We start from the raw sequence: 53832 nt of genomic DNA, 5'->3' as shown, positions 1-53832 counted from the left end.
GCAACCGAGCCAACGCCTCGGCGCGGAAGGTTTTCTGAATCACGTTGAGCGGCTGCGGTGCCGGCTTTGCGGCCGGCGGCGCGGCGGCATTGGGCTGCATAATGTCCGGCTTCGCCATATTTTCGGCCGGCTTGTTGTCAGTCGGCTTATTGTCGGTCGGTTTGGCCTCGGCCATCTGGCCCGCGATCTCGGTCGCCACGGCGTTCAGCGAGAGGTTGCGGCGCAGTCCGGGCTTCTGATCGACCGGCGCTTGTGGCGGCGCATCAGCCGGCGCGCCGGCTTTGGCGGCGGCCTCGCGCGCCTGCTTGATCTGGTCCTGATAGGCGAACACGGCCTGCCCGAGCTGGGGTGTCGATTGCAGACCGGGCGCCTCCAGCAGCACGCCGCTCGCACGCGCAAGCTCCGCCTTCACGAAACCGCGCGGATCGGAGCTTGCGTTGATGAGATCGCCCGACGCGCCGCCGCGGGCGCCGAAGCCGAACCGGTTGAGCGCGACGAGCGCGGCTTGCGAATCGCGGGCCATCGATTTGTCCTTCGCGTGGCGGGAGCCGCTTTCCGAGTCCGCGCGCGAGGCCTAATATACCGCAACGACCGATGAACCCGACATGAAAATCACGGCGAAGCTTCGACGTAAATCATGACAAATCCGAAAGAACCCTCATCGCTGGAACCCCGCCGCCTCGCCTGCTCCCGCTGTGGCACCGAGTTCGGTTGCGACCTCTCCGGCAATTGCTGGTGCGCGGAGGAAACAGCAAAGCTGCCAATGCCGGTCAAGGGCGAGGATTGCCTGTGCCGCGAGTGTTTGCGCAAGGCGGCGGAGGCGGCAGTATCGTAGGGTGGCCAAACCGAAGCGTACCCACCAATATCCTTGCGTATACGAAAGATGGTGGGCAAGGCGCTGCGCGCCTTTGCCCACCCTTCGAAGCTACCAAGGTCTACACCGCAAACCCCGGCGATGTCCGCGCCATTCCATCAAACCCATCCAGCAGTTTTTCGCGCCAAGCGTAAACCGGATCGTCCGCCTCCAGCAGCTTGAACGGGCTCACGACGCGCGCCCATTGGAAACCGCCGAACACGATGTAATCGGCATAGTTCGGCGCGGCGCCGCCGATGAAGGGCTGCTTCTTCAGGGTCTGCCGCATCATTTCGAGCGATTTGCGGAAGGCGACTACGCCAGCATCGCGGCTTGCCATGATGTCTTCCAGCGTCTTGCCAAAACGCGCCTCGCGCGTTTGGCGGAAATAGGCAGCGTCGATCTCGGCCAGATTTTTGGGGATGTCGGCGATGATAAGTGGAAAGATGCCTCCGACGATGGCGATGTCGCCGAAGGCGTTGATCATGCGTGCCATGGCGCGGCCGCCCTCGCCGCCGAACAGCGACGGACGGTCCGGGAAATTGTCCTCGAGATAATTCGCGATCGTCCAGGAATCGACAACTGCCTTGCGGTCATGCAGCAGCACCGGAACCTTCTCGGAGCCGTGCGGCGCAAGTGCGCTCTTCTCGGTAAAGCGCCAGGGCAGCGATTGCGCCGACAGGCCCTTGTGCGCAAGCGCCATTCGCGTCCGCCAGCAGTACGGGCTGAACGGGCGCGAAGGATCGGTGCCGACGAGTTCGTAGAGTTTGAGTGACATGGCAAGTCCCGTTGCTGCGATTGGCGAACAGATTAGCCGCCATGGCGATGAGCGCAAGAAAGCCGTCCTGCCGCTGGTGCCGGGGTGTGACGGCAACCGGATGCCTAAGGTCGCGTCGGCCGCGAATTTGCTCGCGACTTGTTGAGCTGGCGCCGGATTGGACTTAAGCTTGGGCATTTCAAACTCTGGGAGGCATTGCAATGACGAGGACCATTCCACGGCGCGATTTCCTTCTTGGCTCGGCAGCGCTCGCCGGCGCCGCGGCTGCCAATGCCTTCACCTGCGTCGAGATCGCGAGCGCGGCGCCGATCGCCGTCCCGACGGTCGACAAGCTTTCGATGCGCGTGCTGGTGGATTCGAGCTTCGACCTGTTCTTCCGCCCCAAGCAAATCAACGGCGTCTCGATCACGCCGGCCGCGCGCGGCGGCGACTTCCGCAAATCGCTGCACAACGAGTGGGGCCTGTCGCTCTGGTTGGAATCCGAAGGCGGCGGCAACCAGCGCACGCTGATGCTGGACTACGGGTACACGCCCGAGGTGCTGCTCAACAACATGGCGTTGATCGGGGTGGATCCGGCCAAGCTCAACGCGCTGATCGTCAGCCACGGCCACTACGATCATTTCGGCGGCCTGAACGGCTTCCTCGACAAATTCCGCGACAAGCTGCCCGCCGACCTCAAGCTCTACGCGGGCGGCGAGGATAATTTCTGCCATCGGGTCAATCCGACGCCGACGCAGGGGCAGTTCGCCGATTTCGGCACCCTCGATCGCCGGTCGCTCGCGGCGCAGAAGGTGACGACGGTGCTATGCGAAACGCCAACAGTGATCGCGGACCACGCCTTCACCACCGGCAAGATCACCCGCCGCAGCAGTGAACGCGTGCTGCCGAACACCCTCGTCGAGTTTGGCATCAAGGACGGACTGGGCTGCAACGTCGGGCACTACCTGCCGGCAGAGATGGAGGGCAAGATCGTGCCGGACGCGCACATCCACGAGCACGCCACCTGCTTCAATGTGCGGGATCTTGGTCTCGTCGTGATCTCGTCCTGCGGCCACGTCGGCATCGTCAATTCGGTGAAGCAGGCGCAGGAGGTGTCGGGCATCCAGAAAGTGCACGCCATCGTCGGCGGCTTTCACCTCGGCCCGGCGCCCAAGGACTACCTCGCGCAGGTCGTGAGCGAGATCAAGGCGCTCAATCCTGACGTCGTGGTGCCGATGCATTGCAGTGGGCTCAACTTCGCACAGGAAGCCAACGCCCAGATGGAGGGCAAGGTAGTGGTGACGACGACAGGCAGCCGCCTCACCTTCGGGCTTTGATGCGGCCTGCCGGCGCCTGGCTATACGTGATGCTGGCGCTTGCCTGCGCCGGAGCGGCGCAGGCGCGCTCGGCCGCGGAGACGATGGACATCCTGATGTGGAATCGGGAGCCGGTCGGCGGCCCGTTCGAGCTGATCGACCAGACCGGCAAGGTGCGCAGCGACCGCGACTTCCGCGGACGACTGATGCTGGTCTATTTCGGCTTTACCTATTGCCCTGACCTCTGCCCCACCGACCTGATGGCGATCGGACAGGCGCTCGAGCAGCTCGGGCCGGACGCCGACGCCGTCCAGCCGGTCTTCATCACGCTCGATCCCGAACGCGACACGGCTGAGCATCTTGCCGAATATGTGCCGCTGTTTCATCCGCGGCTGCTCGGGCTGACCGGCAGCCCGGACGCGATCGGAGCGGCGTCAGACGCCTACAAGGTCTATTTTGCCAAGATCGCGATCGGCAAGGACGGCGTCGACTACACGATCGACCACACCTCCTTCATCTACCTCATGGACGCCGACGGGAAATATCTCGGCTTCTTTCCGCCGGGCACCTCGGCCGAGCGCATCGTCGAGATCATCCGGCCGCGGCTTGCGACGCCTACGCGGTAGCGCTCCGGCGAGAGCCAGCTTGAAGTGACGGGCTCACCGCCCGTTCATCCGCAGCAACCTCTCGCCGCCTTCCGTCACCGCGATGACCAGCCCCACGCCGGGCACCGTCTCGCGCGCGACATAGCCGCGGTCAGCGGCGTCTTCCCAGATGGTGAGGCGGGGGCACGAGGTCTTCCAGGTCGCGATCACTTCCGGATAGGCGCGCGGCTCACGCGCCACCCATTCGACGAAGTCCAGCACCAGCGGATCGGCTGTCTCGCTCATTGCAAACCTCCCTTGTCGAAGGCAGCCAGAACCGGCGCGCGAAGCAACAGCCAGCCGCCATAGGCGATGTAGTAGCAGGCAATGGTGGTGATCAGCTTGTTCGACCAGGCCACGAATTGCTGGTCGGTCATGGCTTCGAGGAAGCGCCGCGCCAGCGTGGTGCCGAGCATCGAAGCCGCGATGGCAACGCCGGCGAGCACGGGATCGAGGCTCGCCGCCTGGTCGATGATGCCTCCGAAATAGATCAGCTTGGTGAAATGGCTGACGAGCTGGCACATCGCCTTGGTCGCCACCTTCTCGCGCCGGCCGAAATCGCCGCCGAGGAAAAAGGTGTCGAGCAGCGGACCGGAGACGCCGGTCATCAGCATCAAGCCCATGCAGATCGTGCCGTAGACCGTGTCCTGCCAGAGCCGATCAGGATCCGGCTTGATGTTCGCCGGCAACAGCCGCGCCATGAACGGCGTGATGCCCAGCAAGAGCAGCGCCATCGGCTTGTCCGGCACGTAGCGGGTGAGCGACCACGCCGCGAGCGCGACGGCAGCGCCGACCATATAGTTCCCGACCGGCCGCCAGCGGATATGCGCGCGCCACAGAAAGGCGCGCCAGCCGTTCGAGGCCATCTGCGTGATCGCATGCAGCACCATTGCGGTCGGCAGCGGCATCAGGGCCAAGAGCACTCCGATCAGGATCAGCCCGCCCGCCATGCCGAACAGCCCCGACAGGAATGCGGTGGCGACCATCAGCAATCCAAGGGCAGCGACCATGATGGGCGTCACGAAGGTCTCCGCACAAGTGAGGGACGGTAAACTGTTCGTCTCCCTCGCCCCGCTTGCGGGGGAAGGCGAAGAGGCCGCGCCCGCGCCTCAACAAATCAGCACGAAGTCGCATTCTTGTGCCCCGCTTGCCCAATTCGCGCAAACTGAGTTATCTTGGCCTGGCATCAGCTTTCCTGAGGGTCGGGCATTTGCGGCGGCTGCTGTTTCTCAACGGCATCAAGGCATTCGAGGCGGCGGCACGGACCGGCAGCTTTGCTGCGGCCGGGCTCGAACTGAGCGTGTCGGCGGCCGCCGTCAGCCGCATGGTCCATCTCTTGGAAGAGCGGCTCGGCGTCGCGCTGTTCGAGCGCAAGGCCAATCGCCTTGTGCTGACGCAGGCCGGCCGCGCCTATCAAAGCGGGCTGACCCCGATCTTCGACGCTCTGGCCAGCCTCACCGCGCAGGTGACGGCGCCGGCCAGCGTCCGCGTGCTCACCATCGGCGTCGGCCACACTTTTGCGATGCGCTGGCTGATCCCGCGCCTCTCTGAATTCCGCAACGAGGAGCCCGACATCGAGGTGCGCTTCACCACCGGCGGCGCGTCGGTGCCGTTCGGCGAGGACTGGAGCTGCGGCATCAAGCTCGGCACTGGGGAATGGCCCGGCCTCGTCGCCGAGCCGCTGTTCGCAGGCGACCTCACGCCGGTCTGTGTGCCGCGCCTGGCGAGCGGCCTGAAGCGCCCGGCCGACCTGAAGGGGCCGAGTCTGATCCGCGTCGCGCACTCGCCCGAGGACTGGCCGATCTGGCTCAAGGCCACGGGCGTCCCGCGAATCAATGCGCGCGGGCCGGAGTTCCAGTTCTACGGCCAGGCGCTGCAAGCCGCCGCCGACGGGCTCGGCATCGCCATGGGCATCCGCCCCTATATCGACGACGACCTCGCCGCCGGCCGGCTGGTCGCGCCATTCGACCTCTCGGTGCCGAAGGGCATGCGCTGGTATCTGCTCTATCGCAGCTTCCAGACCGAGCAGCGCGATTTTGCCGCGTTCCGCCGCTGGATCATGCGCGCGGCGGCGGAACCCGCGGCCCGGCCGGTGAAGCGAAGCGGCCGAACTGCCGCTCGGAACTGACGCCTCAAGACTCACTTCAAAGGCAAAAAAGCCGACCGCTTGTGAACGGCTTCACATCCCAAAATGCGCAAACGTGGTCTCCTGACCCTCCAACAAGACACGTACGAACACTTTGGGGACTACCATGACGACCCTCTACGATGGCTTTGACATCGAATCTTTCGAGGCTGGCAAAGGCCTCTGGCACGCCCGTATCCGCCGCGCCGATCTCAGCCCCCTCGCCATCGACGGCGTGCTGTTTCCGGCCATGGAGGTGGGTTTCGCCTGGCCCGATCAGAGCGCTGCGATCGCCGACGCCAAGCACCACATCGACCGCTTCCGCCGGCGAACCGACAGCGACGACGAATAGGCGAGACGGCAAGCGACCCAGGGACGGCGCAGCGCAAAAGGGGGCAACCGGTCATGTCAGTCATCGAATTTGAAGACAGCTCGAGACCGAGGATCTACACCCGCGCCGTGCTGTCCAACTGCCCGGAATGCGACGGAGATCTCTCGGTGCTCCGCGTGATCGGCGGGCGGGCCGGATGCGAGTACTGGACCATGCGCTGCACCGATTGCGGCGGCGTCCACCTGGACATCCTGAAGCCGTATCAGGCCGGCGAGGACGACGAGGGTCCACCGCCGGCCGCATAAGCCCGAGGCTGCTGCCAACCTGCTGTCAGCAGCCTGCATTGCAACGGGCATTCGCCCTTTATTGCGGGGCGGACTCGTCCCATATTCGCCTCATGGCGAAGAAACCTGCATCCTCCGAAAAATCCGGCAAATCCTCCAAGACCAAGGCTCCGAACTCGAAAGCGCATCGCCCCGATGTGCAGCCGATCGGGCCGGCGCTGGCCGAATTGCTCAATCCCGCGATCAATCGCGGCGATGCCGGGCTGGGATCCGGCACGGGCCTGCAGCCACCGCCGGACAATTCGCGCGACCGGCGATCCGGCGGCGAGGCCGCGGCGCATCGGGCGCGGGCCTCGACCCCGAGGGACTTTCCGCAGGATGTGACGCGGCCGATGCCGCTCAGACCCAATCCGCAGCCGGTGGGAGCGCGCCAATCCACCGAGGTCGGTGGGCTGGAAGAAGCACCGCAGGCCAATTACGGAACCGCCGCCACAATCCCGACGCTCGATCCGGAACTGGCGCGTCAGCTCGGTTTGCCCACGGAGGAGGACGATGCCGAGGCGCTGGCGCGTCCGCCGCGCAGCAAGATGGAGGCGCTCGGCGTCAAGGCCACGGCCGATGCGCTGGAATCGCTGATCCGCGAGGGCCGCCCGGAGTTCCGCAAGGACGACGGCTCCACGAAGGTGTGGACGCCGCACCGCCCGCCGCGGCCTGAAAAGTCCGAAGGCGGCGTGCGCTTCAAGATCAAGTCGGAATACCAGCCCAAGGGCGACCAGCCGACGGCGATTGCCGAGCTGGTCGAAGGCGTCCAGCGTAACGATCGCACTCAAGTGCTGCTCGGCGTCACCGGCTCGGGCAAGACCTACACGATGGCGCAGGTGATCGAGAAGACGCAGCGCCCGGCCCTGATCCTGGCGCCGAACAAGACGCTCGCCGCCCAGCTCTACGGCGAGTTCAAGAACTTCTTCCCTGACAACGCTGTCGAGTATTTCGTCTCCTACTATGATTACTACCAGCCGGAAGCGTACGTCCCGCGCACCGACACCTATATCGAGAAGGATTCCTCCATCAACGAGCAGATCGACCGTATGCGCCACTCGGCGACGCGCGCGCTGCTCGAACGCGACGACGTCATCATCGTCGCCTCGGTCTCCTGCATCTACGGTATCGGCTCGGTCGAGACCTACACCGCGATGACCTTCGCGCTGAAGAAGGGCGAGCGCATCGACCAGCGCCAGCTGATCGCCGACCTCGTCGCGCTCCAGTACAAGCGCACCCAGGCCGATTTCACCCGCGGCACGTTCCGCGTCCGCGGCGACGTCATAGACATCTTTCCGGCGCACTATGAGGACCGCGCCTGGCGCGTGAACCTGTTCGGCGACACCATCGAGACCATCGAGGAGTTCGATCCCCTCACCGGCCACAAGCAGGACGAGCTCGAATTCATCAAGATGTACGCCAACTCGCATTACGTGACGCCGCGGCCGACGCTGGTGCAGGCGATCAAATCGATCAAATCCGAACTGAAGATGCGGCTCGACCAGCTCCACGGCCAGGGCCGCCTGTTGGAAGCGCAGCGGCTGGAGCAGCGGACCACCTTCGACATCGAGATGATGGAGGCGACAGGAAGCTGCGCCGGCATCGAGAACTATTCGCGCTATCTCACCGGGCGCCTGCCCGGCGAGCCGCCGCCGACGCTGTTCGAATACGTGCCCGACAACGCGCTGGTGTTCGCCGATGAGAGCCACGTCACCGTGCCCCAGATCGGCGCCATGTTCAAAGGCGACTTCCGCCGCAAGGCGACGCTGGCCGAATATGGCTTCCGCCTGCCGTCGTGCATGGACAACCGTCCACTGCGCTTCGAGGAATGGGACATGATGCGACCGCAGACCGTCGCGGTCTCCGCCACGCCGAGCGCCTGGGAAATCAATGAGAGCGGCGGCGTGTTCGTCGAGCAGGTGATCCGTCCGACCGGGCTGATTGATCCTCCCGTCCATATTCGCCCTGCCCGCACCCAGGTCGACGATCTCGTCGGCGAAGTGCGCGCCACCGCGCAGGCCGGCTATCGCTCGCTGATCACGGTGCTGACCAAGCGCATGGCGGAGGACCTGACCGAATATCTGCATGAGCAGGGCATTCGCGTCCGCTACATGCACAGCGACATCGACACCATCGAACGCATCGAGATCATCCGCGATCTGCGCCTTGGCGCCTTCGACGCGCTGGTCGGCATCAATTTGCTCCGCGAAGGCCTCGACATTCCCGAATGCGCGCTGGTCGCGATCCTCGATGCCGACAAGGAAGGCTTTTTGCGTAGCGAGACCTCGCTGATCCAGACCATCGGCCGCGCCGCGCGCAACGTGGACGGCAAGGTGATCCTGTACGCCGACCAGATGACGGGATCGATGGAGCGCGCCATCGCCGAAACCGACCGCCGCCGCGAGAAGCAGGTCGAATACAACACGGCGCATGGCATCACGCCGGAGAGCATCAAGAAGTCGATCGGCGACATCATGAACAGCGTCTACGAGCGCGATCATGTGCTGATCGAGATCGGCGGCCACGACATGACGGACGACGTCATCTCGATCGGCCACAATTTCGAGGCCGTGCTGGGCGATCTCGAGACGCGGATGCGCGAGGCCGCGGCCGATCTGAATTTCGAGGAAGCCGCCCGCCTGCGCGACGAGGTCAAGCGCCTGCGCGCCACCGAGCTCGCCGTGGTCGACGATCCCACTGTCAAGCAGCGCACCGTGCAGGGCAAGGCCGGCGCCTACGTCGGCACCAAGAAATACGGCGACGCAGCCAATCTCCCCGTCAGCGCGATGAAGAAGAAAACCGTCAGCTCCGCGCTGAAAGCGAGCGGCGGCGGCAGCGGCTCGAAGGTGCACAAGCCGCATCTCGACGAAATGCACGGCCCGGAGTCCCTGCCCTATCGCGACAAGCAGACGCTGCCGGCAAAGCCGTTCGGCGGCACCAGCCGGATCATCCAGCCGACGGACTCAAGGCAGTCAGGCCCGGAGTTCGGACCATCGCCCCGGTCGAGCGGAGGGGCGCCGGGGCATAGAGGTGGGTGGAAGAAGAAGTAGGGCCTAAAGCGCCATGCGATTAGGATGAATCGCCATCGCGCTTTGGGTTGTTGTTTACGCATGATCTTTTCGGAAAACCGCTGCGCACTTTTCCGGATCATGCTTTAGGCATCGGACAGCGCCGTTCGTTGGTGTAGATTCCGGGCTCGCCGCTTTGCGGCGCCCCGGATGACGGGGGTCCTCACCCCACGCTCGCCGTCACCACCGCCATGACTGACAGCAGCAGCACGATGGTCACGAGCTGGAGCGAGGCGACGGGTTGGGTGCGCCATGCCGTGATCTTGTCGGATAGCGACAGGTGGGCCTCGAAGAACTTCGGCTCATAGACGGTCTTGAAGAACGCCGGGAAGCTCGGGCCGAGGGTCACGGCTAGCATGGCGTGGGCGAGCGAGGCGATGGCGACGAAGATGGCGACGCCGGGGTCGCCCGAGAGGTCGTGGTCGCCGGCGAGCTTGAGCAGGAAGGCGGCGGCGGCGAAGGTCGGGAAGCTCTGCAGGATCGTGGTCAGCGCGACGCCTTCGAGCGCGTTGTGCAGGCGGGACTTTCTGACGGTGGCGATGGCGGCCATGGCACGTCTCCTGATGACATGGGGGCGACCATAGCCGCGCCGGTACGGGCGTGATGTGAGGTCCGTCACGGGGAAGGAGTGAGAGAGCGGTGGCTCCTTACTCGCCTGACGATGGCGAGGGCTAGAGCTTCCCCTGCCCGTTGGTCTGGCTCTGCTGCCGCTGCTTTTCCTGCTCCTTGGCGTGGTGCCGGCCGTAGAGGCAGCCGGCGGCGGCGCCGAGAACGCCATGATGGCCGGCATAGTGACCGGCCACGCCGCCGACGACGGCGCCCTTGATGCAGCCCTTGGCGTCGGCTGCGGAGGTCGCGCCAAGCATGAGTAGCGCGGCGGTGACGGCGATAAGCGGTGATTTCATGGATCGATGTCTCCAGATGCGATGTCAGGCCCTCAACGAGCGAGGATGGGTTCGGGTTTCCTCCCCAACAGTTGGCCAAGCCCGCCAATGATCACGGGCGCGCGGTGGACTGATCCTCCCTTCCCCGAGAAACCTGAGTCGGGAACTCGGCCGTGGGACCGGGAAATTACGGGGTTTGTTGTAAATCTCACAAAAGACCGTCAATGGTGCATTGCGAAAACGTGAATTGCGTTGCCGGTGAAACCGCGTATTTTGTTCGTATACAAATGAGTTGAGCCTCGGCACTGACTGCGCCTGGGGCTGTTTTCCTTTTTTCGCCAAGCCAGCTTCAGGATTGCCCAAAGTGACAGAGCACAGCCTCTGGCGTTTCTCGCGCGCGTTGCACCGCGCGATCAATGACCGGCATTTTGCTGATATCGAGGCCTTGATTGACGAGGACGTCGAATGGGCGCTCTACGGCCCGATCGACATGTTTCCGTTTCTCGGCGCGCGCCAGGGCAAGGACGCCGTGCTCGAGGTCATCCGCCAGCTCGCCGACAATTTCCAGGTCCGCCGCTTCGACCGCGAAAGCATCATGCTCGGCGTCGATTCCGCCGCCTCGATGGTGCGCTATTCCCTGACCGCCCTCGATTCCAACAAGCCGATCAGCCTGCGGGTCGCGCAGTTCGCCCAGTTCAGAGCGGGCAAGCTCGTCAGCATGCGCGTGCTGATCGACACCTTCGACCTGGTCGAGCAGGCACTCGGCCGCGCCATTCATCTGCCGATGATGACCAGCGTCGGCTGAGGGGGACGCCAACGGGCCCCGTTGTTCGGGACCGATGACAAGGCCGGCTGCGACGTCCTGGCCTCCAGCCCCGCCGGATGCCGTCGCGCCGGAAGCTCGTCATCGGGCGCGCGCCTTTCGCGCGGCCCGTTGGTGTCGGGGGCTTGACCACCGCCACAATTTCGCGACGATGAATCAGCATTTTCAGCGCGGAATGGCGCATGGTCTTTGCTGAAGGCCGATATATATTGTCGGAAAGCATGCGCTGGGGCTTGCGGGCAGGACGATGCAATTCTCGACAGGGTTTGGCTGGACCAGGCTGCCCGTGCTGGCGGCCGTATTCATATTGAGCTCGGCGCTGACGGTCTCGGCGCAGATCATTCCGCCCTTCTCGCCCATAGCGGCCGCGCCTGACGACGAGGCCGACACAGCGGCGGTGGCGGAAGCCCCCGACGTCAACGACCCCGACGTGCTCAAGGGCATCGACGTCGACAAGCTCGACTGGAGTCAGCTCGCGGTCGACGCCGGCACCGGCATTGACCCCATGGCCGCCAAGAAGCGCGCCCAGTCCGCCGCCAAGGACGAGCTGAACTGGTCGTCGAACGCCAATGCAAACGGCTCCGCGGCCGTGACGGTGAAGCAGTCCGTGTTCTCGTTCTGGGATACCAGGGTCGGCGCCGACATGACGGTGACGAGCGAGCCGCGAACAATGTCCGAGCTGCTGGCGCAGAAGGCCACCAATGGCGGCAACCTGCCGCAATCCTCCGGCAGCGCCTGGGCGACGGCGACCGCGCCGGGCGCGGGCGCGATCTGGGACAAGACCGCGGTGGAAGCCCGCGTCGATCCCGGTGCGGAGCACAGCAAGATCGGGGCCTCGCTGATCAAATCGGTGCCGCTCTCGGGCGACACTTCGCTGACGCTGCAGAACGGCTACAGCGTCAATCAGCAGGGCACCACGACCGTGCCCGGCATTGGCGGCCACATCACGCGCAATTACGAGACCGACCAGTCCGCCAAGGTCACCCTCAGCGACACCGGCACCAGCATCACCGCCGGCCAGACGCTGTCGACCACCGACGACAAATGGCTGCGCAAGGTCGGCGCCGAGCAGAAGCTGTTCGACAACGTCACCGTCTCCGGCTCGGTCGGCGAGACCTCGCAAGGCGCGATCAACAAGAGCCTGACGGCGGGGTTCAAGAAGAGCTGGTAGAGCCCAGCACGCTCCTCACCATGAGGGTTCCTCGTGGCTCCCGGCCGGCGTTCACGCTCTCCTAACCATACGCCACGGCAAAACCCTCGAATGGTCCGCCCTTGCCGCATCTCGGCCCATTTGCGGTCAAAATCGGACGCCCTGATAGGCAAGCCTCACAGACGTCGTCGTGCGGGGGACACTCGCGCTGCGCTCAACGCGAACAGGGGAATAACGATGAACGCCATGCGTCCCGAAAAGATCGAAGCCACCGAGACCGAGACGGTCGACACCAACCTCGCCGCCGTGACGGAGGTCGAAGCCGGCATCCGCGACTTCGTCCGCAACGACATCGCCTATCTGCGCCGTCCGGCAGCCACCACCACCGATGCGCCGCCGCTCGATCCGAGCGCCGAAGCCACCGTCACCAACGTCAACTCGCTGATCCAGCGCGTCGCCGGCACTTCGCTCGCCGAAATCGAGAACTTGATCTCGGAACTCGAGAGCCTGCGGGACCTGCTCCACGCCGAAGGCCAGCGCGTCCAGCGCGAGATCTCCGGCTATGCCCAGCTCAGCCAGGCCGCGATGAAGTCGACCCGCATGATCTCCGACAACGTCGCGCAGTGGAAGCGTGCCGCCGACGGCCTGCGCAACAGCTGATCGCTACCACACTGCATCACGAGCCGCCGCGACCCGGAAGGGGCGCGGCGGTTTTGATTCATGAGGTCCTCGTGCCCCGGACGCGGTGCGGCACGCAGCAACGCGCCGCAGAGTCGGGGCCATGGCCAGGATGAATGCGGGCGCGGTGGGTCGGCTCTGCGCAGCAGCGCAAGAGCGCTGCAGCGCGTCCAGGACACGAGGGCGTGCTTTGAACCCTCGGCCCTGCCAGAGCGACGAATGCCAAGCGCCGGTGGCCTGTTCGGCCGGGCCTGGGGACATTTCACATGGAAAGCATTCGGCCCGACACCACGGACCCGATACCGTTGCGGCCCGCGCCGAATCAAATCGGCACGATCATGCTGCGCTTTGTCGGGCTGTTGGCGGTTACGATCGCCATCCTGGCGTTCGTCTATAGCCGTTGAAGTGCGGCCGGAAGCCGGCTGCGAAAATTAACGAAGTCTTACCGGCTCGCGTCGACGGCCGAGGCTTCCAGGGTGTAGGCGCCATCGGCATAGCCCTTCACCACCATGCCGGCCACCAGCATCACTGCCAGCGTCGCGGTCGCGAAGATAAATCCAACAAGCTTGAGTGCGCCGCGATCTGCCATGGTCCTCGTCCCCTGTCTTCTGCCAATTCGTTTCAAATAGACAGCGACAGGTTCATAATTAGTTAGCAACTCGATGGTTCCGGCAAACTGCTTCGCGGTAACCATGTTGCGCAGGCTTATGGCAGCCGCCCCAAAACGCGTCCATAGCGCGCGGGCAACACTCGCGCACTCATTTAGACCGTTCATCCTGGAACAGATCTAAGCGGCCTTCACGCGCGTCGGCACGAAGGCGCTAGCCGTAATGGAATAGACCGCCTCGCCGCGCTGATTGGTCCCGGTGGTGCGGGCGGTCAGGATGCCCCAGCCGGGACGCGAGGCGGAGGTGCGCTTATCGATGATGACGCTGACATAGTTGATCGTGTCGCCGGCCAGCACCGGCCTGATCCAGCGCAGGTCGCGAAAGCCCGGCGAAGGGCCCCATACCGCAACCTCCTCGCCGCGCGCCGCAGCCTCGCGCGCCAGACGCTGGCCATCGGCGACAAGCAGACTCATGCAGGCCGAGCCGACATGCCAGCCCGATGCGGCGAGCCCGCCGAACAGCGAGTTCTTGCCTTCCTCCTCGTCGAGATGAAAACGCTGCGGATCGAACTTTGCGGCGAAACTCTTGATGGCTTCCGCGGTGAACGTATAGGCGCCGATTTCGCGGCGCTGGTCGATCTCGATGTCCTCGAAGAACCGCATCAGACCGCCCCCTCGCGCCGCTGGATGAGGATCGGCGAAGTCATCTCAGCGAGCGCCTGCCCCTTAGCGTTGCGGGCGGTGCATTTGAACGTGACGATGCCAAGCTCCGGCCGGCTCTTCGAGGCGCGCGCTTCCAGCACATCGACATCGAGCGTCAGGTCGTCACCCGGCCTGAGCGGCGACAGCCAACGGACCTCATCGACGCCGGGAGACCCCAGCGAAGCGGCGCGGGTGATGAAGCCGTCGGCCATCATCCGCATCATCAGCGAGCAGAGGTGCCAGCCCGAGCCGGACAAGCCGCGCAGCATGCTTTTGCTGGCGGCCTCCTCGTCCAGGTGCATGGGCTGCGGATCGAACTCGGCGGCAAAGGCCAAAATCTCGTCACGGGTGACATGGCGCGGGCCGAATGTGCCGAAGCGGCCGGGCGGGAAATCTTCGAAGGTCAGGGTCATCTCGGGAAAGCTTTGCGGGAATGACAGATTGTGGCCGCACTTTGCGGCAATCTCAACCCGCCGGCCCGCATGGCTCGTGCTACATACGGGGTGGCGGCGGCCTTGAGTCGGACCCAATCGACGACCCGAGTGCCGAGGCCGGTTGCGGGCCCGATTTGCCCTGGGGAGATCAATGTTTTCATTCAGCGACCTTTTCCAATGGGACCGGTTCATCACGCCGACGATCATCAAGACCTTCTATTGGCTGGTGATCGCGCTGATCTGCCTGTTCGGCCTCTCCGGCATCTTCTCAGGGCTCGCGGCGATGGCGATCAGCCCGTTCGGCGGCTTCCTGATGCTGCTGTCGTCGATCGCCAGCGTCGTCGTCGGCATCGTGTTCTCGCGCATCCTCGCGGAGCTGATCCTGATCGTCTTCCGCATCAACGAGCATCTCGGCGCGATCCGGGACCAGGGCGGCGGGTTGCGGTAGCTCTCGTGTCCCGGACGCGGCGCGGCATGAAATGACGCGACGCAGAGCCGGGACCCATGCATCCAAATCGAGACTGCTGGGCCCCGGCTCTGCAGCGCACCGCAAAGAGGGCTGCAGAGCCGGGGCACGCGGCCGATATCTTACGTATTGAACCTGAAATGCATCACGTCGCCGTCGGCGACCACGTATTCCTTGCCTTCGAGCCTGAGCTTGCCGGCATCGCGTGCGCCGGCTTCGCCGCCGAGCGCGACGTAGTCCTCGTACGCAATCGTCTCGGCGCGAATAAAGCCCTTCTCGAAATCGGTGTGGATCACGCCGGCCGCGCCCGGCGCCTTGGTGCCGCGATAGATGGTCCAGGCGCGCGCTTCCTTCGGGCCCACGGTGAAATAGGTGATGAGGTCGAGCAGCGTGTAGCCGGCGCGGATCAGGCGATCGAGGCCGGCCTCCTCCAGGCCCAGCGTTTCCAGGAAGTCGGCGCGTTCCGCACGCGAGATGGTGGCGATCTCGGATTCGATCTTGGCGGAGATGACGACGGCGACGGCGCCTTCCTTGGCGGCCTGCTCCTGCACGGCCTTGGAGAACGAATTGCCCGTTGCGGCCGAGCCTTCCTCGACGTTGCAGACGTAGAGCACGGGCTTCGACGACAGCAAGCCGAGCATCCCGAAGGCGCGCTCCTCCTCGGCCTTGCGCTCGACGAGGCGCGCGGGTTGGCCCCCGCGCAGCAGCACCAGGGTGCGGTTGACGAGGTCGAGCTGCTCCTTGGCGTCCTTGTCGTTGCCCTTGGCCTTCTTGGTGAGGTTGTCGACGCGCTTCTCCAGGCTGTCGAGATCGGCGAGCATCAGCTCGGTCTCGATGGTCTCGATGTCGGCGAGCGGGGCGATCTTGCCCTCGACATGGGTGATGTCGGAATCCTCGAAGCAGCGCACCACATGCGCGATGGCGTCGACCTCGCGGATGTTGGCCAGGAATTGATTGCCGAGGCCTTCGCCCTTGGAGGCGCCGCGGACGAGGCCCGCGATGTCGACGAAGGTCAGCCGGGTCGGGATGATCTGCGCCGATTTGGCGATCGCCGCGAGCTTGTCGAGCCTGGGATCAGGCACGGCGACCTCGCCGACATTCGGCTCGATCGTGCAGAACGGATAGTTCGCGGCTTGCGCCGCGGCCGTCTCGGTCAGCGCATTGAACAAGGTCGACTTGCCGACATTGGGCAATCCGACGATCCCGCATTTGAATCCCACGAGCGTTATTCCTTGCCGTTGTCGTCCTTGGTCAAAAATCCCTTCGCCTGCATGGCGAGGTGCACCCTGTTGGCGAAGGTCGCGTCCGTGCCTTTGGCAACAAGTGCCGCGTGCTCGGCCACCGCCTCGCACAGCGTCGCTACCCAGTCGCTATCAGCCTTGGCGAAGTCCGACAGCACGTGGCCGTGCACCAGTTCCTTGACGCCGGGATGACCGATGCCGAGACGCACGCGGCGATAATCGTTGCCGATATGCGCCGAAATCGAACGCAGGCCGTTATGTCCGGCGATGCCGCCGCCGATCTTCACCCGCACCTTGCCCGGCGGCAGCTCGAGCTCGTCGTGGAACACGGTGATGTCGCCAGGAGCAATCTTGAAGAAGCTTGCGGCTTCCTGCACAGCCCGGCCGGAGTCGTTCATGTAGGTCGTCGGCTTGAGCAGGATCACGCGCTCGGTGCCGAGCGTGCCTTCCGAAGTCTCGCCCTGAAACCTGCGGCGCCAAGGCGCAAAGCCATGACGCCGCGCGATCTCGTCGACGGCCATGAAGCCGATATTGTGCCGGTTGCGTGCGTATTTTGCGCCGGGATTGCCGAGCCCTACAAAGAGTCGCATGACGCGGCGCGCCCCTCGCTTGGCGCGCGATCAGGGACCGCGCGCCAGCTTTGAGAGATTACTTCTTCTTGTCGCCGCCGGCGGGAGCCTTGGCAGCTGCGGCAGGCGCAGCGGCAGCCGGAGCGGCCGCACCAGCCGCCGGAGCAGCCGCGGCAGCACCCGGAGCTGCAGCCGCAGCCGCGGCCTTCTGCTCTTCGGCGTAACCGGACGGCGGCACGATGGTGACGAGGGTCGCGTCCTCGGAGGTCAGTGCCTTCACGCCGGCCGGCAGCTTGATGTCGGAAAGATGCAGCGAGTGGCCGATTTCGAGCGAACCGACGTCAGCCTCGATGAATTGCGGGATGTTCTCCACGCCGCACTCGAGTTCGATCGCATGCGCAACGATGTTGACGGCGCCGCCGCGCTTCACGCCGGGCGAACCTTCCGCCTTCACGACGTGCAAGGGCACGCTGATGCGGATGGTGGCACCTTCGCCAAGACGCATGAAATCGACATGGATCGGGAAATCCTTGACCGGATCGAGGTGGTAGTCGCGCGGAATCACGCGGTGCTTGCTGCCCTCGAGATCGATGTCGACCAGCGTGGTCAGGAACCGGCCGGCAAGGATGCGCTGGCGCAGTTCACGATCCTCGATCGAGATCGTCAGCGGGGGCTGGTTGTTGCCATAGATCACTCCGGGCACTCTCCCGGCGCGACGCTCAGCCCGGGCGGCCCCCTTGCCGCTCTTCGGACGTGCGGTCGCCTTCAATTCCTTGACGGTCGTCGCCATGTCGTTAAGTCCTTGTTTTTGCAAAAGTTAATGGGCCGCAAGGCGGCCCATGACATACGCCGCAGCAAGCCTCCAGGGGTGCGGGGGCTGCGGACGTGGCGGACTTCTACCCGGAAGATGCGGAAATGACAAGGAGAATGGGTTTCCGGCCCGGCTCTTACCCTCCCCTGGAGGGGCAGGGTAAGAAAGAGTGCCTTACGAGGTCGTCCCGCCGAGCTTGGCCTCCAGCGCCGCGATGCGCGCTTTCAGCGCCTCGTTCTCCTCGCGTGCCAGGCGCGCCATATCCTTGAAGGCCTCGAACTCCTCGCGCTTGACCAGATCCATGTCGCGCAGGAATTTTTCGGCCTGGGTGCGCATCACGGTGTCGAACTCTCGCTTGACGCCTTGGGCGGCACCGGCGGCATCGTTCATCAGGCGGCCGATCTCGTCGAAAAACCGGTTGTTGGTCTGGGTCATTTCGGTCTCCTGGCGGCCTCAGGTTAGCTTTGCGCGAATGCTCCAAAACACAATGGCAATCCGAACGGTGGGGTTCAAGGGCCGAGCGGAGGTATCCTTGTCATGAACCGGTTTCCTTGCAATCGTATTCGACGTCCCCGCATAAGAAGAATCACAAGGCGCATGAGATGATCGAGCAGCAGATCGCGGTCCCGACCAAGGACGGCCACACCGCAACCTTCATCACCCATCCCGAACGTGGCGGGCCGTTCCCGGTCATCCTGTTCTACATGGATGCGCCGGCAATCCGCGAAGAGCTGCGCGACATGGCACGCCGGCTCGCGACGTCGGGCTATTACGTGATGCTGCCGAACCTCTATTACCGCTCGGGCGCGATGGAGCTGGGCGCGCTGCCGACCGACCCGAACGCGCCCGAGCGCAAGCGCATGTTCGCTCTGATGGGCTCACTCACAATCCCGATGATCATGGATGACACCAGAGCGCTGCTCACCTATGCCGAGGGCCAGGCAGCCGCGAACACTAAAATCGTCGGCACCGTCGGCTATTGCATGAGCGGCCGCTACGCCATCAACGCCGCAACGCATTTCCCCGACCGCGTCAAGGCCGCCGCCTCGATCTACGGTGTGCAGCTCGCAACGGATCAGGACGACAGCCCGCATCTGGCCGCAGCCAAGACCAAGGCTGAACTCTATTTCGCCTGCGCAGAGACCGACGTCTACGCGCCGCCGGAGATCATCGAGAAGGTCAAACAGGGCATGAAAGGCGCGAAAGCCGAGGTCGAGATCTATCCCGGCACGCATCACGGCTTCGCCTTCCCCAGGCGCCCGGTCTATCACCGCGACGCCGCCGAGCGGCATTGGGAGCGCCTGCTGGCGCTCTACCGCCGCAATCTGGTCTAGACATAGAAAGCCTGATGCCCCTTTTGCTCATCGACTTCCCGGCCTTCAAGCCGATCGCGCTCGAGATCGGGCCGTTCGCGATCCGCTGGTATGCGCTGGCCTATATCTGCGGCATCGTGTTCGGCTGGCTCTATGCGCGCTCGCTGCTGAAGAAAGAGCGCCTGTGGGGCGGCCCCGCGCCGATGTCGCTGGTGCAGATCGACGACTTCATCCTCTGGGTCACGCTCGGCATCATTCTCGGCGGCCGCACCGGCTACGTGCTGTTCTACAATCTGCCCTTCTTCGTCGATCATCCCGCCGCGATCTTCAAATTGTGGGAGGGCGGCATGTCCTTTCACGGCGGCTTCCTCGGCTGCGTCGTCGCAGTGATGTCATTTGCCTATCGCAACGGCATCTCGATCCTGTCGCTCGGTGACATCACCACCGCGGTCGCTCCGGTCGGGCTGCTGCTCGGACGGATCGCCAATTTCATCAACGGCGAATTGTGGGGTCGCGCCACCGACGCCAGCCTGCCCTGGGCCATCATCTTCCCCAACGATCCCACGCAGCTGCCGCGTCATCCGAGCCAGCTCTACGAGGCCGGCATGGAGGGCATCCTGCTGTTCACCGTGCTCGCGATCATGATCCGCTTCGGTGCGCTGAAGCGCCCCGGCATGATCCTTGGCGCCTTCATCCTGATCTATGGCCTGACCCGGATCGCCGGCGAACATTTCCGCGAGCCGGACGCCCAGCTCGGCTTCCTCTGGGGCGGATTAACCATGGGCATGCTGTTGTCGATCCCGATGCTTATTGTGGGCCTCATACTTATTGTATTGGCAGTGCGAGGCGGTGCGCCAAAGCCCGCCAAGGCCGTTCATTAATTCATTTCGAGAAAGCACGCCGTGACCGACCAGCCGCTACTCAACGAGATCAGGGCGCTGATCAAATCCTCCGGCCCCATGCCGGTCTGGCGGTACATGGAATTGTGCCTGATGCATCCGCGCCATGGTTATTACCTCTCGCGCGATCCGCTCGGGCGTGAGGGCGACTTCACCACCGCCCCCGAGGTCAGCCAGATGTTCGGCGAGCTGTTGGGGCTATGGTCCGCCTCGGTGTGGAAGCAGATGGGCTCGCCGCAAGTTTTGCGGCTGATCGAACTCGGGCCAGGCCGCGGCACCATGATGGCGGATGCGCTGCGCGCGCTCCGCGTGCTGCCACCCCTGTACCAGGCGCTTCACATCCACATGGTCGAGGTCAATCCCGTTTTGCGCGAACGCCAGGGCGCGACGCTGGCCAACGTGCGCAACATCGCCTGGCATGACAGCATCGACGACGTGCCGGAAGGACCGAGCATCATCCTCGCCAACGAATATTTCGACGTGCTGCCGATCCACCAGATGGTGAGGCTCGATAAGGGCTGGCACGAGCGCGTGATCGAGGTCGATCCGAACGGAAGCCTTCAGTTCGGCGCGGCGCCCGAGCCGACGCCACGCTTTGACGTGCTGCTGCCGCCGTTGGTGCGCGCCGCGCCGGTCGGCGCCGTGTTCGAATGGCGGCCCGACGCCGAGATCATGAAGCTCGCGACCCGCGTGCGCGACCAGGACGGCGCGGCGCTGATCATCGACTACGGCCATCTGCGCAGCGATGCCGGCGATACGTTTCAGGCGATTGCTCGCCACACCTTCGCCGATCCCTTGAAGGCGCCGGGCCAGGCCGACGTCACCGCCCATGTCGACTTTCAGGCGCTGGCGCGTGCGGCCGAGGATGTCGGCGCGCGCGTGCATGGGCCGGTGACGCAAGGTGACTTCCTCAAGCGCATCGGCATCGATACAAGGGCCGCCGCCTTGATTCAGAAGGCAACCCCGGAAGTGGCCACCGACATTTCGATCGCGCTCAAGCGGCTGACGGAGAGTGGGCGCAGCGGCATGGGCTCGATGTTCAAGGTGCTCGGCATCTCCGAGCCGCGGCTCACGGGCATTGCCGGCCTCAGTGACCTCGAGCAGGCCGGAGACGCCTCATGACGTTCGCCTCGTCGCTGCTGTCGGCCGTGCCCGGCCTGCGCCATGCCTTCTTCACCCGCGAGGGCGGCGTCTCCAGCGGCATCTATGCCGCGCTGAATGGCGGGCTGGGCTCCAACGACGATCAGGCCCTTGTCGCGGAGAACCGCCGCCGCATGGCCGAGCATGTCGGCGTCGCGCCGGAACGCTTCCTCAGCCTGCACCAGATCCATTCACCCGACGTCCTCATTGCGGATGCGCCGTGGCCCAGCGGGCCGCGGCCGAAAGGCGATGCGCTGGTGACGAAAACGCCCGGCATTGCGCTCGGCGTCTCCACCGCCGATTGCGGACCGGTGCTGTTCGTCGATCCCAACGCGCGCGTGATCGGCGGCGCGCATGCGGGGTGGAAGGGCGCGCTGACGGGCGTGCTGGAGGCGACGATCTCGGCGATGGAGAAACTCGGCGCCACGCGCGGTGGCATCATCGCCGCGATCGGGCCCCTGATCCGCCAGGACAGCTACGAGGTCGGCAACGAGTTCGTCGCGCGCTTCATTGAAGCGGATGCGGACAACGCCGTGTTCTTCATTCCGTCGGTGCGCGAGGGACACGCGATGTTCGACCTCGCCGGCTTCATCCGCAAGCGGCTGGACGCCGCCGGCATCCTGATGATCGACGATCTTGGTGTGGACACCTACGCCGACGAGCGCTTCTTCAGCTATCGCCGTTCGGTCCATCGCAAGGAGCCGGATTACGGCCGCCACGTCCACGCGATCGCGCTGGAAGCGTGACACAACGCCAACGCCGTGTCATTTCGGGGCGATCACCGCGGCGCAATGACTGTGGCTTGTGTCGCCTCCGCCCTAGACCTTAATCGATTTTAACGATATCGCTGCCCTCCATAATGAGGGACGCGTCATCTTTTCTGCGCCGCGCGGGTTCGCGCTGGCCGGCGGTCATGCTGCTGGCGGCTGCGACCGCGCTTGGCGGCTGCGCCGGCGGCGGCGGTGCCGCCAACTCCTACGCAATGGCGCCGAGCACCGGCTCGGGTGCTACGGTTGCCTTCGAATCCATCGACGGCCCGCCACCGCAAGTGTTCGACCGCATGGTCGGCGTGCTCGACAGCGAATCCAAGCTGCGGAGCCTGTCCGTCGTCTCCCGCGAGGGTACGGCCGCCTACCGCGTGCGCAGCTACCTCTCGGCCCAGATCGTGCGCGGCAGGACCGTGATCGCCTGGGTCTGGGACGTCTACGACGCCAACCAGCAGCGCGCGCTACGGCTCTCCGGCGAGGAACCGACCTCCACGAGGGCTGGGCGGGATGCATGGGCGGCAGCCGACGACCTCGTGCTCCGGAAGATCGCCCAGGCCGGATTCAGCGGCCTTTCCAACATGATCAACGGAACCCCGGATGCACCTGGCGCGGCTCCAGGCCTGCGGGGACCGGCGGTGGCGAGCGTCATCCCCGTTGCGCCCGCGCCGGACATGCCGGCCTCAGCCCTCGGCTATGCCGAGCGATAACCCCCGCTAAACCACGGCCTCTAGTCGCGTCCAAACCGTTGGCCCGATTCAGGATTCGGAGGGAAAACGTATCATCCCGGGTTGCCATTGCAGCCTCGCGCCTGATATTTCCTCGCCCGTCGTAACCGTGCTCCCAGTGGGATCTGAGATGTTGAACGTCGTGTCCAGCAAAGCGCGGGAGGAAGCGTCCATGTCGGCCAAAAACGGCTCCATCAAGCTCGTCGCCGGCAACTCCAATCCGGCTCTCGCACAGGCCATCGCGCAAGGTCTCGACCTGCCGCTGACCAAGGCGGTGGTCCGACGCTTCGCCGACATGGAGATCTTCGTCGAGATCCAGGAGAACGTCCGGGGCTCGGATGCCTTCGTCATCCAGTCGACCTCGTTCCCCGCCAATGACCATTTGATGGAGCTGCTGATCATCACCGACGCGCTGCGCCGCTCCTCCGCGCGCCGCATCACCGCGGTGCTGCCCTATTTCGGCTACGCGCGGCAGGACCGCAAGTCGGGCTCGCGCACGCCGATCTCGGCCAAGCTCGTCGCCAATCTGATCACCCAGGCCGGCGTCGACCGCGTCATGACGCTCGACCTGCATGCCGGCCAGATCCAGGGCTTCTTCGACATCCCGACCGATAATCTCTACGCCGCGCCGCTGATGGTGCGCGACATCAAGGACAAGTTCGATCTCTCCAAGACGATGGTGATCTCGCCCGACGTCGGCGGCGTGGCCCGCGCCCGCGGCCTTGCCAAGCGCATCAACACCCCGCTGGCGATCGTCGACAAGCGCCGCGAACGTGCAGGCGAGTCCGAGGTCATGAACGTGATCGGCGACGTCGCCGGCTACACCTGCATCCTGATCGACGACATCGTGGATTCCGGCGGCACGCTGGTGAACGCGGCCGATGCGCTGATCGCCAAGGGCGCCAAGGACGTCTACGCCTACATCACCCACGGCGTGCTCTCCGGCGGCGCGGCCGCCCGCATCACGAACTCCCGGCTGAAGGAGCTCGTGATCACCGACTCGATCCTGCCGACCGAGGCGGTGACCAAGGCGCCGAACATCCGCACGCTGCCGATCGCCAGCCTGATCTCCGACGCGATCGCGCGCACCGCGGCCGAAGAGTCTGTGTCGAGCCTGTTCGACTGAATTTCCTAGCTCGCCTCGCTTGCGGCGCGAGGGAGCGCGCGCATTTTGCGTCCCTTACAACACCGACGCGGCGGGTTGTTGCCAGCCCCGCCCCATGACATCATCCGGATATCGAGTCAGCTCTGCCATCTGGATGCCTGATGCCCCGCCGGAAATTTGCCTGGGAAAATCTGTCGGATGAGCAGCTGCTCCAGCAACGCCTCCGCAGCCTGAGGGTTGCGGTCGAAGGCACCTGGCTCGAGGACTGCGTCAGCACGCTCTATGAGGAGCTGGAAGAACGGGATATCCGGCTGCGGCCGCACACGTGGATGTCGAGCGAATGGTTCAGTCCGGGCGGCGTTCCCGGCATCGCCATTCCGTTCTATCTCGCTCATCCGCGCCTGATGAAGCTCGAGAAGAAGATGATGTTCGACGTCGAGGGCGGAACTTGGCGCGAGTGCATGGCCATCCTCCGTCACGAAGCGGGCCATGCGATCCAGCACGGCTACCAGTTGCAGCGCCGCCGGCGCTGGCAGCAACTGTTCGGCCCGTCCTCGAAACACTATCCACGCTATTACCGGCCCAATCCGGCCAGCAGGCGTTACGTCCAGCATCTGCGGCTGTGGTATGCGCAGAGCCATCCCGACGAGGATTTCGCCGAGACCTTTGCGGTGTGGCTGCGGCCGCGCTCGAACTGGCGGACGCGATATGCCGGCTGGCCGGCACTGAAGAAGCTCGAATATGTCGACGAGCTGATGGGCGAGATCGCGGGAAAGCGGCCGCTGATCACCACGCGGGAGCGTGTCGATACGCTGGGTCGGCTCAGCCAGACGCTCGAAGACCACTACAAGAAGAAGCAGGCGTTCTACGCCTTCACACCTCCGAAGACCTACGACCGCGATCTCTCCCGGCTGTTTTCGGCCGATCCGCGGCATCACCGGTCGAAGCCGGCTTCTGCCTTGATCCGGCGGCACCGCGCCCATATCAGGCAGCTGGTGGCGCGATGGACGGGCGAGAATCAGCTTACACTCGATGCCGTGCTCGATGAGATGATCTCTCGGTGCCGCGAGCTGGACCTGCGCGCCGTCGGTCCCGAACCGAAGCTTGTTCTCGATTTTACCGTCCTCGTAACTGCCAAGACGATGCACACGATGTTCGGCCCGTCTCGGCGCAAATGGATCGCGCTATGAGACGTCTGCGCATTCTGGTGCTCATGCATCCGGACTTCGTGCCGCCGGACTCCAGCGACGGACACACCGCGCAGGAAATCAACGCGTGGAAAACCGAATACGACGTCGTGAGCACCTTGCGCGCGGCGGGCCATGAGGTTCGCCCATTGGGCGCGCAGGAGGAAATCAAGCCGGTGCGCGAGGCGATCGAGGAGTTCAAGCCGCACGTGGTTTTCACGTTGCTGGAGGAATTCCACAACAACGTCGCCTTTGACCAGCACATCGCAAGCTATCTCGAGCTGATGAAGGTCCCTTATACCGGCTGCAATCCGCGCGGCCTGACCCTGGCGCGCGGCAAGGATTTGTCCAAGACGCTGGTGCATCACCGCCGGATTGCCGCGCCGGCTTTTGCGGTCTTCCCGATGCGCCGCAAGGTAAAGCGCCCGACCCGTCTTGCGCTGCCGCTGATCGTCAAGAGCCTGAACATGGATGGGTCCTTCGGCATCTCGCAAGCGTCGATCGTCGATACCGACGAGAAGCTGGTGGAGCGGGTTGCCTTCATCCACGAGCGGGTCGAATCCGCCGCCATTGCCGAGCAGTTCATCGAGGGACGAGAGCTTTACGTCGGCGTGCTCGGCAACAATCGCCTACGCGTTCTACCGGTCTGGGAGTTGAAATTCGGCAGCATGGGCGGCCGCTCCTCACGGCACATCGCCACCGAAAAAGCCAAGCACGACACCGACTATCAGGAGAAGCTCGGCATCGTCGACGGGCCTGCGAAGGATCTGGCGCCCGACGTCACCGCGCGCATCCAGCACGCCGCGAAACGCATCTACCGGGTGCTCGGCCTCGACGGCTATGCGCGCATCGACTTTCGCCTCGCCGCCGACGGCACGCCGTATTTCATCGAGGCAAATCCCAACCCTGAAATCGCCAAGAGCCAGGAATTCGCCACGGCGGCTCAACATGCCGGGCTCAAATATCCGGACCTCCTTCAGCGCATCCTGACCCTCGGGATCAGCCGCGCCAAGGCGGGGGTGTCGCTGGGGTGATGACGAACACGGCGATCGTCCCTCATCCTTCGAGACGCGCTTCGCGCTCCCTGGGATGAGGGATGGTCGTTGCGCTGCGTTACACGATTCCCGCGGCGACCTGGCCGCGCAATCGCTCAAGACCATGCAGTGTGTTGGCGCAGGCCTCGGCGACCTCGACACCCTTGATCGCAAAATGCTTGCGGAAGAAGTCGTAATGCACCTCGGTCTCGTGGAATTGCTGCGGCGTCAGCACGGCTGAGAACACCGGCACCTCGGTGCGGAGCTGCACCTCCATCAGCGCCTTGATCACAGTATCGGCGACGAACTCGTGGCGGTAGATGCCGCCGTCGACGACGAGGCCCGCCGCGACGATCGCGGTGTAGCGCCGCGTCTTGGCGAGGACCTGTGCGTGCAGCGGGATTTCGAACGAGCCCGGCACCTCGAACACGTCGACATGGGTGAGGTGCCGCGCCTCGGCCTCTCTCACAAAGGCAATGCGGGCTTCCTCGACCACGTCGCGGTGCCAGCAGGCCTGCACGAAGGCCACCCGCTGCGGCTTTGCGAAGCGCGGGTGCTCGGTTGCCGGCCCCTGCGGAACCGGCGGTTGGGTCACTTCGGACGTTTCGGCTTGGGGATCTTGCAACATCTGATTCATGGCTTTCCTCGGTTTAAGGACCAGAATCAGGGCACACGGAACGACAAACAGCCGCATCTTGCGATGCGTCCGCCACCGACCGTTCTCTTTCATCCGGACTTTAACCGTCGGCTTCGGAGTTGCACCGAATCTGCTGACCCTTCCGTTCGGGATAACCCTCGCGGAAGGCGCTCGCGGGCTCTGAGCCTTTCGGCCCTTACCGCCGGTGGGGACTTTCACCCCGCCCTGAGAACATCGGCCGTCCGGGATGAACGGCCTGCCGGCAAATATGCAGCCCTCGCGCGGTCGCGGCAAGCGTGTTCCGCATGGGTAAATCGCATGGTCCCATGCCATCGCCGTGGGAGCGGCCCTCGCGGCACGGAATTAACGATTGGGCGCCCCTCCCCTGGATCCGATTCCGGTTTGTTCTCCTCCCTCCGGATTGGGAGGTCCGGCGTTAAGAATTGTGGCGGAGATGAGCTGTGGACGACCGAGTCCTGGCTTGTGGACGGACTCGGGACCCGGTTGCGCAGATTCCGCAAATCACATCACTTGATCCGCGACAGGCCCGCGCCGATCCAAGGGGATCGCAAGAGCGACACCAAGGGATCGCAGCAGCGCTTCCGAGGAGATCGCTCGCGACGTTGAGGGAGTTCGCCGGGCCAGCCGCGTGCGTATCAAAGACAACAAAAAGGCAAGAGGTCGAGACGGCATGTCCCTGCTCGAAGGCACTATCGATTCCAAAAGCCATCCGCTCGCGGTGGTCGAGGATATCGCTGCCAGCAACAACTGGCCGTTCGAACGCTCCGGCGAAGACGAACTCACGATTGTCTCGAAGGGACAATGGACCGACTACCAGCTCTCCTTCACCTGGATGGGCGAGATCGAGGCGCTGCATCTGGCCTGCGCCTTCGACATGAAGATTCCAGTTGCGCGCCGCAGCGAGGTGCAGCGGCTCGTCGCCGCCGTGAATGAGCAGCTGTGGGTCGGCCATTTCGACCTGTGGACCACCACCGGCATGGTCATGCACCGCCAGGCGCTGGTGCTGCCGGGCGGCCTCACCGCCTCCACCGGACAATGCGAAGCCATGCTCGCCGGCGCCATCCACGCCTGCGAGCGCTACTTCCCGGCGTTCCAATTCGTGGTGTGGGCCGGCAAGACCACGACCGAGGCGATGGACGCGGCGATGTTCGACACGGTGGGAGAGGCGTAGGGAATCGCTTCTCTCCAGCGTCGTCCCGCATATCGCGTGATTCATCTCGTGCACGCGGCTTGTTGCCAACACCGCCATCCACTAGAACCGCCTGTAGTAACGCGACGAGCGAGCGCTCGCGCGGGAGTCCCCGCCTTCGCGGGGACGACAGCGAGCTTGTGGCGGCAGCGATGGCGAACAATACCCTCCAAAATGTCACCGGCACCATCCTGCTCGCCGGCGCCGGCAAAATGGGCGGTGCGATGCTGACCGGATGGCTTACGGGCGGGCTCGACCCGCGCCGCATCGCCGTGATCGATCCGTTCATCTCGCCTGATATCACCGCGCTTGCCGCCAAGGGCGTTACGCTCAATCCGGACGTAAAAGCGGCCGGCCCGGTCGAGACGCTGGTCGTCGCGGTGAAGCCGCAGATGTTCCGCGAGGCCGGCGCCAAATTGAAGGCGTTCGTCTCCGACAAGACCTCGGTGGTCTCGATCATGGCGGGAACCACGATCGCGTCGCTCCAGGATGTCTGCGGCGGCGCCGTGGTGCGCGCGATGCCGAACACGCCGGCCGCGATCGGCCGCGGCATCACCGTTGCGGTCGCGGCAAAAACCGTCAGCACCGCGCAACGTGCGGTGGCCGATGCACTGCTGCGCGCCACCGGCTCGGTCGAATGGGTCGACGATGAAAGCCTGATGGACGCGGTGACGGCCGTGTCCGGATCGGGACCGGCCTATGTGTTCCTGCTCGCCGAGGAGCTCGCCCGCGCCGGCATCGAGGCCGGGCTGCCCGAGGCGCTGGCAACGAAGCTTGCGCGCGAAACCGTCGCCGGCTCCGGTGAGCTGCTGCACCAATCGGAGCTGCCGGCCGGCACGCTGCGCCAGAACGTCACCTCACCCGGCGGCACCACGGCCGCGGCGCTCGGCGTGCTGATGGATGAATCCGGGCTGCGCGATCTCATGATCCGCACGATCGCGGCAGCGACGAAGCGGTCGCAGGAATTGGCGAAGTAAGGAAGCTATCCCCTCATGGTGAGGAGCGCGAAGGGCCGTCTCGAACCATGCAGGCCCGGCTCTCGCCTGTGGCGATCCTTCGAGACGACCGCTGCGCGGTCTCCTCAGGATGAGGGCAGAGCAAGCGGCTGCTACGTCGTCCCCAGCCGCTTGTTGAACATCGCTACATTGACGAGCCCGCGCGCGTGGCGGCCTTCGCCGAGCTTGCGCGTGCCCTCGAACGCCTCGACCTCGAAGCGGATGACACGGCGTTCGACCGCGACCACCTTCGCCGTGGTCCGCACCGTCGCGCCGACGAGGGCGGCTGCAAGATGGCGGATATCGACCTCGGTGCCGACGGTGACCCAGCCGGGCTGAAGCGCCGCACGAATCGCATCGCCCGACGTCATCTCCATTTCCAGAATCATCATCGGCGTCGCATAGACCATCGGCATGCCGGACACGAAATGCCCGACCGTGCGATCCACTGGGACCACCAGCGCGCGCTCGGCGCTCATGCCGATCGTGATGAAGTCACGTGCGTCCATGATGTTTGCTCGTCATTCCGGGGCGCGCCAAGCGCGAACCCGGAATCCAGAGGTTGTCGATCGAGATTCCCCAATGCGCAGTTGCGCATTGTGGTTCAGCCCTGACGGGCTGCCCCGGAATGACGCTATCGCGTCACTTCTTCGCAGCCGCCGCGCGCTCCACAAAGGTCTTGCCGCCCTTCATCTTGTGGCGAAGCGGGGCTTCGTTGATCTGGATGACGACGGCATCGGCGTCGACGCCGAGATTCTTCACCAGCGCCTGGGTGATGTCGCGCATCATGCCGGCCTTCTGTTCGTCGGTGCGGCCTTCAGCCATGCTGACGGTGATCTCAGGCATTTTTCTCTCCCTTGCGGCCGAACACCGGCCATTGACGGTCGCCATCAAACAAGACGTGGATGCCCGGGACAAGCCCGGGCAAGACGGCCTGGCGGAATGGCTATCCCCACTTTACGTCATGGCGCGCCAGCACCTCGCGCACCTTGGCGACGAGTTCGGCTTCGCTGCAGGAGAACTGCGCCGGGCGGCTCTCGCGCCATTCCTGGTTTGAGGCGATCGCGGCAGCCGCTTTGGCGCCTTCGATCAGATCCTTGATCTGCAGCTCACCGCGCGCTTTTTCATCCGAGCCCTGGATGATCACGCAGGGGCTGTTGCGGCGGTCGGCATATTTGAGCTGGTTGCCCATGTTCTTGGGATTGCCGAGATAGAGCTCGGCGCGGATGCCGGCGGTGCGCAAGCTTGCCACCATCTTCTGATAGTCGGCGACGCGGTCGCGGTCGAACACGGTGACGACGACGGGGCCGAATTCGGGCCGCGTGTCGAGCTTGCCGAGCAGCGTCAGCGCAGCCTGCAAGCGCGACACACCGATCGAGAAACCGGTCGCCGGCACCGGCTCGCCGCGGAAGCGCGAGACGAGGCCATCATACCGACCACCGCCGCCGACCGAGCCGAAGCGCACCGGGCGGCCCTTTTCATCCTTGGTTTCGAGCAGGAGTTCGACCTCGTAGACGGGGCCGGTATAATATTCGAGGCCGCGCACGACGGACGGATCGATCTTGATGCGGTCCGCACCGTAACCGGAGGCCGTGACAAGCTTGGCGATCTCTTCCAGCTCGCTCACGCCGGCCTGACCGATCTCGCTCTTGGCGAGGTAGGCTTCTGCGGCGGAAATGGCCTCTTTCCAATCCGCGCGCGGTTTGGTGATGGCGAGAACGACGTCGGCCTCCGCAGCGCTCAAATTGGCGCCCTTCGTGAAGTCGCCCTTGCCTTCTTCGCCGCCGTCCCATCGTCCAGGACCGAGCAGCTTGCGCACTTCATCAGCGGAAAACTTGTCGAGCTTGTCGATCGCGCGCAGCACGGTCAGCCGGCGCGCCGCGTTCGCCTCGCCCGCGAGCCCGATGGCTTCGAGCACGCCGTCGAGCACTTTTCGGTTGTTCACCTTCACGACGTACTGGCCGCGCGCGATGCCCAGCGCCTCCATCGTGTCGGCGGCCATCATGCATATCTCTGCATCCGCCGCCGGCGTCGCCGATCCCACCGTGTCCGCATCGAACTGCATGAACTGGCGGAAGCGGCCGGGGCCGGGCTTTTCGTTGCGGAAGACGTAGCCGACGCGGTAGCTGCGGTAGGGCAGGACCAGAGCGTCGGTGCCGTATCGCTCGCCGACGTAGCGCGCGAGCGGCGCGGTCAAATCGTAGCGCAAGCTGATCCACTGCTCGTCGTCGTCCTGGAACGAGAACACGCCCTCGTTCGGACGATCCTGGTCGGGCAGGAACTTGCCGAGCGCATCGGTATATTCCATCGCCGGCGTTTCCACGGGCTCGAAGCCGTAGAGTTCGTAGACGGCGCGGATTTTTTCGACCATCTCGCGCGTCGCCCGGATCGCGGCGGGATCGCGATCCTCGAGCCCGCGCGGCAGGCGCGCCTTCAGTTTCTGGGGTTTTTTGGGTTTTTCGGCCATGCGCGGCGTTTATCAGCCGCGGCGCGAGGCGGCAACTGCCGGCTGATGGCGTTCCCCGGATGCTGCGCAGCGCGCCGCCTGTTGGCGGCGTGGTGCGCTGCTGATCCGGGGTCCATCCGCGGCGAGATGGGTCCCGGCTCTGCGGCGCACCGCTGAAGAAGCGCTGCGCAGCGTCCGGGGCACGAGATCTCAAAACACCTTTTTGATCCAGTTGTGCGGATCGTTGGTGCGGCCGTACTGGATGTCGACGAGCTGCTTGCGCAGGCCCATGGCGACCGGACCGGCGGCACCGCCACTGATCTCGAAATCGCCGCTGACCGAGCGCACCTTGCCGATCGGTGAGATCACGGCCGCCGTGCCGCAGGCAAACGCTTCCTTCAGTTTGCCGGAGGCCGCATCCTTGCGCCACTGGTCGAGCGAGTACGGCTCCTCGCGAACCGTCTTGCCGGCATCCTTGGCCAGCGCGATGATGGAGTCGCGGGTGATGCCCGGCAGGATCGTGCCAAGCGGCGGCGTCGAGAGCGAGCCGTCGTCGAACACGAAGAAGACGTTCATGCCGCCGAGCTCCTCGATGTAGCGGCGCTCTAGGGCATCGAGAAACACGACCTGATCGCAGCCGTGCTGGATCGCTTCGGCCTGGGCGCGCAGGCTCGCAGCATAATTGCCGCCGCATTTGACGGCACCGGTGCCGCCGACGGCTGCGCGCGTGTAATTCTCCGACACCCAGATCGAGACCGGAGCAGGCCCGCCCTTGAAGTACGACCCGACCGGCGAAGCGATCACCGCAAAAATGTATTCGGACGAAGGCTTGACGCCGAGGAAGGTCTCGCTCGCGATCATGAAGGGACGCAGGTACAGACTGCCCTCGCCGCCCGGCATCCAGGCGCGGTCGATGCGCACGACCTGTTCGACCGCTTCGATGAAGACATCCTCGGGCAGCTGCGCCATCGCCATGCGGTCGGCCGAATCCTTGAAGCGCCGCGCATTGGCGTCGGGACGGAACAGGTTCACGCCGCCGTCGTCGCGCTTGTAGGCCTTGAGGCCCTCGAAGATCTCCTGCGCGTAGTGCAGGACGGCGCCGGCCGGATCGAGCTGGAAGTTGGCCCGTGCTTCGATCCGCGCTTCATACCAGCCGCCCTCGGCTTGGTTGTAGCGGACGATGGCCATGTGATCGGTGAAGACGCGTCCAAAGCCGGGGTCCATCAGCTTGGCCACACGATCCTTCTCAGGAGTCGGATTGGATGCGGGCTGGATGTCGAATGTCATGCTCATGTCCTTGGCTCCCGCTGCCGCTATCGGCGCTGTTCTGGCGCCAGCAAACCCTGTTTCGGGCCGGCTGGCTTCATTAGGTGTCTGGCTGGACCAGCGCCAGCCTTGTTACGGCCGGTTTCCCGTGGCCAGCATGTCGGCGAGGACATGCTTTTGCGGAACGCGGAAGTCCAGTATGTTTTGCCGAAACGCCGCTCGACAATCGCACGGTAGATCTGATCCGGCGGCCGTCGCCTGTCCGGCTCCTTCCGCCGCCCCTGCTCTGACGCTGCCCGCCGCGAGACGATCTAAAATTTCGTGCGGGTCGATCGTTTTGTAACATTGAACCCAAGATACGTCAATATGCCTGACATAAATTTCACGGCTTCCTCTCACGACGCTGCCGAGCCCAGGCGGGCCGCAGACGATGGAGGCAATTTGCGCTGGGATATCATCGAGCTACTGTTCTTCGCCTATCGTGATTTCGTCGGCGATCCCGACCAGGAGCTGGAGGCGTTCGGCTTCGGCCGGGCCCATCACCGGGTCATGCACTTCGTCTATCGTTATCCCGGGCTCAAGGTCGCCGACCTCCTCGACGTCCTGCGCATCACCAAGCAGTCGCTCGGCCGGGTGCTCAAGCAGCTCCTGGACGAAGGCTACATCGTGCAGAAGACCGGCGACAATGACCGCCGCCAGCGCCTGCTCTATGCGACGCCGAAGGGCGAGGCGCTGGTGCAGAAGCTCGCGGGGCTGCAGACCACGCGGATCACCAAGGCGCTCGCCGAGATGAGCCCGCAGGATGCCGAGACGGTCAAGCGCTTCCTGCGCGCGATGATCGATCGGGACGATCCGGACAAGGTGCTCGAGACGATCTTCGCTTCCGTCAACAACGCCAAGGAGTGACCGTGCCGCTTGCTGCCACTCTCGCCCGCCCGCCGGCGCGCCCCGCCGACGACGCGCCGCATCTGCTGCTCGTCGACGACGACCGCCGCATCCGCGATCTGCTCTCGCGCTTCCTCGCGGCAGAGGGCTACCGCGTCACCACCGCCGCAAGCGCCGGCGATGCTCGATCGAAACTGCTGGGTCTGCATTTCGACCTGCTGATCCTCGACGTGATGATGCCCGGCGAGACGGGCTTCGATCTCGCCCGCTTCATCCGGACATCCTCCTCGGTGCCGATCGTGATGCTGACGGCGCGCCATGAAGCTGAGGCCCGCATCGAGGGCCTGCAGATCGGCGCCGACGACTACGTGGCGAAGCCGTTCGAGCCGCGCGAGCTTGCGCTGCGCATCAACAACATCCTCAAGCGCGCCGCCCCGCCGCCGCAGGCCGCGACCGTGGAGAAGATCGCCTTCGGTCCCTACATCTACCATCTCGAGCGCGGGGAGCTGCGCCAGGGCGAGGAGGTCATCCACCTCACCGACCGCGAGCGCGAGATGCTGCGCATTCTCTCGGAGACGCCGGGCGAGACCGTGCCGCGCAGCGCGCTGACCGGCAATGGCAGCGTCAATGAACGCGCCGTCGACGTGCAGATCAACCGCCTCCGGCGCAAGATCGAGACCGACCCGGCCAATCCGCTGTTTCTTCAGGCGGTGCGCGGCATCGGCTACCGGCTGGTGGCCTCGCCATAACACAGTGAAGCGCGACCGATGAGCACGATCGATACCGGCCTGACGCTGCTCCGAAGCGCCGCCGGCCGCGTCTCCGCCGCCAATGGCTGGATGGGCAACGCGTTCAAGGGCTGGATGCCGACCGGCCTCTACGCCCGCGCGCTGCTGATCATGATCGTGCCGATGGTGGTGCTGCAATCGGTCGTCGCCTTCGTGTTCATGGAGCGGCACTGGAACACGGTCACGCGCAGATTGTCCGCCGCGGTGGTGCAGGACATCGCCACGCTGATCGACGTCTACAAGGGTTATCCGCAAGACAAGGATCGCGACCAGATCCGCCGCATCGCCCAGCAGCGCCTCGGCCTCGTCGTCGATTTCCTTCCCGCTGGCGACATGCCGCCGCCGGGACCGAAGCCGTTCTTCTCGCTGCTCGACCAGACGCTATCGGTGCAGCTTGGCCGCCAGATCGGGCGCTCGTTCTGGATCGACACGGTGGGCCGCTCCAATCTGGTCGAGATCCGCATCCAGCTCGACGATGCCGTGATGCGCGTGTTCGCGCAGCGCAGCGCCGCCTATGCCTCCAACTCGGAGATTTTCCTGTTCTGGATGGTCGGCACGTCGTCGATCCTGCTGATCGTCGCCGTGCTGTTCCTGCGCAACCAGATCAAGCCGATCCTGCGGCTTGCGGATGCCGCCGAAAGTTTCGGTAAGGGCCGCGAGGCGCCGAACTTCCGCCCGCGCGGCGCGCGCGAGGTGCGACGCGCCTCGGTCGCCTTCCTCGAGATGAAGTCGCGCATCGAGCGCACGATGGAGCAGCGCACTGCTATGCTCGCCGGCGTCAGCCACGATCTGCGCACCATCCTGACCCGCTTCAAGCTCGAGCTGGCGCTGATCGGCGACAGCCCCGAGCTCGAGGGCATGCGCAAGGACGTCGACGAGATGTCGATGATGCTGGAGGATTACCTCGCGTTTGCGCGGGGCGATTCCGGTGAGCAGTCGCAGCCGACCGACATGGCGCAGGCGCTCGAGGAGTTGCGCGGCGACGCCGAACGCCACGGTCATGCCGCGACCGTTGCCTTCCACGGCCTGCCCGTCGTGACGGTGAAGCCGGCCTCGTTCAAGCGCTGCCTCGCCAACCTCGTCACCAACGCGGCACGCTACGGCAAGAGCATCGCCATCACCGGCCAGCGCGATCACCGTTATTTGACCGTCACGGTCGACGATGACGGACCGGGCATTCCCGCGCATTTGCGCGAAGAAGTGTTCAAGCCGTTCCTGCGGCTGGACAACGCCCGCAACCAGGATGAAGGCGGCACGGGCCTCGGCCTCGCCATCGCCCGCGACATCGCCCGCTCGCACGGCGGCGACATCACCCTCGGTGACAGCCCGATGGGGGGACTGAGGGCGAGCGTCCGAATTCCGGTGTAGCCGGTCTTCACCTCTCCCCGGAGCGCGAGCGAAGCTTGTTTGGGCCCCGTAAGAACGGGCGAGGGAGCCGCACCGATTTCGCGGCTACAGGATCCACCTACTTCGGCAGCAACGCCTTCAGCTTGTCCACGTCGCGCACGTTCATCTTGAAGCCGCCGGGCATCACGATATCGCCGGGCTTCTGATCCGGCTTGCACGCCCCTAGCCATTTGGCTTGCAGCGTCATGGTGTTGTCGCGGCCGGCCGCGCCCGCGACGCCGCCTTGCGCGTGCGAGGAGGTCTTCACCGTGTAGCCCGAATTGAAATCGCCTGATATCTCGGCGTGCGACGTCGTGTTGACGCCGGCGACGTTGCACTCGGAATCGCTGACATAGCCGGTCGCGGTCTTCTTGATCTCCTGCTTGGCGCAGATCTGCCTGGCCATCGGCGAGACGTTGTTGTTCATCTCCTTGTCGACGGTCTCGTCGGTGCAGTGCTGCATGGTCATCTCGGGCACCGGCGAGCCTGATGTGACCAGCCTCATTTCCCAAAGACCGGCCTTGCGCACCGGCAGATCCTCGGCGCAGGCGCTGCCCGCCGGCACCACGAGGCAAAGCATCGAGCCGAGCAAAGCGAGTTTGCGCGTCATGCGAGAAGCTCCGGGCTGAGAGATTGCGGCGTTACGACAACGCTTCAGTACAGCGTGCGGATCGGCTGCTCGGCTGCGCCATAAGGCACCCAGCGGCACGAGAACGAGATGTAACCCCCCTCGTAGGCTTGCACCGCCAGGAATTTGACCGCCTTGCGGTAGCGCGCGCAGTGATCGACCGCGACCTGCCGCGCATCGACCTGGGTGGCCATGGAATAGGCGATGATGCCGCCGGTGTCGTTGCCCTTGAATGGCGGCACCGGAAAGATGTCGGCGCGCGCCGACTGGCTCGCCATCATGCCCGAGACAACCAGGCAGGCAAGAAGGCCCGCGGCCGCAATGATTCGCATACCCGTCACTCCAATTGGCTGGCCGCCAGTCTACGGTGCCGGGATCGCCGTGAAAAGAACTGAAGCCCTGTCGGCAGTGACGTTACCGTCAACTCGTGGCGAAGTGTTGCCGCGCTGCACTTGACCTCCCCCGGGCTTCGCGGCACCGTTTGACCTTCGCAAGACTTCAGCTGTCCGGATTACTCATGCGCGCCCCCTTCCCGAAATCGCTCCGCTTTGTAGCTTTGCTCGGCCTCATGTTCGGGGCGCTGTCGCTCGGCGAGGCCAGGGCTGCCAATCCGCTCGAGCTGAATTTCTGGCTGAGCGGGCCGCGCTATGATGGCGCCGTCGCCGAGTGCGACAGGGCGCTGCCGACGATTGCCACCCAGTTCTGGGAAAAGGAAAGCTCGTTCTGGAATTCCTCGCTGAAGATCACCGGCTTCTCCGCCGTTCGCGAGACCGCGTTCCGGCCCTGGCAGTCCGACAACATCCCGCGCCGCTACTGCACCGGCGAGGCGATGCTCAACGACGGCAAGCTGCGCAAGGTGCATTTCTCGATCATCGAGGATGGCGGCTTCGCCGGATACGGCAACGGCGTCGAATGGTGCGTGGTCGGGCTCGACCGCAACTGGGCCTACAATCCGGCCTGCCGCGCCGCCAAGCCGTGATCAGCCTTGATCAAGAAGCCTTGATTCGGATCGTTCGGAGCTCTGAACAGCACCCGCCTGAATTTTGTTCTTGAAATGTTCTTGCCGCCTGCTAGGCTTCCGCACACAGTCTAGTTGAGGGGCGTTGCCATGTTTCATTCCAGATTGCACTCGTTCTCCCGCCTGGTGATCTCGCTGGCCCTTTCCCTGATCCTTGCCGCGGGCCTCGCCTCATTCGCCGGTGACGCAAAGGCCCAGGACAAGCGCCAGAACGCGCCCGGCGAATTCGACTTCTATGTGCTGTCGCTGTCATGGTCGCCCTCGTTCTGCGAGGAGGCTGCCGAGCGCGGCGGCCGCTCGCAGGTCCAGTGCGGCGGGCGGCCCTACGCCTTCGTGGTGCATGGGCTGTGGCCGCAATATGAGAATGGCTTTCCGGAATATTGCCAGCGTCCCTCGCCGCGGTTGAACCGCAGCATCGTCTCCTCGATGCTCGATTTGATGCCCGCGCCGGGCCTGATCTTCAACGAATGGGACAAGCACGGCACCTGCTCTGGCCTCGAAGGCCGCAGCTATTTCGAGACGATCCGCAAAGCGCGCGCCGCGATCAAAATTCCGGCCGAATATCTCGATCTGTCGCAGGCCAGGACCGTGGCGCCGGCGGAGGTCGAGGAGGCCTTCATCAAGGCCAATCCGGGGTTGAGCAATACGGCCGTCTCGGTCACCTGCAACCGGACGCGGCTCTCCGAAGTCCGCATCTGCCTCAGCAAGGACCTGCAATTCCGCGCCTGCGATGAGATCGAACGCCGCGCCTGCCGCCGCGATCAGGTCACTATGCCGCCGATCAGGGGCGGTTAGGCCGAGGTCTCAGACCGTCATTCCGGGTCACGCGAAGCGCTAACCATGAGCACAGTTGCGCATCGAGGGAATCCACCCGCCATAACCGATGGCGGAATGGATTCCAGGCTCGGTGCTGCGCACCGCCGCCCGGAATGACGGGAGTTACTTTCATCGCGCGATGTCGTAACTCTCCGCTATGAATTACCGCCACGCCTTCCATGCCGGCAGCTTCGCCGATGTCATCAAGCACATCGTGCTGGCGCGCATCATCACCTATCTGCAGGACAAGCCGGGGGCGTTCCGCGTCATCGACACCCATGCCGGAGCCGGCCTCTACGATCTCGAGAGCGAGGAGGCGCGCCGGAGCGGCGAATGGCTGACCGGCATCGCACGGCTGATGCAGGCGCGCCTGTCGAACGAGAGCGCGGCGCTGGCCAAGCCCTATCTCGACATCGTGCGCGCCTTCAATCCGAAGGGCGAGCTCAAGGCCTATCCGGGCTCACCGTTGATCGCGCGCGGCCTGCTCAGGCCACAGGACCGCCTCGTCGCCTGCGAGCTGGAGCCGAAGGCGCGAAAAGCGCTGATTGGCGTGCTGCGCCGCGACGAACAGGCCCGCGTGGTCGACCTCGACGGCTGGGTGGCGCTGCCGGCCTTCGTGCCGCCTAAGGAGCGGCGCGGCCTCGTTCTGATTGATCCGCCCTTCGAGGCAAAGGACGAGTTCGAGCGGCTGGGCGAAGCCTTCTCGACGGCGTTCGCGAAATGGCCGACCGGGATCTATGTCATTTGGTATCCGGCCAAGAACCGGCGTGCCACCGACATGCTGGCCGAAACGGTGGCGCGGCTCGCAGCTGCAGCAAAACCACCGGGAAAGTGTCTGCGCCTCGAGTTCAGCGTTGCGCCCCAGCTCGACGGCGGGGCTCTCGCCTCGACCGGGCTCCTGATCGTCAATCCGCCCTACACGCTGCAGGGTGAGCTCAAGACGATCCTGCCGGAGCTGGAAATGCCGCTCGGCCAGGGCGGCGCTGCCAGATTCCGATTGGAGGTACCGAGGCCGTAACACTCCGGCATCTTGGGAAAAATATGCAGGAGCGGTAGTCAATCTGCCGAGAACCGTATTATGCTGTTTCTGTGACTGGCTTTACGTTCCGCTTCCGCGAATGGTTGCGGCGGAGTGAAGGCCTAAGAAAGATCCGGCCGGACCGTTGAGGTCCGCCCAAGGATGGCCAGCTCTCCCGGGCTCCGTGACGCCCGGTCATGTCGTGACGTGAGTCTGCGTCGCGGCGGAGGAGCAATGAGGGGGAGTTTCCCGATGGCCATGACGGGAACGGTTAAGTTTTTCAACGGCGAACGCGGCTACGGGTTCATCAAGCCTGACGACGGCGGCCGCGACGTCTTCGTGCACATTACTGCTGTGGAGCGGGCCGGACTAAAGGACCTTGCGGAAGGACAGCGTATTACCTTCGAAGTCGAACCGGACAAGAAGGGGAAGGGGCCGAAGGCGGTCGATCTGGTCATCCTCTCCTAGCGAGCCTGACGAGCAACATTCGACACGACACTTGGCGCAAAAAAAATCCCGGCCGGGAGTGGCCGGGAGTTGTTGTCCGGTATTTTCTTCTTCAGATATCAGAAGCGATAGTTCACGCCTGCGCGCACAACGCTGGCGCTATAGCCGTTTGACACGCCCGTAATTGCGAACTGACTGGTGGACAGATCGATGTAGAGATATTCGAGCTTGGCGCTCCAGTTCGGAGCCAGACCCACTTCCGCCCCGGCGCCGATGGTCCAGCCGGCGGTGGTGTGCGATTCCGTCCAGCCGAAGGTCTGCGCGCGCAGTTCGCCGAAGGCGAGGCCGGCGGTGCCGTAGAACAGCACGTTGTTGAAGGCGTAGCCGGCGCGGCCGCGCAGGGTGCCGAACCACGGATTGGAGAATTTCCACGGCGCGAAGGTATCGTCGGCGCCGGCGGCCTGGATGTCGCCCTCGACGCCGAACACAAACGGCCCGTTCTGGAAGTTGTAGCCTGCCTGCACGCCGCCGACGAAGCCGGACGGCTTTGAGGGATTGTTGTCGACCGAGCCCCATTCATAGCCGATGTTGCCGCCGAGATAGGGACCGGCCCAGCTATACGCGTTCAGCGGCTGGTTGACCGTATAGGGCGCACGCTGCCCGTAATTGAGGTCGGCGGCCTCTGCCGAAGCTGTCCAGCCGGCTGCAACCAACGCGGCTGCGCCCACAACGAGCCTCTTCATCACACACTCCAACGCAACTGTTGCAACCGGTGCGAAGCCTGACGCCGCCGCGCGAGGCAAACCGCATGGTTACGGAACCACCACTTTTCGCGTAAGATTTATCGAGAGTTTTCAGTTAAAGGCCTGTTAAGCCGGGTTACCGCGCTGTTAACAGGCTTAAGCAAGTGTTACCGGGAACTGCCTTGCCGCCCCTCCTGTGCGCGCCGCACGGCCGGAACTTCAAATCGGCATCCTCAGCGCCTAAATTCGCTCCATGGTTCACGATTCCCCCGACAATCCAGACGACCGCGCGCACAAATTGCCGCCGGCTGCCGCGAGCGACACGCCGCCCGACCTCGATCCCGCGACGACCGGCGGCGACGACGAGGACGAGGCGCGGCTGCCTGATATCCTGGAAGAGAGCGGCGCGGTCGGCGAAGGACCGCTGGCGAGCGGTCACGAGGCGATCGAGCGCGCGGTCCGCCTCGCCCCCACCTCGCCCGGCGTCTATCGCATGCTCAATGCGAGTGCCGACGTGCTTTATGTCGGCAAGGCCAAGAACGTCAAAAAGCGCCTCTCGAGCTATGCGCGCCAGAATGCGCCGCAGCCGGCGCGCATCCTGCGCATGATCGCCGCCACGGTGAGCGTGGAAATCGTCTCGACCAACACCGAGACCGAGGCGCTGCTGCTGGAAGCCAACCTCATCAAGCAGCTTCGGCCGCGCTTCAACGTGCAGCTGCGCGACGACAAATCGTTTCCCTATATCCTGATCACCGGCGACCATTGGGCGCCGCAGATCCTGAAACACCGCGGCGCGCAGAGCCGGCCCGGACGCTATTTCGGTCCGTTCGCCTCCGCCGGCGCGGTCAACCGCACCATCACAGCCTTGCAGCGCGCGTTCCTGATCCGCTCCTGCACCGATTCGTTCTTCGAGAGCCGCACCCGGCCTTGCCTGCTCTACCAGATCCGCCGCTGCGCCGGCCCCTGCACCCGCGAGATCGACTTTCCCGGCTATACGACGCTCGTGCGCGAGGCGAGCGACTTCCTGTCCGGCAAAAGCCGTGCGGTGAAGCAGGAGCTTGCCGGCGAGATGGAGAAGGCGGCTGGTGAGCTCGAGTTCGAGCGCGCCGCGCTCTACCGCGATCGCCTCGCCGCGCTGTCGGCGATCCAGTCGCAGCAGGGTATCAATCCGCGCACCGTCGAGGAAGCCGACGTGTTCGCCATCCACCAGGAGGGCGGCTTCTCCTGCGTCGAGGTGTTCTTCTTCCGCACCGGCCAGAACTGGGGCAACCGCGCCTATTTTCCGCGCGCGGAAAAGACATTCACCCCGGAAGAGGTGCTCGGTTCCTTCCTCGCCCAGTTCTACGACGACAAGCCGCCGCCGAGGAACATCCTGCTCTCGCACGAGATCGACGAGAGCGAACTGCTGGCCAATGCGCTGGCGATCAAGGCCGGCCACAAGGTCGAGGTTGCCGCGCCCAAGCGCGGCGAGAAGAAGGAGCTGGTCGCTCACGCGCTGACCAATGCGCGAGAGGCGCTCGGCCGCAAGCTCGCCGATACCGCCACGCAAAGCCGCCTGCTGGACGCCATCGCCACAACGCTGAGCCTGCCGCATTCGCCCAAGCGCATCGAAGTCTACGACAACAGCCACATTCAGGGCACCAATGCGGTCGGGGCCATGATCGTCGCCGGCCCTGATGGCTTCGTGAAGAACCAATACCGCAAGTTCAACATCAAGTCGGAAGGGATCACGCCCGGCGACGACTTTGCCATGATGCGCGAGGTTCTCGAGCGGCGCTTCAAGCGCCTGATCAATCCGCCCGAGGAGGGCGTGGCCAAGGCGAAGGACGACGATTTTCCGCAATGGCCCGATCTCGTCATCATCGACGGCGGCCGCGGCCAGCTCAACGCCGTCTGTGAGATCTTCACAAATCTCGGACTGACCCAGGTGTCGCTGATGTCGGTCGCCAAGGGCCCGGACCGGGATGCCGGCCGCGAAACCCTGTTCATGCCGGAACGCGAGGCCATCAAGCTGGAGCCGCGCGACCCCGTGCTCTATTTCATCCAGCGTTTGCGCGACGAGGCCCACCGCTTCGTCATCGGCTCGCACCGCAAGCTGCGCAAGAAGGACATCCGCGAAGCCGGTTTGCAGGAGATTCCCGGCATTGGCCCGTCACGCAAGCGTGCCTTGCTGCATCATTTCGGGACCCTGAAGGAGATCGAACGCGCTTCAATCACCGATCTCGGCAAGGTTCCGGGGGTGAGCGCCGAGAGCGCCCGCAGGATTTTCGAGTATTTCCATCCCCAGGCGGGATGAATAAAAGGGGCCCAAAAAGAGCCAGGTCATATGGTCGTTGCATCCCACACCCCATCTGTGGAGCGGAACGGTTGACCTTCAGGCCGCAGCGGTATTGGTAGGACCGATGAACATCGCCACGACACGAGGGACGACCAGCCGCGCGATGTCCCTCCCGAACATCCTGACCTATGGCCGGATCGCCGCGATCCCGGTCGTGGTCGGGTGCATCTACGCGCAGTCGATTCTGGATCAGCCGCTCTGGCTGCGCTGGGTGGCGGTGGCCATCTTCATCGGGGCCGCGGTGACCGACTACCTCGACGGCTATTATGCGCGGATCTGGAATCAGCAATCGGCATTCGGCCGGATGCTCGATCCGATCGCCGACAAGCTGCTGGTCGCCTCGTGTCTGCTGATGCTGGCTGCCGACGGCATCATCCATGGCTGGTCGCTGTGGGCCGCCATCGTGATCCTGTGCCGCGAGATCCTGGTCTCGGGCCTGCGCGAATACCTTGCCGCGCTCCGCGTCAGCGTGCCCGTGACCAAGCTTGCCAAGTGGAAGACCACGGTCCAGCTCGTTGCGATCGGCTTCCTGCTCGCTGGCCCGGCCGGTGACCAGGTGATGTCCGTCGTCTCCATGATCGGATTGGCGCTGCTGTGGGCCTCGGCAATCGTGACCATCTACACAGGCTACGACTATTTCCGCGCCGGCATCCATCACCTCATCAAGGAGGACGAGGGATGAAGGTGAAGTATTTCGCCTGGGTGCGCGAGCGCGTCGGCAAGGCGGAGGAGACCATCGAGCCTCCCGCGACCGTGCGCACCGTCGCGGAGCTGATCGCTTGGCTGTCCAGCCAAAGCGAAGCCTACGCCTACGCCTTCGAGAAGCCGAAGGTGATCCGCGCCGCGATCGACCACGCCCACGTCAAATCGGACGCTGCGATCGCCGGCGCTCGCGAAATCGCGTTCTTCCCGCCGATGACCGGCGGCTAGACCATGGCCGCCTCGGTCACCTGTCCCGTCACCATCCGTATCCAGGAGGCCGATTTCGATATCGCCCGCGAAACCGCGCTCCTGACCAAGAGCCGCACCGACATCGGAGCCGTCGTGAGCTTCTCCGGCATCTGCCGAGCCGACGAGGACAGCGCGAACATCGCCGCACTGACGCTGGAACATTACCCCGGCATGGCGGAAGAAGAGATCAAGCGTCATGTCGACGAGGCGGTCTCGCGCTGGCCTTTGAACGGCGTGACGGTCATCCACCGCGTCGGCCGCTTCATGCCGGGCGAGAACATCGTGCTGGTGCTGACGGCATCGCAGCACCGCCAGGCCGCGTTCCAGGCGGCCGAGTTCCTGATGGATTATCTCAAGACCAACGCGCCGTTCTGGAAGAAGGAAGAGAGCGAAGCCGGCACCGGCTGGGTCGAGGCCCAGGCCCGCGACGACGAAGCCGCCGCACGCTGGACGAAACCCTGATGGCAAAATCATCCAAAACGACGGTGCGCGGCCGCGCCGCGCCCAAAGCTGCCAAGGTCGGTCCGGGCGAACTTCTCACGCTGATCGACTACGTCCGCTTTGCGGTCAGCCGCTTTGTCGAAGCCAAGCTGGCCTTTGCCCATGGCACCACCGATCCGGTTGCCGAAGCCGTCTTCCTCGTGAGCGAGGCGCTGCATCTCAATCCCGAACAGTTCGAGATTTTCGCCAATTCGCGCGTCACGATCGCCGAGGGCAAGGCCGTCCTGGATCTCATCCATCAGCGGGTCACCACCCGCAAACCCGCCGCCTATCTCGTCAACAAGATCTACATGCGCGGCCTGCCCTTCTATGTTGACGAGCGCGTCATCGTTCCGCGCTCCTTCATCGGCGAACTACTGGAGTCGCATTTCGGCGGCGAAGAAGCCGCCGGCGCGCTGATCGACGACCCTACGGCTGTCGAGCGCGTGCTCGATCTCTGCACGGGATCCGGATGCCTTGCCATCCTCGCCGCGCATCATTTTTCGAACGCCGCCGTCGATGCCGTCGACATCTCCAAGGGCGCGTTCGAGGTCGCCTCGCGCAATATCGGCGAATACGGGCTCGAGGACCGGATCAGCCTGTATCGCGGCGACCTGTTCGCCCCACTTGGCGATGCGCGCTACGATCTGATCATCACCAATCCGCCTTATGTCGATGCCGAAGGCATGGCGGCGCTGCCGCCGGAATGCCGGGCCGAGCCGAAGCTCGCCTTCGATGGCGGCCGCGACGGTCTCGACGTGGTGCGCCGGATCCTGCGCGAGGCGCCCGATCACCTCACGCCGGATGGCGGGCTGATCTGCGAGATCGGCCGCGGCCGCGAACTCGTCGACGAGGCCTTTCCGGAACTGCCGCTGCTCTGGCTCGACACCGAGGACTCCGAGGGCGAAGTGTTCTGGATCGCAGCCGCCGACCTCGGCTGATTCCTCACGACCGATCAAGCTCCGTCGGAACAAGTCAAATACCGCCACGTTCATCCCGAGACGAATTTTCTTGCTCTCGGAGGATGTCCGCATGCTCGCGCCATCGGGCGAATTGCTGCGCGCCGGCATGGCGCTGAAGCTCAATCATCTCAAGCGCGCCGCGCAGTCGTATATGCGTGACCGCACCAGCCAGGCCACCGGACGCGCAACGTCCTACGCGGTCGCGGCGGGTCTGTTCGCGGTGGCCGGGCTGTTCGCGCTCGCGACCTTTTTCGTCGGCCTGATCGCCCTCTACCGCTGGGTTGCAATCAGCTACGGGCAATTCTGGGGCTTTGGTGCCGTCGCCGCCGTGCTGCTGTCCTTGGCTGCGATCTGCGCCGGCGTCGCCATGTCCATGATGAAGCGGCCGACCAAGCCGATCGTCCCGCTCGCGAGCCGCATGCGCGTTGCGATCGCCACCCCGCGGATCCCGCGCGGAACGGTCAAGCAGGCGGTGAAAGAGGTCGCGACGACGATCCCGCTCGTGCCGCTCGCGCCGGGTGAACGCGGCCATGGCAGAAAGGCCCGGCCCGTTCGCACCAACCGGCCCGTGCAGCTTGGCTTGATGCTCGCGGCCATCGGACTGGCCGGATTCACAGCGGCGCGCCGCATGCGTCACGGCCAAAGATTGGACGCTTGAATGCTGGCGCGGCGCTCCGAGCAGGTCGATTCCTGGCTGCTGGTGGCGGCAACGGCCGTCTTCGTGCTGACTGCGGAGCGCTACTTTCAGGACTCTGGCGTTGTCGCGTCGGGGCCTCCCCAAGACCACCGCAAAGGCGAGGCGAATTCACCGGAGACGCATCCGGCGGGCGCAGCCCTGGAGCCCGGGCGCGGCCGTCATGCGAAGAGCCCGTTAACGATCCCTTGGGCGGGCTGGAAGGATATTTTCTGGCGCACCTATCAACGCATCGACGAGGACCGGCTGCTGGCGACCGCAGGCGGCGTCGTATTCTTTGGGCTGCTCGCGGTTTTCCCCGCGGTCACGGCGGTGGTTTCCTCCTACGGCCTGTTCGCGGATCCCGCGACCATCAGCGCCAATCTCCAGACGCTTGCGACCATGCTACCCGAGGGCTCGTTCCAGATCGTCGAGGACCAGGTCGCGCGCGTGGTGTCGAACGGCAATACCACGCTCGGGGCCACCTTCCTGCTCGGCCTCCTGCTTGCGATCTGGAGCGCCAATGCGGGCGTCAAGGCGATCTTCGATGCCCTCAACGTCGCCTATGAGGAGCGCGAGAAGCGCAGCTTCATCAGGCTCAACATGGTGTCGCTGGCCTTCACGATCGGCGGCATCGTGGCGCTGCTGCTGATGGTGGGCGCCGTCGTCGCCTTCCCGCTCGCGCTCAATCATCTCGGCATGGCGCCCGAAAGCAAGCTGATCGTGGCGCTGGCGCGATGGCCGCTGCTGTTCCTCATCCTGCTCGTGGCGCTTGCGATCCTGTACCGCTTCGCGCCTAGTCGCGATGCGCCGCGCTGGCAATGGCTGAGCCCCGGCGCGGTGACCGCCGCCATCCTCTGGATTGCCGGCTCCGCGCTCCTGTCCTGGTATCTCTCGGAATTCGCCAATTACAACGCGACCTACGGCTCGCTTGGCGCGGCGATCGGCCTGATGATGTGGATGTGGATGTCGGCGATCGTCATCATGTTCGGGGCGGAGCTGAATTCGGAGATCGAGCGGCAGACGCTGAAGGATACGACCACCGGGCGCCCCAAGCCGCTCGGTACCCGCGAGGCCGTCTCGGCCGATACGGTCGGCGCCGCCGTGCCATCCTGACTTCACGACTGTCCAGAACGTGCCGGCCTGAGGCCGCTATCCCCTCGAATCAACAATGATGTTAAGGTCACGCGGCTTGGGGGAGCATGAGGCGTGACGGGATCGCACAGTAACCCGTCTTTTCCCGGGTGAGGCAGTCAGCTCTTGAGGCGTAACGCGCGGCATGATTCGCATTTCGACGATCTTCATCGCCATCTGCATGGTTCTGGTCGCGGCCTCGCTTGGGCTTGTGCTTTACGCCGTCGCCGGCATCAGCGGAACCGAATCCGCGATCGTGGCGCTGACCGCGCTGACCTTCCTGATCCTCTACCACGCGGTATCGATGCGGCTGCGCGACCGCAGCGACGTCGGCAGCCAGATCGCCGATCTGTCGCGCGGCACCGCCGATCTCGCCCGTCAGGTCGCCGAGTTCGGCCGCCGGCTGGCTGCTGTCGAGGGACGCATCGCCTCGTCCAATTCAACCAACTCCGACCGCATCCAGTCGGTGGTCGGCGAGATCAACGAGCTTGGCGGTTTGGTCAGGCAGCTCGCCACCACCGTGTCGGCCCATGAGGACTTGCTGGCCGGCAGTGCACCGACGCCGGCTCCGGGCCCGGCGGCTGCCTGGTCCGAGCCGGAGGCGCCGATCGACCTGATTGCGCCGTTCGAAGAGCGGCCGCCTGCCCCTCCTCCGCTTCCCGCAGTACCTCCGCTGGCGCGGCCGGCGCCGGCCGTCCAGCCCCAGACCACCAACCCGATTCAGACGCCCTCCGGGCGCAACCAGACTCAACTGCTTGCGACGCTGCGCAATGCGATCGACGAGAACCGCATCGACATCTTCCTCCAGCCGATGGTGACGCTGCCGCAGCGCAAGGTGCGGTTCTACGAGGCGGTGACGCGCCTGCGCGACGAGCGCGACCAGCTCGTCGCAGCGGAGGAGTTCATCAGCATCGCGGAGGCTTCCGGGCTGATCGGCCGCATCGACAACATGGTCATGCTGCGCTGTGTGCAGGTGCTGCGGCGCCTGATGGTGCGCAACAAGGACGTCGGCGTGTTCTGCAATGTCGCGGCTTCCACGCTCGGCAATTCCACCACCTTTGCACAATGCCTCGACTTTCTCGAAGCCAACCGGGCGCTGGCGCCCTCGCTGGTGCTGGAGTTCAAGCAATCAACATTCCGCAATCTCGGCCCGGCCGAGACCGAGAATCTCGCAGCGCTTGCCCAGCGCGGCTTCCGCTTCTCGATCGACCATGTCACGGATCTCAGGATCGAGCCGCGCGAGCTGGCCGACCGCGGGGTGCGCTTCATCAAGGTGCCGGCCACGCTGCTGCTCGACCCCAGGCAGGCCTCGACATCGGACATCCATCCCTCCGATCTCTCCGACCTGCTCGGCCGCTTCGGCATCGACCTGATCGCCGAAAGGATCGAAGGCGAGCGCGCGGTCGTGGACCTGCTCGACTATGACGTGCGGTTCGGCCAAGGCTTCCTGTTCGCGCCGCCCCGGCCATTGCGGCCGGAGGGAGCATCTGCTACCGGCGGGGCCGCGCCGAACCAGGCGCAGGACATTCAGGTATCCAATGGCTCCGCTCCCCCCGGCCAAGGCGCGACATCTGGCGCGACGTCAGCCGCAGCTCAACGCATCAGCGGCAACGCGGCGCTCGCGCGCCGCATCTGACCGGCCCCGCGCATCATGACCACGCTGCATTTCGCTGAAAGCCTGCGCGAACTCGTCGGCGGCGTCGATGTCGTGCTCAGCGACATCTGGGGCGTCGTCCATAACGGCCTCGAAGCCTTCCCCGAAGCCTGCGAGGCGTTGCACACGTATCGCAGCCGCGGCGGTACGGTGATCCTGATCACCAACGCACCACGGCCGGCCGACTCCGTGCAGCGGCAATTGCGCAAGCTCGGCGTCGCCGACGAGACCTATGACGCGATCGTGTCTTCGGGCGACCTGACGCGGCTCTATGTCGCCGATCATCCGGGCCGCAAGATGTTCTGGCTCGGCCCCGAGCGCGACAATTCGATCTATCGCGGCCTCGACGCGAAAACCGCGCCGCTGGAGGAAGCCGATTACATCGTCTGCACCGGGCTCTACGACGACGAGACCGAAACGGCGGAAGACTATCGCGGCATGATGCTGAAGGCGCGCGAGCGCAAGCTGACGCTGGTCTGCGCCAACCCCGACATCGTGGTGGAGCGCGGCGACCGGCTGATCTATTGCGCCGGCGCCATCGCGGAGCTCTATCGCGAGCTCGGCGGCGAAGTGATCTTCTACGGCAAGCCGCACCGCCCGATCTATGAGCGCGCAATGGCGCTCGCCGGTGAACGCCAGGGCCACCCGATCGACCGGAAAAAGGTGCTGGCGATCGGCGATTCCGTCCGCACCGACTTAACCGGCGCGCGCGAATTCGGCATCGACTGCCTGTTCGTGACCCGCGGCATCCATGCCGAGGAGTTTGAGGGCCTCGATCAGCTCGATCCGACATCGGTGATGGAATTGTTCGGCCATCCGCCGAAGGCGCTGATGCGCGAATTGAAGTGGTAAGGGCCTCACTTCGAAACCGCGCCGATATAGACCAACGGCTAAGTGCCAGACGCCGTCATGGCCGGGCTTGACCCGGCCATCCACGTCTTCATGCGCATCCACAAACGTGGATGCCCGGGACAAGCCCGGGCATGACGATCTCGATGGATAGTTGTTTTGCCGCTCAGGCGGCGCTTACGCGCTCGCCATGTCCGGGAAGACCGCCTCGATCTTGGTCTTCAACGTCGCCGCATTGAACGGCTTGACGATATAGTTGTTCACGCCGGCCTTCTTGGCCGCGATCACGTTCTCGGTCTTGGATTCCGCCGTGATCATGATGAAGGGCGTGGTGGCGAGGTTCGGGTCCGCGCGCACTTCGCGCAGCAGGTCGTAACCCGTCATCGGCTCCATGTTCCAGTCGGAGATCACGAGCCCGTACTTCTTGCCGCGCATCTTGTTCAGCGCTGCCGAACCGTCGCTGGCATCATCGATGTTCTCGAAGCCAAGCTGCTTCAGCAGATTCCTGATGATACGGATCATGGTGCTGTAGTCATCCACCACCAGAACCGACATCGACAAATCAACCGCCATCTCGACTCCCCCAACGCAAACCAGGAAATATTACGATCGGACCTGCCAGGCCGCAGCCCGGCGGTTCCACGCTCAAGGACTAACACCAAGGCGTTAAACAGCGCGTTAATTGGGGAAGCCTCCCAAGGACTGAAATCGCGTTCGATGCGGCCGCCCCCTTCCGCTTGACTTCATCCGGCCGGTCGCGCCACGGTCCCGGCCGGTCCCGCCGGTTCGAGAATTCCCCTGATGGCCCCGCATTTTACCGTTATCCGCGACACCACGCCGGACTCCGCGATTCCGAGAGGCACCGTGGTCGCCATGGGCAATTTCGACGGGGTTCATCTCGGCCACCGCGCCGTGATCGCCGCAGCCTTGGAAATGGGCCGGGCGCAGGGCCGCCCTGCGCTGGCGCTGACCTTCGAGCCGCATCCGCGACGGTTTTTCAGCCCCAACACCCCGCAATTCCGTCTGACGGACGAGCCGGCCAAGCTGCGGCTTTTGGCCGGCACCGGGCTTGCCGGCGCCGTGGTCATGACCTTCGACAAGGCGCGAGCCGGGACCAGCGCGCAAGATTTCATTCACCATGACCTGATCGGGCGCCTCGGCGTCAGCGGCATCGCCGTCGGCTACGACTTCCATTTCGGCAAGGGACGCGTCGGCTCGCCGAGCCTGCTGGTCAACGAGGCGCCCCGGCTCGGCATCGAGGTCGACGTGCAGCCGCATGTCGATTTCGACGAGCGGCCGGTGTCCTCCAGCGCCATCCGGATCGCGCTCGCCGAAGGTCTCCTTGGCGAGGCCACCACCATGCTGGGCGGGCCCTGGTTCGTCACCGGCGAGGTGATCCATGGCGAGAAGCGCGGTCGCGATCTCGGCTATCCCACCGCCAACATCCGCCTGGATACCAATTGCGGTCTCAAGCACGGCATTTATGCGGTGCGGGTCGGCCGCGGCGCCGAGCGGTTGGACGGCGTGGCGAGCTTCGGTCGCCGCCCGACCTTTGACAATGGCGCCCCGTTGCTCGAGATCTTCCTGTTCGACTTCAAGGGCGACCTCTACGGGCAGGCGTTGGACTGCGCCTTTGTCGGCTTCATCCGCGAGGAGCTGAAATTCGACAGCCTGGAGGCCCTGATCCGCCAGATGGACGACGATTCCGCCCGCGCCCGCGCCATCCTGGCCGCCGCCCCGGACGCGTTTCCGAGGCTGGGCGTGATCGATTGACCCAGAACCCCGACCTCCCTGAACCTTTGCGCTCCCCTTGGCCCCCTGCTATGGAGAGCCCATGTTTGCGCGGCGCATCATAGGGATTAGCGGCCCGGCTTCCGCCTGAGCTAAGGCTCGGCGCAAGACCGGGATTTTGTCGTTTCACCCGCGATTCCGCATCGCCATTCGTTCCCGCGCCCTTCCGAGCCAGTCAGCCTCATGTCCGAAAAGCCGCAAAAGTCCCAAAAGTCTGAAGCCAAAGACTATTCGAAGACCCTGTTCCTGCCGCAGACGGATTTCCCGATGCGTGCCGGCCTGCCGCAGCGCGAGCCGGAGATCCTCAAGCGCTGGTACGAGATCGGCCTCTACGAGAAGCTGCGCGAGAGCGCGAAGGGCCGCGCCAAGTTCGTGCTGCATGACGGCCCGCCCTACGCCAACGGCAACATCCATATCGGCACCGCGCTGAACAAGATCCTCAAGGATCTCGTCACCAAGAGCCAGCAGATGCTCGGCTTCGATTCCAACTACGTGCCGGGCTGGGACTGCCACGGCCTGCCGATCGAATGGAAGGTCGAGGAAGAGCACTATCGCAAGAAGGGCAAGCAGAAGCCCGACTTCCGCGACAGTACCGCGATGATCGATTTCCGCCGGGAGTGCCGCGCCTACGCCACGCATTGGCTCGGCGTGCAACGCGAAGAGTTCAAGCGCCTCGGAGTGATCGGCGACTGGGATCATCCCTACGCCACCATGAGCTATCCGGCCGAAGCCCAGATCGCGCGCGAGCTCATGAAGTTCGCCGCCAACGGCACGCTCTATCGCGGCTCCAAGCCGGTGATGTGGAGCGTGGTCGAGAAGACGGCGCTCGCCGAGGCCGAGGTGGAGTACGAGGACTACACCTCCGATACGGTGTGGGTGAAATTCCCGGTCACCTCCCCCGCGCACGGCGCGCTTGCCGCCGCAAGCGTCGTGATCTGGACCACCACGCCATGGACCCTGCCCGGCAACCGCGCCATCTCGTTCTCGCCGAAGATCGCCTACGGCCTGTACAAAGTGACGGATGCGCCCGCCGACAATTGGACCAGGAGCGGCGATCTGCTGATCCTCGCCGATGCGCTCGCTGAAGAGGTCTTCAAGCAGGCGCGCGTGACCGCCTATGAGAAGGTCCGCGAGATCCCCGGCGACACCATGGACGCGATCGAATGCGCGCATCCGCTGAAGGGCCTTGCCGGCGGCTACGACTTCATCGTGCCGCTATTGCCCGGCGACCACGTCACCGACGACACCGGCACCGGCTTCGTGCACACCGCGCCCGGCCATGGCCGCGAGGACTTCGATGCCTGGATGGCGCAGGCGCGCGATCTCGACGCGCGCGGCATCAATACCGCAATCCCCTACACCGTCGACGAGAACGGCGGCTACACCGATCATGCGCCGGGCTTTGCCGGCAAGCGTGTCATCAACGACAAGGGCGAGAAGGGCGACGCCAACGAGGCCGTGATCAAGGCGCTCGTCGAACGAGGCATGCTGCTCGCGCGCGGGCGGCTGAAGCATCAATATCCACACTCCTGGCGCTCCAAGAAGCCGGTGATCTTCCGCAATACGCCGCAATGGTTCATCGCGATGGACAAGGACATTGCCGCTGACGGCAAATCCAGGTCCGGCGACACGCTGCGCGCCCGCGCGCTGCACGCGATCTCGGTGACGCAATGGGTGCCGCCATCGGGCGAGAACCGCATCAACGGCATGATCGAGGCGCGCCCGGACTGGGTGATCTCGCGCCAGCGCGCCTGGGGCGTGCCGATTGCCGTGTTCGTGCGCGAGAAGGGCGACGGCTCCGCCGAGGTCCTCCAAGACGAGGTCGTCAACACCCGTATCGGCGAGGCCTTCGAGAAGGAAGGCGCCGATGCCTGGTACGCGAACGGCGCGCGCGAGCGCTTCCTTGGCGCTCGTGCCAATGAAGACTGGCAGAAGGTCGACGACATTCTCGACGTCTGGTTCGATTCCGGCTCGACCCACGCTTTCGTGCTCGAAGACCCGGTGCAGTTTCCCGGGCTCGCCGGCATCAAGCGCAAGGTCGACGGCGGCACCGACACGGTGATGTACCTCGAAGGCTCGGACCAGCATCGCGGCTGGTTCCACTCCTCGCTGCTCGAAAGCTGCGGCACCCGCGGCCGCGCGCCTTACGACATCGTGCTGACCCACGGCTTCACCCAGGCCGAGGACGGCCGCAAGATGTCGAAGTCGCTCGGCAACACCATCGAGCCGCAGGCCGTCATCAAGGAATCCGGCGCCGACATCCTCAGACTCTGGGTTGCGTCAGCCGACTACACCGACGACCAGCGCATCGGCCCCGAGATCCTGAAGAACACCGTCGAGACCTATCGTAAGCTGCGCAACACCGTGCGCTGGATGCTCGGCACGCTGCATCACTACAAGCCCGTTGACGCAGTTGCGCCGGCCGAGATGCCGGAGCTCGAACGGCTGATGCTGCACGAGCTGGCGGTGCGGGACGCGGCCATCGGCAAGGCCTACCGGGAGTTCGACTTCAAGACCGTGGTCGCGATCCTGTCCGCGTTCCTGAACAGCGAGCTCTCGGCGTTCTATTTCGATATCCGCAAGGACACGCTGTATTGCGATCCGCCGTCCTCGCTGACGCGCAAGGCGGCGTTGACGACGATCGACCAGCTGTGCGCCTCGATCCTGAAATGGCTGGCGCCGATCCTCAGCTTCACGGCGGAGGAGGGCTGGCGCATGTACCGCCCCGAGGCCGAGCCTTCGGTGCATCTGACGCTGTTCCCGAC

General features: G+C 64.7%; 62 protein-coding genes and 1 riboswitch (2 of these 63 only partly in view). Of the genes, 40 read left to right on the top strand and 22 right to left on the bottom strand.

Annotation, left to right across the window (positions count from 1 at the left end):
• Positions 1-523, bottom strand: partial view of a DUF1800 family protein gene (locus tag IVB28_RS28105; RefSeq protein WP_247530612.1) — the start only. 1067 nt of this gene lie to the left of the window's left edge; only the first 523 of its 1590 coding nucleotides appear in the window; its start codon is at positions 521-523; its stop codon lies off the left edge, out of view.
• Positions 524-637: 114 nt separating this feature from the next.
• On the opposite strand from IVB28_RS28105, the gene IVB28_RS28100 reads away from it, so the two are divergent.
• Positions 638-835, top strand: a complete 198-nt coding sequence (locus tag IVB28_RS28100) for a cysteine-rich CWC family protein (RefSeq protein ID WP_247530610.1) — start codon at positions 638-640, stop codon at positions 833-835.
• A 100-nt stretch (positions 836-935) separates the two neighbouring features.
• Here the strand turns inward: IVB28_RS28100 and IVB28_RS28095 are convergent, their stop codons facing one another.
• Entirely contained in the window at positions 936-1631 is a 696-nt protein-coding gene (locus tag IVB28_RS28095; RefSeq protein WP_247530608.1) for a glutathione S-transferase family protein, read from the bottom strand.
• Between the two features lie 200 nt (positions 1632-1831).
• Here IVB28_RS28095 and IVB28_RS28090 point away from each other — a divergent pair, with 200 nt between their 5' ends.
• Positions 1832-2947: an MBL fold metallo-hydrolase gene (locus tag IVB28_RS28090; RefSeq protein WP_247530606.1), complete on the top strand. Its 1116-nt coding sequence runs from the start codon at positions 1832-1834 to the stop codon at positions 2945-2947.
• Positions 2948-2976: 29 nt separating this feature from the next.
• Complete coding sequence (locus tag IVB28_RS28085; RefSeq protein WP_247530605.1) at positions 2977-3552, top strand: SCO family protein; 576 nt, start codon at positions 2977-2979, stop codon at positions 3550-3552.
• A gap of 33 nt (positions 3553-3585) precedes the next feature.
• Here the strand turns inward: IVB28_RS28085 and IVB28_RS28080 are convergent, their stop codons facing one another.
• Together IVB28_RS28080 and IVB28_RS28075 are read right to left on the bottom strand one after the other, a co-directional pair.
• Positions 3586-3816 (bottom strand): hypothetical protein, encoded by a 231-nt coding sequence (locus IVB28_RS28080; protein ID WP_247530604.1) that lies wholly within the window; start codon positions 3814-3816, stop codon positions 3586-3588.
• Complete coding sequence (locus IVB28_RS28075; protein WP_247530602.1) at positions 3813-4592, bottom strand: sulfite exporter TauE/SafE family protein; 780 nt, start codon at positions 4590-4592, stop codon at positions 3813-3815. The genes IVB28_RS28080 and IVB28_RS28075 overlap by 4 nt, the downstream gene beginning before the upstream one ends.
• Before the next feature lie 188 nt (positions 4593-4780).
• Here IVB28_RS28075 and IVB28_RS28070 point away from each other — a divergent pair, with 188 nt between their 5' ends.
• The 4 genes from IVB28_RS28070 to uvrB all read left to right on the top strand — a co-directional run bounded on the left by IVB28_RS28070 (position 4781) and on the right by uvrB (position 9399).
• Positions 4781-5698 (top strand): LysR substrate-binding domain-containing protein, encoded by a 918-nt coding sequence (locus IVB28_RS28070; protein WP_247530599.1) that lies wholly within the window; start codon positions 4781-4783, stop codon positions 5696-5698.
• 124 nt (positions 5699-5822) lie between these two features.
• The gene (locus IVB28_RS28065) at positions 5823-6047 is read left to right on the top strand and encodes a hypothetical protein (protein WP_247530597.1); all 225 of its coding nucleotides are present in this window, start codon (positions 5823-5825) and stop codon (positions 6045-6047) included.
• 53 nt (positions 6048-6100) lie between these two features.
• Positions 6101-6331 carry a hypothetical protein gene (locus tag IVB28_RS28060; RefSeq protein ID WP_247530596.1) on the top strand — a complete coding sequence of 77 codons (231 nt, stop codon included), beginning with the start codon at positions 6101-6103 and terminating at the stop codon, positions 6329-6331.
• A 92-nt stretch (positions 6332-6423) separates the two neighbouring features.
• Entirely contained in the window at positions 6424-9399 is a 2976-nt protein-coding gene (gene uvrB, locus IVB28_RS28055; RefSeq protein ID WP_247530594.1) for an excinuclease ABC subunit UvrB, read from the top strand.
• Positions 9400-9580: 181 nt separating this feature from the next.
• On the opposite strand, the gene IVB28_RS28050 is transcribed toward uvrB, so the two are convergent.
• Together IVB28_RS28050 and IVB28_RS28045 are read right to left on the bottom strand one after the other, a co-directional pair.
• Positions 9581-9967 (bottom strand): hypothetical protein, encoded by a 387-nt coding sequence (locus IVB28_RS28050; RefSeq protein ID WP_247530592.1) that lies wholly within the window; start codon positions 9965-9967, stop codon positions 9581-9583.
• 121 nt (positions 9968-10088) lie between these two features.
• On the bottom strand, positions 10089-10322 hold the full coding sequence (locus tag IVB28_RS28045; protein WP_247530590.1) for a hypothetical protein: 234 nt from the start codon (positions 10320-10322) through the stop codon (positions 10089-10091).
• Between the two features lie 343 nt (positions 10323-10665).
• On the opposite strand from IVB28_RS28045, the gene IVB28_RS28040 reads away from it, so the two are divergent.
• The 4 genes from IVB28_RS28040 (at position 10666) to IVB28_RS28025 (ending at position 13356) form a co-directional block, all read left to right on the top strand.
• Positions 10666-11106, top strand: a complete 441-nt coding sequence (locus tag IVB28_RS28040; protein WP_247530588.1) for a nuclear transport factor 2 family protein — start codon at positions 10666-10668, stop codon at positions 11104-11106.
• A 265-nt stretch (positions 11107-11371) separates the two neighbouring features.
• The gene (locus tag IVB28_RS28035; RefSeq protein ID WP_247530587.1) at positions 11372-12295 is read left to right on the top strand and encodes a hypothetical protein; all 924 of its coding nucleotides are present in this window, start codon (positions 11372-11374) and stop codon (positions 12293-12295) included.
• 216 nt (positions 12296-12511) lie between these two features.
• Positions 12512-12934, top strand: a complete 423-nt coding sequence (locus IVB28_RS28030) for a hypothetical protein (RefSeq protein ID WP_247530586.1) — start codon at positions 12512-12514, stop codon at positions 12932-12934.
• 284 nt (positions 12935-13218) lie between these two features.
• Complete coding sequence (locus IVB28_RS28025; protein ID WP_247530584.1) at positions 13219-13356, top strand: hypothetical protein; 138 nt, start codon at positions 13219-13221, stop codon at positions 13354-13356.
• A gap of 38 nt (positions 13357-13394) precedes the next feature.
• Here IVB28_RS28025 and IVB28_RS28020 read toward each other — a convergent pair whose 3' ends face one another.
• From IVB28_RS28020 to IVB28_RS28010, 3 genes are all read right to left on the bottom strand, one after another.
• Entirely contained in the window at positions 13395-13541 is a 147-nt protein-coding gene (locus IVB28_RS28020) for a hypothetical protein (RefSeq protein ID WP_164936510.1), read from the bottom strand.
• Positions 13542-13739: 198 nt separating this feature from the next.
• Entirely contained in the window at positions 13740-14222 is a 483-nt protein-coding gene (locus IVB28_RS28015; RefSeq protein WP_247530582.1) for a MaoC family dehydratase, read from the bottom strand.
• On the bottom strand, positions 14222-14674 hold the full coding sequence (locus IVB28_RS28010) for a MaoC family dehydratase (protein WP_247530580.1): 453 nt from the start codon (positions 14672-14674) through the stop codon (positions 14222-14224). The genes IVB28_RS28015 and IVB28_RS28010 overlap by 1 nt, the downstream gene beginning before the upstream one ends.
• 172 nt (positions 14675-14846) lie before the next feature.
• On the opposite strand from IVB28_RS28010, the gene IVB28_RS28005 reads away from it, so the two are divergent.
• Entirely contained in the window at positions 14847-15143 is a 297-nt protein-coding gene (locus tag IVB28_RS28005; RefSeq protein WP_247530578.1) for a DUF4282 domain-containing protein, read from the top strand.
• 140 nt (positions 15144-15283) lie between these two features.
• Here the strand turns inward: IVB28_RS28005 and ychF are convergent, their stop codons facing one another.
• The 4 genes from ychF to IVB28_RS27985 form a co-directional block, all read right to left on the bottom strand.
• Positions 15284-16381 (bottom strand): redox-regulated ATPase YchF, encoded by a 1098-nt coding sequence (gene ychF / locus IVB28_RS28000; RefSeq protein ID WP_247530576.1) that lies wholly within the window; start codon positions 16379-16381, stop codon positions 15284-15286.
• A gap of 5 nt (positions 16382-16386) precedes the next feature.
• Positions 16387-16992: an aminoacyl-tRNA hydrolase gene (pth, locus tag IVB28_RS27995; protein ID WP_247530574.1), complete on the bottom strand. Its 606-nt coding sequence runs from the start codon at positions 16990-16992 to the stop codon at positions 16387-16389.
• A gap of 58 nt (positions 16993-17050) precedes the next feature.
• Entirely contained in the window at positions 17051-17761 is a 711-nt protein-coding gene (locus IVB28_RS27990; RefSeq protein WP_247530572.1) for a 50S ribosomal protein L25/general stress protein Ctc, read from the bottom strand.
• 195 nt (positions 17762-17956) lie between these two features.
• Positions 17957-18217, bottom strand: coding sequence for an accessory factor UbiK family protein (locus IVB28_RS27985; RefSeq protein ID WP_247530570.1), 261 nt, complete (start codon positions 18215-18217; stop codon positions 17957-17959).
• Positions 18218-18384: 167 nt separating this feature from the next.
• On the opposite strand from IVB28_RS27985, the gene IVB28_RS27980 reads away from it, so the two are divergent.
• The 8 genes from IVB28_RS27980 (at position 18385) to IVB28_RS27945 (ending at position 25952) form a co-directional block, all read left to right on the top strand.
• The gene (locus IVB28_RS27980; RefSeq protein ID WP_247530568.1) at positions 18385-19116 is read left to right on the top strand and encodes a dienelactone hydrolase family protein; all 732 of its coding nucleotides are present in this window, start codon (positions 18385-18387) and stop codon (positions 19114-19116) included.
• 14 nt (positions 19117-19130) lie between these two features.
• A complete protein-coding gene (gene lgt / locus IVB28_RS27975) occupies positions 19131-19976 on the top strand; it encodes a prolipoprotein diacylglyceryl transferase (RefSeq protein ID WP_247530566.1) in 846 nt (281 codons plus the stop codon).
• A 21-nt stretch (positions 19977-19997) separates the two neighbouring features.
• A complete protein-coding gene (locus tag IVB28_RS27970) occupies positions 19998-21116 on the top strand; it encodes an SAM-dependent methyltransferase (protein ID WP_247530563.1) in 1119 nt (372 codons plus the stop codon).
• Positions 21113-21880 (top strand): peptidoglycan editing factor PgeF, encoded by a 768-nt coding sequence (gene pgeF, locus IVB28_RS27965; protein ID WP_247530562.1) that lies wholly within the window; start codon positions 21113-21115, stop codon positions 21878-21880. The genes IVB28_RS27970 and pgeF overlap by 4 nt, the downstream gene beginning before the upstream one ends.
• Before the next feature lie 113 nt (positions 21881-21993).
• A complete protein-coding gene (locus IVB28_RS27960) occupies positions 21994-22608 on the top strand; it encodes a hypothetical protein (protein ID WP_247530560.1) in 615 nt (204 codons plus the stop codon).
• A gap of 190 nt (positions 22609-22798) precedes the next feature.
• On the top strand, positions 22799-23752 hold the full coding sequence (locus IVB28_RS27955) for a ribose-phosphate pyrophosphokinase (protein ID WP_247530557.1): 954 nt from the start codon (positions 22799-22801) through the stop codon (positions 23750-23752).
• Between the two features lie 140 nt (positions 23753-23892).
• Positions 23893-24921: a putative zinc-binding metallopeptidase gene (locus IVB28_RS27950; RefSeq protein WP_247530556.1), complete on the top strand. Its 1029-nt coding sequence runs from the start codon at positions 23893-23895 to the stop codon at positions 24919-24921.
• Positions 24918-25952 carry an ATP-grasp domain-containing protein gene (locus IVB28_RS27945; protein WP_247530555.1) on the top strand — a complete coding sequence of 345 codons (1035 nt, stop codon included), beginning with the start codon at positions 24918-24920 and terminating at the stop codon, positions 25950-25952. The genes IVB28_RS27950 and IVB28_RS27945 overlap by 4 nt, the downstream gene beginning before the upstream one ends.
• A 79-nt stretch (positions 25953-26031) precedes the next feature.
• On the opposite strand, the gene IVB28_RS27940 is transcribed toward IVB28_RS27945, so the two are convergent.
• The gene (locus tag IVB28_RS27940; RefSeq protein ID WP_247530553.1) at positions 26032-26589 is read right to left on the bottom strand and encodes a 6,7-dimethyl-8-ribityllumazine synthase; all 558 of its coding nucleotides are present in this window, start codon (positions 26587-26589) and stop codon (positions 26032-26034) included.
• A gap of 77 nt (positions 26590-26666) precedes the next feature.
• Positions 26667-26826: riboswitch (FMN riboswitch) on the bottom strand.
• Positions 26827-27280: 454 nt separating this feature from the next.
• Between IVB28_RS27940 and IVB28_RS27935 the strand changes: the two genes are divergently transcribed.
• Both IVB28_RS27935 and proC read left to right on the top strand, forming a co-directional pair.
• On the top strand, positions 27281-27781 hold the full coding sequence (locus IVB28_RS27935) for a YbjN domain-containing protein (RefSeq protein ID WP_247530551.1): 501 nt from the start codon (positions 27281-27283) through the stop codon (positions 27779-27781).
• Positions 27782-27951: 170 nt separating this feature from the next.
• Entirely contained in the window at positions 27952-28776 is an 825-nt protein-coding gene (gene proC / locus IVB28_RS27930; protein ID WP_247530549.1) for a pyrroline-5-carboxylate reductase, read from the top strand.
• Positions 28777-28907: 131 nt separating this feature from the next.
• Here proC and IVB28_RS27925 read toward each other — a convergent pair whose 3' ends face one another.
• The 4 genes from IVB28_RS27925 to IVB28_RS27910 form a co-directional block, all read right to left on the bottom strand.
• Positions 28908-29303 carry a hotdog domain-containing protein gene (locus IVB28_RS27925; RefSeq protein WP_247530547.1) on the bottom strand — a complete coding sequence of 132 codons (396 nt, stop codon included), beginning with the start codon at positions 29301-29303 and terminating at the stop codon, positions 28908-28910.
• A 133-nt stretch (positions 29304-29436) separates the two neighbouring features.
• Complete coding sequence (locus IVB28_RS27920) at positions 29437-29685, bottom strand: tautomerase family protein (RefSeq protein ID WP_256467021.1); 249 nt, start codon at positions 29683-29685, stop codon at positions 29437-29439.
• Positions 29686-29740: 55 nt separating this feature from the next.
• Complete coding sequence (gene hisS, locus IVB28_RS27915) at positions 29741-31261, bottom strand: histidine--tRNA ligase (RefSeq protein WP_247530544.1); 1521 nt, start codon at positions 31259-31261, stop codon at positions 29741-29743.
• A 189-nt stretch (positions 31262-31450) separates the two neighbouring features.
• Positions 31451-32533: a branched-chain amino acid aminotransferase gene (locus tag IVB28_RS27910; RefSeq protein ID WP_247530543.1), complete on the bottom strand. Its 1083-nt coding sequence runs from the start codon at positions 32531-32533 to the stop codon at positions 31451-31453.
• Between the two features lie 414 nt (positions 32534-32947).
• On the opposite strand from IVB28_RS27910, the gene IVB28_RS27905 reads away from it, so the two are divergent.
• The 3 genes from IVB28_RS27905 to IVB28_RS27895 are packed head-to-tail and all read left to right on the top strand — an operon-like array spanning position 32948 to position 35547.
• Positions 32948-33412: a MarR family transcriptional regulator gene (locus IVB28_RS27905; protein ID WP_212080775.1), complete on the top strand. Its 465-nt coding sequence runs from the start codon at positions 32948-32950 to the stop codon at positions 33410-33412.
• Positions 33409-34140, top strand: coding sequence for a response regulator transcription factor (locus IVB28_RS27900; RefSeq protein ID WP_247530539.1), 732 nt, complete (start codon positions 33409-33411; stop codon positions 34138-34140). The genes IVB28_RS27905 and IVB28_RS27900 overlap by 4 nt, the downstream gene beginning before the upstream one ends.
• A gap of 18 nt (positions 34141-34158) precedes the next feature.
• Positions 34159-35547, top strand: coding sequence for an ATP-binding protein (locus tag IVB28_RS27895; protein WP_247530537.1), 1389 nt, complete (start codon positions 34159-34161; stop codon positions 35545-35547).
• 97 nt (positions 35548-35644) lie between these two features.
• Here IVB28_RS27895 and IVB28_RS27890 read toward each other — a convergent pair whose 3' ends face one another.
• Entirely contained in the window at positions 35645-36175 is a 531-nt protein-coding gene (locus IVB28_RS27890) for a DUF3617 family protein (RefSeq protein ID WP_247530535.1), read from the bottom strand.
• Positions 36176-36219: 44 nt separating this feature from the next.
• A complete protein-coding gene (locus IVB28_RS27885; protein WP_247530534.1) occupies positions 36220-36525 on the bottom strand; it encodes a hypothetical protein in 306 nt (101 codons plus the stop codon).
• A gap of 185 nt (positions 36526-36710) precedes the next feature.
• On the opposite strand from IVB28_RS27885, the gene IVB28_RS27880 reads away from it, so the two are divergent.
• The 4 genes from IVB28_RS27880 to IVB28_RS27865 all read left to right on the top strand — a co-directional run bounded on the left by IVB28_RS27880 (position 36711) and on the right by IVB28_RS27865 (position 39513).
• Positions 36711-37172: a hypothetical protein gene (locus tag IVB28_RS27880; RefSeq protein WP_247530532.1), complete on the top strand. Its 462-nt coding sequence runs from the start codon at positions 36711-36713 to the stop codon at positions 37170-37172.
• Between the two features lie 129 nt (positions 37173-37301).
• Entirely contained in the window at positions 37302-38006 is a 705-nt protein-coding gene (locus IVB28_RS27875) for a ribonuclease T2 (RefSeq protein WP_247530531.1), read from the top strand.
• Between the two features lie 178 nt (positions 38007-38184).
• Positions 38185-39045, top strand: a complete 861-nt coding sequence (rlmJ, locus tag IVB28_RS27870) for a 23S rRNA (adenine(2030)-N(6))-methyltransferase RlmJ (RefSeq protein WP_247530529.1) — start codon at positions 38185-38187, stop codon at positions 39043-39045.
• Positions 39046-39297: 252 nt separating this feature from the next.
• Positions 39298-39513: a cold-shock protein gene (locus IVB28_RS27865; RefSeq protein ID WP_092029496.1), complete on the top strand. Its 216-nt coding sequence runs from the start codon at positions 39298-39300 to the stop codon at positions 39511-39513.
• 98 nt (positions 39514-39611) lie between these two features.
• On the opposite strand, the gene IVB28_RS27860 is transcribed toward IVB28_RS27865, so the two are convergent.
• On the bottom strand, positions 39612-40235 hold the full coding sequence (locus IVB28_RS27860; protein WP_247530527.1) for an outer membrane protein: 624 nt from the start codon (positions 40233-40235) through the stop codon (positions 39612-39614).
• A 253-nt stretch (positions 40236-40488) separates the two neighbouring features.
• Between IVB28_RS27860 and uvrC the strand changes: the two genes are divergently transcribed.
• The 9 genes from uvrC to IVB28_RS27815 all read left to right on the top strand — a co-directional run bounded on the left by uvrC (position 40489) and on the right by IVB28_RS27815 (position 49279).
• A complete protein-coding gene (gene uvrC / locus IVB28_RS27855; protein WP_247530526.1) occupies positions 40489-42531 on the top strand; it encodes an excinuclease ABC subunit UvrC in 2043 nt (680 codons plus the stop codon).
• Positions 42532-42637: 106 nt separating this feature from the next.
• Complete coding sequence (gene pgsA, locus IVB28_RS27850) at positions 42638-43255, top strand: CDP-diacylglycerol--glycerol-3-phosphate 3-phosphatidyltransferase (RefSeq protein ID WP_247530524.1); 618 nt, start codon at positions 42638-42640, stop codon at positions 43253-43255.
• Complete coding sequence (gene moaD / locus IVB28_RS27845; protein ID WP_247530522.1) at positions 43252-43503, top strand: molybdopterin converting factor subunit 1; 252 nt, start codon at positions 43252-43254, stop codon at positions 43501-43503. Before pgsA ends, moaD begins: the two co-directional genes overlap by 4 nt.
• Positions 43504-43506: 3 nt before the next feature.
• Positions 43507-43986, top strand: a complete 480-nt coding sequence (locus tag IVB28_RS27840; RefSeq protein ID WP_247530520.1) for a molybdenum cofactor biosynthesis protein MoaE — start codon at positions 43507-43509, stop codon at positions 43984-43986.
• The gene (gene prmB / locus IVB28_RS27835) at positions 43986-44945 is read left to right on the top strand and encodes a 50S ribosomal protein L3 N(5)-glutamine methyltransferase (RefSeq protein WP_247530518.1); all 960 of its coding nucleotides are present in this window, start codon (positions 43986-43988) and stop codon (positions 44943-44945) included. Before IVB28_RS27840 ends, prmB begins: the two co-directional genes overlap by 1 nt.
• 91 nt (positions 44946-45036) lie before the next feature.
• On the top strand, positions 45037-45624 hold the full coding sequence (locus IVB28_RS27830) for a phage holin family protein (RefSeq protein ID WP_247530515.1): 588 nt from the start codon (positions 45037-45039) through the stop codon (positions 45622-45624).
• Entirely contained in the window at positions 45625-46755 is a 1131-nt protein-coding gene (locus IVB28_RS27825) for a YihY/virulence factor BrkB family protein (protein WP_247530513.1), read from the top strand. It begins immediately after the preceding gene.
• Between the two features lie 163 nt (positions 46756-46918).
• A complete protein-coding gene (locus tag IVB28_RS27820) occupies positions 46919-48409 on the top strand; it encodes an EAL domain-containing protein (protein WP_247530511.1) in 1491 nt (496 codons plus the stop codon).
• Between the two features lie 15 nt (positions 48410-48424).
• The gene (locus tag IVB28_RS27815; RefSeq protein ID WP_247530509.1) at positions 48425-49279 is read left to right on the top strand and encodes a TIGR01459 family HAD-type hydrolase; all 855 of its coding nucleotides are present in this window, start codon (positions 48425-48427) and stop codon (positions 49277-49279) included.
• A gap of 174 nt (positions 49280-49453) precedes the next feature.
• On the opposite strand, the gene IVB28_RS27810 is transcribed toward IVB28_RS27815, so the two are convergent.
• Positions 49454-49849: a response regulator gene (locus IVB28_RS27810; RefSeq protein WP_007596883.1), complete on the bottom strand. Its 396-nt coding sequence runs from the start codon at positions 49847-49849 to the stop codon at positions 49454-49456.
• A gap of 228 nt (positions 49850-50077) precedes the next feature.
• On the opposite strand from IVB28_RS27810, the gene IVB28_RS27805 reads away from it, so the two are divergent.
• Complete coding sequence (locus IVB28_RS27805; protein WP_247530508.1) at positions 50078-51049, top strand: bifunctional riboflavin kinase/FAD synthetase; 972 nt, start codon at positions 50078-50080, stop codon at positions 51047-51049.
• Between the two features lie 201 nt (positions 51050-51250).
• Positions 51251-53832 carry the 5' portion of an isoleucine--tRNA ligase gene (gene ileS / locus IVB28_RS27800; RefSeq protein ID WP_247530506.1) on the top strand. 427 nt of this gene lie beyond the right edge of the window, so 2582 of the gene's 3009 nt are visible here — the first part of the coding sequence; it begins with the start codon at positions 51251-51253; its stop codon lies off the right edge, out of view.

Origin of the sequence: Bradyrhizobium sp. 199 (assembly GCF_023073355.1) — a bacterium.
Lineage (GTDB): Bacteria > Pseudomonadota > Alphaproteobacteria > Rhizobiales > Xanthobacteraceae > Bradyrhizobium.
The sequence above is the reverse complement of the archived record's forward strand: the minus strand, read 5'-3'. Positions and strand labels throughout refer to the sequence as shown.

Coding starts and splice junctions, on each gene's coding strand:
- IVB28_RS28100 (WP_247530610.1), top strand. CDS start 638: ATGACAAATCCGAAAGAACCCTCATCGCTGGAACCCCGCCGCCTCGCC.
- IVB28_RS28095 (WP_247530608.1), bottom strand. CDS start 1,631: ATGTCACTCAAACTCTACGAACTCGTCGGCACCGATCCTTCGCGCCCG.
- IVB28_RS28090 (WP_247530606.1), top strand. CDS start 1,832: ATGACGAGGACCATTCCACGGCGCGATTTCCTTCTTGGCTCGGCAGCG.
- IVB28_RS28085 (WP_247530605.1), top strand. CDS start 2,977: ATGCTGGCGCTTGCCTGCGCCGGAGCGGCGCAGGCGCGCTCGGCCGCG.
- IVB28_RS28080 (WP_247530604.1), bottom strand. CDS start 3,816: ATGAGCGAGACAGCCGATCCGCTGGTGCTGGACTTCGTCGAATGGGTG.
- IVB28_RS28065 (WP_247530597.1), top strand. CDS start 5,823: ATGACGACCCTCTACGATGGCTTTGACATCGAATCTTTCGAGGCTGGC.
- IVB28_RS28060 (WP_247530596.1), top strand. CDS start 6,101: ATGTCAGTCATCGAATTTGAAGACAGCTCGAGACCGAGGATCTACACC.
- uvrB (WP_247530594.1), top strand. CDS start 6,424: ATGGCGAAGAAACCTGCATCCTCCGAAAAATCCGGCAAATCCTCCAAG.
- IVB28_RS28050 (WP_247530592.1), bottom strand. CDS start 9,967: ATGGCCGCCATCGCCACCGTCAGAAAGTCCCGCCTGCACAACGCGCTC.
- IVB28_RS28045 (WP_247530590.1), bottom strand. CDS start 10,322: ATGAAATCACCGCTTATCGCCGTCACCGCCGCGCTACTCATGCTTGGC.
- IVB28_RS28035 (WP_247530587.1), top strand. CDS start 11,372: ATGCAATTCTCGACAGGGTTTGGCTGGACCAGGCTGCCCGTGCTGGCG.
- IVB28_RS28030 (WP_247530586.1), top strand. CDS start 12,512: ATGAACGCCATGCGTCCCGAAAAGATCGAAGCCACCGAGACCGAGACG.
- IVB28_RS28025 (WP_247530584.1), top strand. CDS start 13,219: ATGGAAAGCATTCGGCCCGACACCACGGACCCGATACCGTTGCGGCCC.
- IVB28_RS28020 (WP_164936510.1), bottom strand. CDS start 13,541: ATGGCAGATCGCGGCGCACTCAAGCTTGTTGGATTTATCTTCGCGACC.
- IVB28_RS28015 (WP_247530582.1), bottom strand. CDS start 14,222: ATGCGGTTCTTCGAGGACATCGAGATCGACCAGCGCCGCGAAATCGGC.
- IVB28_RS28010 (WP_247530580.1), bottom strand. CDS start 14,674: ATGACCCTGACCTTCGAAGATTTCCCGCCCGGCCGCTTCGGCACATTC.
- IVB28_RS28005 (WP_247530578.1), top strand. CDS start 14,847: ATGTTTTCATTCAGCGACCTTTTCCAATGGGACCGGTTCATCACGCCG.
- pth (WP_247530574.1), bottom strand. CDS start 16,992: ATGCGACTCTTTGTAGGGCTCGGCAATCCCGGCGCAAAATACGCACGC.
- IVB28_RS27990 (WP_247530572.1), bottom strand. CDS start 17,761: ATGGCGACGACCGTCAAGGAATTGAAGGCGACCGCACGTCCGAAGAGC.
- IVB28_RS27985 (WP_247530570.1), bottom strand. CDS start 18,217: ATGACCCAGACCAACAACCGGTTTTTCGACGAGATCGGCCGCCTGATG.
- IVB28_RS27980 (WP_247530568.1), top strand. CDS start 18,385: ATGATCGAGCAGCAGATCGCGGTCCCGACCAAGGACGGCCACACCGCA.
- lgt (WP_247530566.1), top strand. CDS start 19,131: ATGCCCCTTTTGCTCATCGACTTCCCGGCCTTCAAGCCGATCGCGCTC.
- pgeF (WP_247530562.1), top strand. CDS start 21,113: ATGACGTTCGCCTCGTCGCTGCTGTCGGCCGTGCCCGGCCTGCGCCAT.
- IVB28_RS27960 (WP_247530560.1), top strand. CDS start 21,994: ATGAGGGACGCGTCATCTTTTCTGCGCCGCGCGGGTTCGCGCTGGCCG.
- IVB28_RS27955 (WP_247530557.1), top strand. CDS start 22,799: ATGTCGGCCAAAAACGGCTCCATCAAGCTCGTCGCCGGCAACTCCAAT.
- IVB28_RS27950 (WP_247530556.1), top strand. CDS start 23,893: ATGCCCCGCCGGAAATTTGCCTGGGAAAATCTGTCGGATGAGCAGCTG.
- IVB28_RS27945 (WP_247530555.1), top strand. CDS start 24,918: ATGAGACGTCTGCGCATTCTGGTGCTCATGCATCCGGACTTCGTGCCG.
- IVB28_RS27940 (WP_247530553.1), bottom strand. CDS start 26,589: ATGAATCAGATGTTGCAAGATCCCCAAGCCGAAACGTCCGAAGTGACC.
- IVB28_RS27935 (WP_247530551.1), top strand. CDS start 27,281: ATGTCCCTGCTCGAAGGCACTATCGATTCCAAAAGCCATCCGCTCGCG.
- proC (WP_247530549.1), top strand. CDS start 27,952: ATGGCGAACAATACCCTCCAAAATGTCACCGGCACCATCCTGCTCGCC.
- IVB28_RS27925 (WP_247530547.1), bottom strand. CDS start 29,303: ATGGACGCACGTGACTTCATCACGATCGGCATGAGCGCCGAGCGCGCG.
- IVB28_RS27920 (WP_256467021.1), bottom strand. CDS start 29,685: ATGGCGACCGTCAATGGCCGGTGTTCGGCCGCAAGGGAGAGAAAAATG.
- hisS (WP_247530544.1), bottom strand. CDS start 31,261: ATGGCCGAAAAACCCAAAAAACCCCAGAAACTGAAGGCGCGCCTGCCG.
- IVB28_RS27910 (WP_247530543.1), bottom strand. CDS start 32,533: ATGAGCATGACATTCGACATCCAGCCCGCATCCAATCCGACTCCTGAG.
- IVB28_RS27895 (WP_247530537.1), top strand. CDS start 34,159: ATGAGCACGATCGATACCGGCCTGACGCTGCTCCGAAGCGCCGCCGGC.
- IVB28_RS27890 (WP_247530535.1), bottom strand. CDS start 36,175: ATGACGCGCAAACTCGCTTTGCTCGGCTCGATGCTTTGCCTCGTGGTG.
- IVB28_RS27885 (WP_247530534.1), bottom strand. CDS start 36,525: ATGCGAATCATTGCGGCCGCGGGCCTTCTTGCCTGCCTGGTTGTCTCG.
- IVB28_RS27880 (WP_247530532.1), top strand. CDS start 36,711: ATGCGCGCCCCCTTCCCGAAATCGCTCCGCTTTGTAGCTTTGCTCGGC.
- IVB28_RS27875 (WP_247530531.1), top strand. CDS start 37,302: ATGTTTCATTCCAGATTGCACTCGTTCTCCCGCCTGGTGATCTCGCTG.
- rlmJ (WP_247530529.1), top strand. CDS start 38,185: ATGAATTACCGCCACGCCTTCCATGCCGGCAGCTTCGCCGATGTCATC.
- IVB28_RS27865 (WP_092029496.1), top strand. CDS start 39,298: ATGGCCATGACGGGAACGGTTAAGTTTTTCAACGGCGAACGCGGCTAC.
- IVB28_RS27860 (WP_247530527.1), bottom strand. CDS start 40,235: ATGAAGAGGCTCGTTGTGGGCGCAGCCGCGTTGGTTGCAGCCGGCTGG.
- uvrC (WP_247530526.1), top strand. CDS start 40,489: ATGGTTCACGATTCCCCCGACAATCCAGACGACCGCGCGCACAAATTG.
- pgsA (WP_247530524.1), top strand. CDS start 42,638: ATGAACATCGCCACGACACGAGGGACGACCAGCCGCGCGATGTCCCTC.
- moaD (WP_247530522.1), top strand. CDS start 43,252: ATGAAGGTGAAGTATTTCGCCTGGGTGCGCGAGCGCGTCGGCAAGGCG.
- IVB28_RS27840 (WP_247530520.1), top strand. CDS start 43,507: ATGGCCGCCTCGGTCACCTGTCCCGTCACCATCCGTATCCAGGAGGCC.
- prmB (WP_247530518.1), top strand. CDS start 43,986: ATGGCAAAATCATCCAAAACGACGGTGCGCGGCCGCGCCGCGCCCAAA.
- IVB28_RS27830 (WP_247530515.1), top strand. CDS start 45,037: ATGCTCGCGCCATCGGGCGAATTGCTGCGCGCCGGCATGGCGCTGAAG.
- IVB28_RS27825 (WP_247530513.1), top strand. CDS start 45,625: ATGCTGGCGCGGCGCTCCGAGCAGGTCGATTCCTGGCTGCTGGTGGCG.
- IVB28_RS27820 (WP_247530511.1), top strand. CDS start 46,919: ATGATTCGCATTTCGACGATCTTCATCGCCATCTGCATGGTTCTGGTC.
- IVB28_RS27815 (WP_247530509.1), top strand. CDS start 48,425: ATGACCACGCTGCATTTCGCTGAAAGCCTGCGCGAACTCGTCGGCGGC.
- IVB28_RS27810 (WP_007596883.1), bottom strand. CDS start 49,849: ATGGCGGTTGATTTGTCGATGTCGGTTCTGGTGGTGGATGACTACAGC.
- IVB28_RS27805 (WP_247530508.1), top strand. CDS start 50,078: ATGGCCCCGCATTTTACCGTTATCCGCGACACCACGCCGGACTCCGCG.